We start from the raw sequence: 57671 nt of genomic DNA, 5'->3' as shown, positions 1-57671 counted from the left end.
GCGAAACTACTTTTATCTGCAAATGCAAATTCTCCGCGCGTACACCTGACCGAAATAAATAAGGAAAACCCGATGTCTCCGCCGATGTTCTGCATGCTTTTGAGGAAGCACTTATCTGGTGCAAAATTCTCGGGCGTGAGGCAGCCAGGGTTCGAGCGTATACTCTTTATTGACTTTTTATCCCGTAACGAGTTGGGAGATGAAGTTATTCGTACAATTGCCATTGAAATAATGGGCAGGTACAGCAACATTATCCTGATTGATGAGAACGGGCGAATACTTGATGCAATAAAGCATGTAGACGAAACGATGTCGCGTGAGCGTCAAATCCTTCCGGGATTAAATTATGAATTGCCGCCTAAGCAAAACAAACTAAATATACTTGAAACTCCGTCAGATGCTATTGCGGCTATTATTCGAAATGGAAGAAATAGCGAATTGCAAAAAACGTTGCTTCAGACACTGCAGGGTGTATCACCGATTGTCTGCCGGGAACTTTCTTGGAAATTAACGGGCGACGCAACCGCCCATACAGGCGACCTTGCGCCTGAAGATTATAAAAAATTGTCTGAAATACTTGATAAGTTCCGGTTGGATATCTCAAATAAAAACGGCGTCCCATTTACGGTCATAAACCCATCAACTAAAAAACCGATGGATTTCTCATTCATGCAAGTTAGACAGTACGGAGACGCAGCGCACACTGCAACTTTTGATTCATACTCAAAGCTGCTCGACGCATTTTATACGGAGAGAGACTCCATTCAGCGAATGAACCAGCGTTCGCATGACACGGTTAACGTAATAAATTCATGTATTGGAAGGATTCAGCGAAAGCTGTTAAATCAAAGGAATGAACTTGAGCGAAGCAAGGGACGGGAACAGTTACGTATATATGGCGATATAATTTCAGCAAATCTTTACAGGCTCAAAAAAGGCCTTACGTCAGTAAGTCTCCCAAACTTTTATGAAGAGGGTGAACCCGAGATTACTATAAAGCTCGACCCTGCGCTGTCACCGTCTCAAAACGCCCAGAAATATTATCATGAGTATCGTAAGGCGTCGGCGGCTGAAAAATACCTTAAGGAGCAGATTGAAGCCGGCGAAGCGGAACTTATGTATCTTGAGTCGGTACTCGATGAGCTATCGAGGGTTCAGAACGAAAGCGGGCTTAATGAAATCCGGCAGGAACTTGTTGAACAAGGTTATCTCAAAAATCATGGCGGCAAGAACAGCGCAAAGCATACCAAAGAAAGCGCGCCATGGCACTTTAAGTCTGATGATGGTTTTGATATTTTCGTAGGGCGCAACAACCGCCAGAATGACAGGCTTGCATTGAAAACAGCGTCAAAAAATGATATTTGGTTGCATACGCGCAATATACCCGGGGCCCATGTAATCGTGATTTCCAACGGCAAAGATGTGCCGGATTCGACGCTAACGCAGGCAGCAATATTGGCCGCGGTGCACAGTAAGGCGAAAGATTCAGCACAAGTACCGGTTGATTATACACTTGCGCGGTATGTAAAAAAGCCTAACGGGGCAAAGCCCGGTATGGTTATATATGAAAATTTCAAAACGGCATTTGTAAGCCCCGACCCAACCCTTGCCGAGAGACTTAAAGCAGAATAATAAAAACAAAAACCGCCATTAGAAAATCTAATGGCGGTTTTTATAAAACATGAAGCAAAAAAGGCAATAGGAAGCCATTGCAATATGCTGTAAGTAAAAAAGACGATTAAGAAGCAATAAAAGTGTCAAAATTTCTGTTATCAGAATGTTAAATTAAATTTTTTACGAGGGCTGACGATATAAAATAAAAGTGACTAAACCTAAATCAAAAGGGCGGTGAGTCAATGTGGAAATACAGCATGTAGAAATGGACCGTATAAGCGACCAGAATAGCAGGACAACTGTATCGCCGCTTCAGGGGTATGCTCCACATGCAAGCGGCGGAAAGTCTGCAACGTCGAAAAACGGGCAAGGTGACACATTTATCATGGACAATACCCGCCAGTATATACGTCAGCTTTGTAGTAACGGCAATGTAATGCAACATATTGATGAAATATTAAATTCAGGCATAGAACCCGACTGTCTCAGAGCAGAGCTTGCTTTCAGAGCCTCGCGCGGAGAAAAGCCTGCCTGTGAAATAATAATAAGTTACTTGTCGGGGAATTTTAAACAAGCAGAAGAACAAACAAATTTATTGTTATCAAGTGAACAAGGTGAAAAGCTAAAAGAGTTCCTTATTTTTTCAGATTATTTTGCCGGGCGTTTTGAAAGAGCGTGTCAGGCCGCGCAAGACTGCCCTGCACTCAATTATTCGCCGTTTCTTTGCTACACCTATGCAGAAATGCTGCTCAGCCTCGGATACATTGAACTTGCCAGGGAATATACAAGAAAGTATGTAGTGCTGGCGAAAAAATATCTAAAGAATTTCGTATCAGAAAAAGAAAAGTACGACGAACAAAAAAAGCGCCGTGAACAGAATTCAAGGCGCAATAAACAAGATAAAAACAAAAGCGGCAGAAATGAGGGCAACCGCGGTGAAAAAAATAGCGCTCAGACACTGGATTCCAACGAGGGAGAACAAAGTCCAGCTCTTTATACATCACTCAAAGACCTGCTTTCAAGAAGGCGTATTCTTATTACAACTTTAAAAACCCGCAATTTAAATATTGATAAAAAACCTCTCCTGTTTGAACTTGAAGATATCGATGCAAAGATTGCGTCAATGAACGGCAAAAACAGGTTACGTGGCCTATAGCATAAACATATTTTAAATCACAAAACCTCCGTTGGGGCTTATCACCTGACCTGTTATAAAATCTGCGGCAGGGGAAGCGAGGAAAAGCATTGTCTGCGCAATATCTTGGGGAGTTCCAAATCTGCCGAGCGGAGTTTCATCGCACAGAGCGGCTTTTTCTTCATCAGATAACGCACTGTTCATTTGTGTATCTATAATGCCGGGCGCAACACAATTTACTTGAATGTTTGACGGCCCTACCTCTTTGGCAAGCGCTTTGGTAAGCCCTATTACAGCGGCTTTTGCAGCTGAATAATGTACTTCACATGAAGCGCCGCAAATTCCCCAAATTGATGAAACATTGATGATTTTTCCCGAATGGCGTCTTATCATTGACGGCAAAACACAGCGGCAGCAGTTAAATACTCCTTTTACATCTACTGAGAACATACGGTCCCAATCCTCAGCCGTCAAATCAGTAAATAGCTTTTGCTGTGCGATACCAGCGTTGTTAATCAATACGTCGATCGGACCCAGTTCTGATTCGCAGTCTGATACCATGTCTTGTACTTGCTTTAGATCTGAAACATCACATCTAAAGACAGATGCACAAAGTCCTTCAGAGTTAAGAGTTTTCGCAAGTTCCAAGGCTTCGTTTTCGGATTTATAATAATTAATGGCTGTTTTATAGCCGTTTCTTGCAAAAAGTTTAGCGGCTTCCTGCCCGATACCGCGGGACGCTCCTGTAATCAGTACTACTTTACTCATGCTGTTCCTCCTCATTTCACTCATTATAATACAAATCTCTTGTTCACTCAACTTGCCGTTAATTCAAATATTACTCTTTGTATCATTTTATATAAATAGTTTCCATATTACGAATAATTTGATTAAAATTAGTTGAATTATCACGTAAAATTTTGTATACTTAACATGAAATATGTCGATTTTACTTTATTTTAAAAGGCAGGCGTGTTTTAAAGTATCGCGGGACATTAAAATCAGGAGGAGAAAAGTATGGCAAATCGATTTTTATCCCATGCCTCGGCCAAAAATAATCAGGACGATGATTTGCTGCTAATGCAAAAATCAGCATTATCTGATGTCTCGAAAGTAAACAATGATGAAAAGCAAGACTCATATTATCAGCAAGATGAGGTATTCAAAGAACCTGAGGCATCGAAAGAACCTGAGGAAGAGTCAGTTATTCAAAAAGGCGTTGTGATTACAGGCTCGGTATCCTCAATAACATCAATGTTTATTTATGGAACTGTAAAAGGCGATGTGACTTGTGAAAATGATGTAACTGTGGACGGAATTGTCGAAGGTAATGTAAAAGCAGCTAATGTGCGCCTGCTCAGCGGAAGCATTAATGGCGATGTTGAAAGCCGCAATGAAATGTCAATTATAAAAGGAGCGGCTGTAACAGGTAATATTAAGGCTGGAGTTCTTGAATGTGACGGGAAAATAGAAGGCGATTCCGCTGTCGACGGCCTTGTAGAGATAAAAGAAAACGCAAATATTAATGGCGATATAACTTGCGAAAGTATAATAATTTGTAAGGGCGCTTCTATTAATGGAAACTTCCAGACAAAAGCAAATAATCAAACAAGCAAGTCTAATGTTTTGCCAAAAGAAAAAGAAAATGAGAATAATAAAACGGATACCAAGACGGATATCAAACTGGATTCAATAAACCTCGAAAAATATATCTGATTAATATATCTGATTTGTCGTTATAGATGTAATAGAAAAGTAATCCCCCTGAGATTGAATTCAATCTCAGGGGGATTTGTCTTTATAGGTTATATATTAGATTGAGTTGCCTGCAAACTGGCTGTTATATAAGTCAGCATAGAAACCGCCTTTTGCGAGAAGCTCTTTATGAGTGCCTTTTTCGATAATAGAACCGTGATTCATAACAAGAATGAGCTTTGCATCTTTGATAGTTGAAAGTCTGTGGGCAATGACAAAGTTTGTTCTGCCTTCCATCAGCTTGCCCATGGCCTTTTGTATGAGCAGCTCTGTTCTTGTATCAACGTTGCTTGTGGCCTCGTCAAGAATTAGAACTGCTGGATCGGCGAGCAGCGCTCTTGCAATTGTCAGTAGCTGTTTCTGACCTTGTGAAATATTTGAGGCTTCCTCGTTGAGAACTGTGTCGTAACCATCTGGCAAACTACGAATAAACCGGTCAGCATGTGCTGCCTTTGCCGCTGCCACGATTTCTTCCTCGGTGGCATCTTCTTTGCCATAGGCAATGTTTTCACGGATTGTGCCGTTGAACAGCCAAGTATCTTGCAGCACCATGCCGAACATTTTTCTGAGCTCTCCGCGGTTAATATCCCTTATGTCGACGCCGTCGAATGTGATTGAACCGCCATTTATCTCATAGAACCTCATGAGCAGATTAACAAGCGTTGTTTTGCCGGCGCCGGTAGGTCCGACAATCGCTATAGTTTCACCGCGTTTGATTTCAAGGTTCATATCTTCAATAAGCGGCTTATCTTTGCTATAGCTGAATTGTACATGTTTGAATTCAATGTTACCCTGCGGGTTTTCAATGATTTTTGCATCACTCTTGTCCGGTATTTCTTCTTTTTCATCAAGGAGTTCGAATACACGTTCGGCGCAAGCAACTGTAGACTGAATTATATTGGCAATGTTTGCTGTCTGGATAATCGGCATAGAGAAGGACTTTGAATAGGATATAAATGCGATGATATCGCCAAGTCCCAGCATATTTTTGGTGACAAAGACACCGCCGACAACTGCAATAAGAACATATCCAACATTTCCGATAAAGTTCATTAGGGGCATCATAACGCCCGAAATAAACTGAGCTTTCCAACCAACGCTATAGAGTTCGTTGTTAATTTCCTTGAAAGTTTTGATTGAATCAGGTTCGCGTCCAAATGCTTTGACAACAATATGGCCGGTAAACATCTCCTCTGTATGTCCGCTGAGTGCACCAAGACGGTTTTGCTGCTTTGCGTAATACTTCTGGGAACGCTTTGCTATTATTGTCGTAGCAATGATATAAAGCGGCAGCGTAGCCATGACAATGAGAGTTAGCTGCCAACTGATTGTCAGCATCATATAGACATATCCGATAAGCTGGAGAACAGCAGTAATGAGCTGAGTTAAGCTTTGCTGCAGCGTTGCGGAAATAGTATCTATATCGTTCGTCATACGGCTCAAAGTGTCGCCATTCGAATGTGAGTCAAAATACCGCAGAGGCAATCGAGACAGTTTGTGCTGCAGTTCTTTTCGCATATCGTAGACAGTCTTTTGGGCAACGTCTGACATGATGTACTGCATGAGGAACTGGAACAGCGAGCTCAAGAAATAGATAAGGACGAGAATAAGTAGTGTTTTAGCAATAGCATCAAATGGGATTGCACCGCCGTACTTGCGGACATCGGCTATGCCTTTATCCATATCTGTCTTAGATATTTTCATGCTGTTGTTCTTTGACTGGGGCAGTTTCTTGCTAAGGTCGATGAGCTTTTGAATTGTATCAGCTTTTTTGTTGTTATCCTTGATATCTTTGACGTTGGGAAGGGATATAATCTCTTGCATGGCGTCAAGCTGCTCGGAGGTCAAATTGCCTTTTTCCAGCATAGCTTTCTTTACGGAGTCTTTAACCTTTTTGACAGCTTCATCTTGAGCTTTTGCAAGCTGTTCATCCATGGTACTCTGCTGTTTTGCAAACTCCGCGTCAACGGCTTCCTTCGCCTTAGTTTCTGCCTGCTTTTTTTGAGCCATTGTTTCGTTGAATTTCTTTTCAATAGCTTCATTAGCTTTTGCTATTGCTATATTATAAGCCTGCTGTTTCTTTTCGGCAATTTTCTTATCGAACTCTTCCTTAACCTTTGCCTTAGCTTCATCTACAGCCTTCTTTTCGGCTTCATCCATCTTATCGAACTGTTTTTTGAGTTCGGGCACAACTTTTTTCTGGATGTCCGAAACCGCATTAACAGTCGATTTGGCAATAAAACCATCGGTCAGCTGGTTAGTTGCGTCGCCCATGATTTTCGGGGAGCGAATCGTAAAGATTGTGCTTACAACCGCAAAGACAAGAACGATAATAAGTTTCAGGGTGTGCGGTCGCAAATAAGATATTAACCTTTTAACTGTACCTTTAAAATCCTTGGCTTTTTCAACTGGCCTTCCGAGTGCAGCACCAGGGCCTCCATGCCTGCGGTTCGGTAGTTTATTTTTTATTGGGTAATTCTTTCTTGCACTCATGCTAATTCCTCCTCGGAAAGCTGCGAGGATACTATTTCACGATAAACTTCGCAGGTATTTAATAGTTCACGATGTGTGCCAATACCGGCAATCTCACCATCGTCGAGAACAATTATTTTGTCTGCGTCCATGACACTGCCGACGCGCTGAGCAACTATAATAACTGTTGAATCCTTAGTTTCTTTTTTAAGCGCCGCGCGAAGCTTGGCGTCAGTCTTAAAGTCCAGAGCAGAGAAGCTGTCGTCAAAGACATAGATTTCGGCTTTCCTTGTCAGTGCTCTTGCAATTGAAAGACGTTGTTTCTGTCCGCCTGAAAGGTTTAAACCACCCTCATATAGAACTGTGTCATATTTATCTTCCATCTTTTCGATAAATTCAGCTGCCTGTGCGATTTCAGCGGCGTGTTTAATACGGTCCATATCGGCTGTATCGTCGCCGTATCTGAGGTTCTCGGCAATTGTACCTGTAAACAGCAGAGCTTTTTGAGGTACAAAGCCTATTTTCTTTCTTAGTTCTTCTTGTGTCATCTGATTTACATTAACACCGTCAATCAAAATTTCACCGCTTTCTACGTCATAAAAACGCGGTATGAGGTTGACAAGCGTTGTTTTGCCGCTGCCGGTGCCACCGATTATAGCGACAGTTTCCCCAGGCTTTGCGGTAAAACTGATGTTTTTAAGCGCAGGCTGCTCGGCTCCGTGATAACGGAACGTTACGTTTCTAAATTCGACCATGCCTTTTTGCGATGTTGCTCTGACCGGAGTCTTTGTTTCAGTTATTTCTGGTTCTGTTTCAAGTACAGCATTAATTCTGTCTGCAGCTGCCTCAGAGCGTGGTATCAATATAAACATAACAGCGACTATTACAAGCGAGAACATGATCTGTATTGCATACTGGGTGAATGCAAACAGATTGCCGATATTTAGCTCATTAGTATCAACACGGATACTTCCAAACCAAAGCAAAGCCGTTAACATCAGATTCATAATGAGCATTATCACCGGCATAAGGAACGCCATTATGCGGTTAACCCTGATGTATGTTTGAGTAAGATCGGTGTTTGCCTTTTCAAACTTCTCGTTTTGATGTGCTTCGCGGTTAAAGGCACGAATTACACGGATACCGGTAAGATTCTCTCTCATAATGAGGTTCAGCTTATCAATCTTGCTTTGAATCTGCTTGAAAATGGGTATAACATACTTTGCAATAAGGAAGATCAGCAGAGCAACAAAGGGCAGGGAAACAAGCAGTATTAGTGTAAGTGTCTTATCCTTAGACATCGCTTGGATAACGCCGCCTATACACATAAGCGGTGCTCTTAAAAGCATATTAATTATAAGTATTGTGACATTTTGTATTTGAATAATATCATTTGTAGTTCTTGTAATAAGTGTTGATGCTCCGAATTTGTCAAACTCATGTAATGAGAAGCTTTCAACTTTGGTAAATATCTGATTGCGCAGACTCGTGCCGAGGCTCATGGCCATTCTGGAGCCGATAAGACTGGCGAGAATAGCACATATAACTCCAAGTCCGGAAATAAAGAGCATATATCCGCCTTCTCGCCAGATATAATTGATATCTTCTTTCATTATGCCATTGTTAACAACATTTGACATGACGGTAGGAAGATACAGATCTGACATTACCTGACCAAAGACAAGAACAATAACAGCGATAACGCTGAATATATGCTCTTTTAGGTTGCGGTAAATTTTTAGCATTGTTTCATCTCCATCTTTAAATGTGCAATAAATATCCTGTAGTTGGTTTGATTAAGTTAGCCTTTATTGGAATGACGGCTGACTAAAAAGGCGTATACTTCGTTGACAAGTTCAGCAAGCATACGGCTTTTTTCATCTCCGAGATAGCATGCGAGATCGTGAAACTTCTTTTTGAATGAGGCCTCCATTTTTTCTATAAGTTCCAATCCAGCCTGAGTGAGTTCTATCCTGATATAACGCCTATCTTTTTTGTCGGTTTGTCTGCTTATGAGACCTTTATTTTCGAGGTTTAAAAGCATAGGGTTAATTGTTGGAGGTTTAACTTTCATTAACTCGCTCAATTCTGAAGCTGTCATTCCTTTTTCACATTTACTGTATTTTTTATAATACTTTAAATAGAATAGCAGCAAATATTCCCTAAATCTCAGACAGCTTTTGCCTTGATTTAGGTCGTCGCTATCTCGAGAACAGGTGAAGCGGTTAAGATGATAGAACTGTAAGAAGGCCTGAGCAAGTTTTTCTTCAGTTTCCTCGGAAACCGCGCTTGGCACTTTTTTAACCTCCTTCTAAGGAATAATTAGTATTCCGAATAATTAGCAAACTTAATTAATTATAAAACCCTTATCTATTAGCGTCAATTATTAGATTCAGACAAAATCATTATAGTGCGGATACTTTTTTATGCATGATGCACAGAGTGTTATTTTTGCATAAAATAATATATAATATACCCAATTTGCTGTCGTAGATTTGACAAAAAAGAGAAATAGATAAAAAATTGCTTGACATATTAAGCTAATGGATTATATAATACAAACAAATAGTTAAATGTGATGATGAAGAGAGCCAGGGTGTAGATTCCACAGAGATCCGGTGTACGCTGAGAGCCGGAGAATTGAACCCGTACGGCGAGTCGCTTCTGAACAGGCATTCTGAAATGCAAAGAGTAGGAGTGCACGTGTAGCCGCGTTAAGGTGATGGGTTTGTATGAACCCTTAGAGTGCGTATTTTATATACGAATTTGGGTGGTACCGCGGGAATTAACGCCCGTCCCTTAAGGATTTAAGGGGCGGGCTTTTTTGTTTGTCTCTTAAACTCCAATAAGCACTTCATAATATTTTTTACGGAGGCATCCATATGATCGGAATCAATGAAAAATATGTTAATGAGATTTACGATGAAAATGGCGTTATCAAGGAGTTTAGCCTGAATGTACCTGAGAATTTCAATTTTGCTTTTGATATAGTTGACGAGATTGCACGAATAGAGCCGCAAAAGAGAGCAATGGTTTGGTGCAATCCCGAAGGTGAGGAACATATTTTCACCTTTGGCGATATGAAAAAGTACAGCGACAAAACAGCGAACTTTCTGCGCTCACTTGGCATCAAAAAGGGCGATAAGGTTATGCTTCTTTTAAAGAGGCATTATGAATACTGGTTTGCGGTGCTGGCGCTCCATAAACTCGGCGCTATTGCGGTTCCGGGCGTATCAATGCTCACAACAAAGGATCTGGTTTACCGCTTTAACGCCGCGGACATAAAAGCTGTGATATCGACAGCGGACGGGGAAACCGCAGAGCATGTTGATGAGGCGGAACCCGAATCCCCGACACTGAAAATAAAAATAATCGCACGCGGAAAAAGGGACGGATGGATTTCTTTCCATGAGGGTATGGAAGCCGCTGACGAAAAATTTGAGCGCCCGCAGGGAAAAGACGCCAACAAATCAACCGATATGATGTTGATGTATTTCACATCAGGAACGACAGGTTTCCCAAAGATGGTCAGTCACGATTTTGCTTATCCGCTTGGACACATTATGACTGCTAAGCACTGGCAGAATGTTCAGCCGGACGGACTCCACCTTACAGTTGCAGATACAGGATGGGCAAAAGCAGCCTGGGGCAAGATATATGGGCAGTGGATCATGGAATCAGCGCTGTTTGTCTACGATTTTGACCGATTCGACGCTGAGGAACTGCTGACCGTTATTGAAAAATATAATGTAACGTCTTTTTGCGCCCCTCCGACGGTTTACCGTTTTCTTATTAAAGAAGGAATGGGCAGCCATAAGCTGTCGTCACTCAAATATGCATGTACGGCAGGCGAGGCTCTTAACGCTGAAGTTTTCAGAAAATTTTACGAATACACTGGTATAAAAATAATGGAAGGCTTTGGGCAAACTGAATCGCCTGTGCTCATTGCTACACTAAAGGGAATGGAGCCAAAGCCGGGCTCTCTCGGCAAGCCGGTTCCGCTTTTCAAAATAGACTTAGTTGATGAAAAGGGAAGGCCTGTTCCAAAAGGTGAAGTAGGCGAGATAGTAGTTGACGTGTCTCAAGGAAAACCAGTAGGTCTCTTTAACGGCTACTACAATGACGAGGAAAATACAAAAAAGGTCTGGCATGACGGTTATTATCACACGAGGGATACGGCATGGTGCGATGAAGACGGATATTACTGGTACGTTGGCCGCACAGATGACGTCATAAAATCGTCAGGATATAGAATAGGGCCTTTTGAAATTGAGAGTGTTCTTATGGAACATCCTGCTGTTCTTGAATGTGCTGTAACCGGTGCGCCCGACCCGATTCGCGGCCAGGTTGTCAAAGCTTCTATTGTGCTGACTAAAAAATATCAGCCTTCGGATGAGTTGGCAGAAGAACTTAAAAACTACGTTAAGGAACAGACCGCTCCTTATAAGTATCCGAGAATTATTGAATTCGTTGATGAATTGCCGAAAACCGCAAGCGGTAAAATTCAGAGAGCCGAAATTCGGAGACAAAATTACAGCATGGTTCAAAAATAAATTATATATTTTGAGTTATATTTATTGAAAAAGAGCCGATATAACAAGTGTTATATCGGCTCTTTTGTGTATATATATTGTATGTATTATATTGACAAGCACAATATACAGTGGTAATATTATGTCGTCAACTCTATTAAGAAAGCAGGTGCAGCAGCTCGGTGAATTAGTCACCGACGGGAAATTATGATAACGACAATAAAAAAGAGAGACGGAAGACTTGTACCATTTAATCTCGAAAAGATAAGCAATGCGATATTAAAAGCGCTTAATGCAAGCGGCAGCGGTGATGAAAAGCTTGCTGTAAAACTTTCCATTAAGGTTGCATCAGAGCTTGAAAAAACTGTTTGCAGCAATGGAGAAATTCCATCAGTAGAGGAAATTCAGGATATTGTAGAAAGAGTCCTTATCGACGAAGATTTAGCAAAGACAGCGAAAGCCTACATATTGTATAGGGCTGAACGCACAAGAGCCCGTGAAATGAATACGCGGCTCATGAAAACCTATGAGGAAATAACGAATAAAGATTCCATAGACAGCAATCTAAAGCGTGACAACGCAAACATAAACGGTGACACTGCAATGGGCGCTATGCTGAAATACGGTTCTGAAGGCGCCAAAATATACAATGAGATGTATGTGCTAAAGCCAGAACATGCCAAGGCACACCGTGAAGGCGATATTCATATACATGACTTTGACTTTTATACGCTGACGACTACATGTTGTCAGATTGACCTAAAAAAGTTATTTGAAGGCGGTTTTTCCACAGGACACGGATTTTTGCGTGAGCCGAATTCGATATCGAGCTATTCCGCGCTCGCTTGCATTGCAATTCAGTCGAATCAAAACGACCAGCATGGCGGACAGAGTATACCGAATTTTGACTATGCGCTCGCAGACGGCGTAAGGAAGTCATATAGAAAAAATTATAAAAAGTGCATTGAAGGTGCCGTTGAACTTATCAGCGGCGACGCAGAATATGCAAAAGATTTGACTGAATCGGTACACTCAAAAATATTAAAAGAATTTGGACTTACACCCGTTATTACTAATGATAACGGTTTTGCCGAAAGGGAGGCAGAGCTACTTTCACGTGAGCTTGACCCGGAACAGGTAAAGAGGATACAGAAATATGCCTTTAACCATGCCTCTCAGGAAACGGATAAAGAGACATATCAGTCTATGGAGGCCCTCATCCATAACCTCAACACTATGCACAGCAGGGCAGGCGCTCAGGTTCCGTTCAGCTCTGTGAATTACGGTACTGATACGTCTGCCGAGGGGCGCATGGTTATGAAAAATATGCTTCTTGCGACTGAAGCGGGATTGGGCAGCGGAGAAACGCCGATTTTCCCGATTCAAATATTCAAGGTAAAGGAAGGCGTCAATTATAACCCGGGCGACCCCAATTACGATTTGTTCAAGCTTGCCTGCCGTGTCAGCGCAAAAAGGCTTTTCCCGAATTTCTCTTTTATTGACGCGCCGTTTAATTATCAATATTACAAACCAGGAAAACCAGAAACTGAAATCGCCTATATGGGATGCCGTACAAGGGTTATAGGCAACGTGGCTGATCCATCAAGAGAAATTGTATTCAGCCGCGGCAATTTAAGCTTTACATCTATCAATCTGCCGCGTCTGGCGATTTTAAGTAATAAGAATGTCGAGGAATTTTACAGGCGGCTGGACGAGATGATTGACCTGTGCATTGATCAGCTCTTGGATAGATTTGAAATCCAGTGCCGCAAAAAGGTCCGTAACTTCCCGTTCTTGATGGGCAACGGTGTATGGCTCGACTCAGATAAGCTCAAACCTGATGATGAAGTGCGTGAAGTACTGCGCCACGGAACTTTGACAGTAGGTTTTATTGGCCTGGCAGAGACACTGAAAGCGCTTACAGGAAAACATCACGGGGAATCGGAGGAGTCTCAGAAGTTAGGGCTTGAAATCGTCAGTCATATGAGAAAACGCATGGATGACGCGGCGAAAAAGTATAAGCTCAACTTTTCGCTTCTCGCCACGCCTGCTGAAGGGCTTTCCGGTAGATTTGTAGAAATAGATAAAAAACGGTTCGGCATAATTCCGGGCGTGACAGACAGGGCGTATTACACGAACTCTTTCCATATCCCTGTCTACTATCCAATCAACGCTTATGACAAGATAAAACTTGAGGCGCCGTATCACAAACTAACGAATGGCGGTCATATTACATATATTGAGCTTGACGGCGACCCAACAAAGAATCTTGAGGCCTTTGAATCGGTCATTCGGTGTATGAAGGAAAACGGAATTGGTTATGGTGCAATAAACCATCCAGTTGACCACGATCCCGTATGCGGCTTTAACGGTATCATTGGAGATAGGTGCCCAAAATGCGGCAGAAGCGAGGATAATGAAAATAAATTTGAAAGAATTCGCCGTATTACAGGATACCTCGTAGGTACACTCGACAGATTTAATAATGCAAAACGCGCCGAAGTCAACGACAGAGTAAAACATTTAAGCATGAATGAAAGTACACTTGAAGAGCTTTAATAAACGCAGAAAAATTCCCGCCTTAAACAGCCGGTAACTGTTTAAGGCGGGAATAATTCATTTGGGTTCAATTTTTTAAATATGCAAGGTAAAGCGGCTTATACCAAAGGCGACCGTTGTCTCTCCGGCTTTCAAAAAGCGTAACGGCACTGACGCGAAAGACAAAATCAGGTATCTCAATGTCAGAAATTGCGTTTTTATCACACAATGCCCTGCGTGCCAGGGTTACATGCGGCGTGAATTTGCGCTTTTCTTTTTCATATCCAACCTTTGAAAGTGACTCGTCTACAGCGGCAGCTAAACTCTCAAGACCATTGCCTTTCATACCAAGCCAGATTGTTTTGTCACTGCGGGAAGGGAAGTATCCCAACTTGTCCGGAACAATATCAAAACAACTGACAATTTGCGCTGCTTCATTGAGCGCTGACTTAATACTATTCAGCCTTGAATTGTCAGTTTCGCCTAAGAATTTTAGGGTCAAATGCAGATTCGATACCGGCGTAAAATTGCATTTTACGCCGGCTATGTCGAGCTTATTATAGAGCTCCGATATCAAATTTTTAGTATTTTCGTCGAATGAAATTGCTGCAAAAAGTCTCATATCAAACCATATAATCGGCCACTACGCGGTTTTCTATGACAGAATGGATAAATTCTCTGACTTTGATATGTTCCGGGTGCATCTGATAGGTTTCAAGGGCATCATGGTCATTGAATTCCGAGTAGAGTACTACGTCGTATCCTCCAGGATTATAGTTTATGCCGACTTCCATCTTAAAAGCTCCGGGAACAATACCCTGAAGATTTTCGAGTTTCTTTTTAATCTTTATGGCGTTTGTTTTTTTATCTGCGCCCTCTGCAAATGGTTTAAGCTTGTACATGACAATATGTTTAACCATAAAATGACCCCCGTAAAGATAATATGAAAAGTGAACTTCACTAAAAATACGCCTTGAAATATTCTTGATTTTGAGATGACATTTATAATTAAAATTTTTAACAATACTATTTCTATAATATGAAATTTATTACATTGTGCCTTAGATTAAAATAAATATTTTGATTGATAGAATTCTATACCATATATGATATATTTGCAATACTTATTTATAAAAAAATAATTTAAGTGAATGAAAAAAAGACGCTTATTTTTGGTTCCAATATTTTCTGTCAAGGCTTCTGTATTGCACTGCCTCTGCAACGTGTTCCGCATCAATCCGGTCACTGCCGTCAAGGTCTGCGATTGTGCGGGATACCTTTACTATGCGGTCGTACGCCCTTGCTGAAAGCCCCATTCCTTCAAAAGCATCCTTTAGAAGCCTTTTTGCACTATCTGTAAGATTACAGAACTTACGCAGCATTGAGGGTGTCAGTCTTGCGTTGCACGAAATACCAGTTCCTTTGTACCTTTGTTGCTGTATTTCTCTTGTTCTATTCACCCGTTTCTTTATGCTGGCAGATGACTCCCCTAAAGATGCAGAGGTCAGCTCACTGAAATTGACAGGCGGAACCTCAACATGCAGGTCAAGCCGGTCAAGCAGCGGGCCGGAAATACGCGAGAGGTATTTTGATACGGAACCCGGCGGGCAGGTGCATTTTCGTGTGGGGTGTCCGTAATAACCACAGGGGCAAGGATTCATTGCACAGACGAGCATAATTGAGCATGGATAGGTAAGCGTGCCTGATACCCTTGAAATCGTGACAGTTCCATCTTCAAGCGGTTGACGCAATATTTCAAGCGCTTCACGAGAAAATTCAGGCAGCTCGTCAAGAAACAGAACACCATTGTGAGCAAGAGATATTTCCCCTGGTTTTGGTATACGTCCACCTCCGGCAAGTCCTGCGCCGGAAATAGTTTGATGAGGTGAACGGAACGGCCTTGTGCGTATCAAAGGTATAGTTGACGGCAGAACGCCTGCAACTGAATGAATTTTCGTTGTTTCAATTGACTCTTCAAACGTCATATCGGGCAAAATCGAAGGAATGCGTTTTGCAAGCATGCTTTTTCCAGAGCCAGGTGGACCGATGAGCAAAATATTGTGACCACCCGCAGCAGCTATTTCAATAGCCCGCCGTGCTTCAAGCTGCCCGCAAACATCAGAAAAGTCAGGAGACTGAGTATTCTCTTCTTCGGGAAATTTGTATTTTGAAGCAGGAAGAAGCTCTTTTTTATTATTTAGGTGATTAATGAGATCCGGAACATTCTTTACAGGAAAAATTTCTATACCATCAACAACAGAACCTTCCGCTGCGTTGTCATATGGTATGAAAAAGCGTTTAAAACCAGCTTCTTTCGCTTTGATTGCCATTGGAAGAATACCGCTGACGCGACGTATTTCACCGGAAAGCGAAAGTTCGCCGGCAAAAACGCAGTCACTGAAATCCCCGTTGAGTTGTCTTGTAGCACAAAGAAGAGCGATTAATATAGGAAGGTCATAAACCGGTCCTTCCTTTTTTATATCAGCGGGTGATAGGTTTATAGTGATACGGCTAACTGGAAAGTCAAATCCGCAGTTGCGAAGCGAAGAACGTACTCTTTCACGAGATTCTTTTACCGCCGCGTCTGGCAGGCCAACTATATCAAATGAAGGAAGCCCTTGTGAAATATCGGCTTCAACACCGACAATGTAAGCATCAAGGCCATATAATCCGAGGCTCTTTAGCTGTGAAAACATCTGCCCACCACCTAAATTGTCGAGGGAATAAAAAGTCAAATAAAGTTGAATGTTTTAAAAAATTGTCGTAAATAGAACTTTTGCAATATTATACACGTGAATCAAAGTTTTTACAATATTAAAATGATTATTTTGCAAAAAAATATGGTGATGTTTCAACATCACCATAAAATAGGGGGAAATATGTAGGATTATTTATTTTAAAATATCTCCAATACTGTTAAATATATATTTCGGACGATAAGCAAACTGGGAAGGGGTATGGATATCACTTACGCCGCTCAGGACAAGTATAGTGTCAATCTCTGATTCAATACCGGCTATTATATCGGTATCCATTCTATCTCCAATGATTACGGTATCCTCACTTTTACATCCAAGAAGTTTAAGTCCGGTTCTCATCATAAGTGGGTTTGGTTTGCCGACATAATAACCCTTTTTTCCGGTCGTGAGTTCAATCGGCGCAACAAGCGAACGCGTCGCAGGAGCTATACCTGTTTCGAGAGGGTTGGTATAGTCGGGATTTGTGCCTATAAGTTTCGCACCTTTGAATATGAATTTTACGGCCCGCTGGATGTTCTCAAAGTTGTAGTTTCTCGTATCGCCGACGACGACATAGTCCGGGTTTACATCGTTCATAGTAATACCAGCTTCGTAAAGTGCATTGACAAGACCCGGTTCACCTATAACATAAGCGCTGCAACCTGGCGATTGAGTAGCAAGAAAAGAAGCCGTTGCGAGAGCACTTGTATAGAAATGGCTCTCTTCAACATCCATACCCATACGCTGTAATTTCTGCCGCAGCTCACGGGGTGAACGTTCACTTGAATTAGTCAAAAACAAAAATCGCTTATTTTCTTTTTGAAGCCAGTTAACAAATTCGGCGGCGCCTTCAAGCAATTGATTGCCGTGATATATGACACCGTCCATATCGCATATAAAACCTTTTTTCGAAAGTATATCATCAATAGCCATGACAAACCTCCTGACCAAAAGCAAAGGAAGCTTCCGGCGCTTTTATCTCTGAATATTATTGCTTTTATATTGTATATCTGGCAGGATGTAATGTCAATAAAAATACTTGCGTAATGCATTGCAAAATAGATGTGATTCTACAAAATTATAGCGTATTATCCGGTTTATATTAGTAACTGAGTATAAAATACAAAAGAAGAAGCTGCAGTATGATTATAAAGGGAATACCAGCCATAAATTTAGCTTTGCGCGTTTTATGGTGAATTAAAATCATCGTAACAAACATTGCGACTGAACCGCCTATGGCAGATAAGGCAAGCAGTGTACGTTCGCGTATTCTGTATCTATGCACCACAGCACTTAGCTTGTCATAAACAGTGGCTATAGACGCAACTGCGCTTATAGCGGCAAGGTAGTATACACCATATTGTAAAAGAAAAGATTTTAAAATAATAAAAGCCTCCCAGAAATTATTGAAATTAGGATATATCAATGTTTCTAATATGTCAACATGAGGTTAGAAAGGGTTGTCTGCATAAAGGAAGTAATAGAAGATTTTTGTTGGGCATATATTGTTGTGACGATGTGTCACCGGGAGGGATACATATTGTTAAGGTCGTTGAGAAAAACAGGCAGTGAAAAAATAAATATGAGCTTTATAATATGCAATATATTTGTCTGCTTAACTCTTTTATCTGGAACAGCTGTATTAGCTTCAGCAGGTGGACTTGCCAAGGTTCTGTTTTCAAGAGGAACGGTTATAGAAACATTTTTCAAACCGGATAACGGGCTGCATGGAGTGTGGGTAACGACAGTAGCCAATAAAGATTTTCCGTCAAAAAAAGGCTTGTCTGCCGAAGAACAGAAAAAAGAAGCAGATAAAATACTTGATAAGGTAAAAGATATGTCGCTGAATACGATATTTTTACAGGTGCGTCCGGGGTCGGACGCACTTTATAAATCGTCCATATATCCATGGTCTGCAGTGCTCACAGGAGAGCAAGGAAAAGATCCTGGTTATGACCCGCTTCTTTATTTTATCGATGGCGCGCATAAACGCGGATTGAAGTTGTTCGCATGGATAAACCCATACCGCGTGCAGACAAAGGCAAATCTGGATGAACTGGCTGAGACAAATCCGGCTAAGATAAATCAGGCATGGACTGTCACAACAAGTGACGGTCAGCTTTATTATGACCCGGGTATTCCTGACGTCAGAAAAATGATTGAAGATGGCATAATGGAAATAGTCAATAACTACAATGTTGACGGTATTGTTTTCGACGATTACTTTTATCCGGAAAAGAATTTCTCAGACAGCAATTCATATAAACAATACGGCGGAGGCAAATCCATTGAAGATTTTAGGCGAGATAATGTCAATAAGCTTGTAAGCGAAGTCCATTCAAAGATCAAAAGCGCAAATCCTAAAATTGAATTTGGGATAAGCCCTGTCGGAGTCTGGGCAAACAAAAGCCAAAGCGTTTTAGGGTGCAGCACAAAGGGCGCCTTTTCGTCCTATTATGACCAGTATGCAGATACCCGCTTGTGGGTAAAAAGGAACTGGGTCGACTTTATCTGTCCGCAGATATACTGGTCAATAGGGGATAAAAGGGCTGATTATTCAACTGTGCTCAACTGGTGGTCGAATACTGTAAAAGGGACAGATGTAAAACTCTATGTTGCTCATGCCGTTTATAAACAAGGAAGTAATGAGGAGGGCTGGAGGTCGCCTGACCAGATTATCCTGCAGCTCAGGGAAGCAATAAAATATCCAGAATACAAAGGAAGCGTATTTTTTGATTATGCTGACCTGTTAAAGAACGTTGATGGAGGCGCGGATGCAATCGCAAAATATTATAAAGGGAAATTATCGGCAAATTCGTTCGGACGTACGCTTGAGATATCGTCGCCAAAGGAAAATACAATGACCAACGAAAGCAAAATAAATATTGTAGGATATTCTGATGCGAACTATCCACTTCTCATCAACGGGGTTCCAGCAGACCGCAGCCCGGACGGTTATTTTTGCCATACAGTTAATTTATCTTCTGGTACCAATGAAATTAAAATCTGCCATAAAGGTGTAACTAAAACTCTATATGTCTTATGCAAAGCCGAAGTTTTAAGATCTGTTCAGCCCCAGAACGACATAACGGCAGACGGCGGTTCTCAGATAAATATTACAGCGACGGCTCATGTAAATGCCACTGTTTATGCTACAGTACATGGCACACGAGTGGATATGACAGCGGTTGATGCACCCGGTTATGGTGATGACAGCGGGGATGAGAATCCCGACAGCGATTATGTGACATATATGGGTACATATACATTGCCTGATGCAACGACGGAAGCGCAGGACCTTGGAAAGATTTCTGTTACGGCACTTTGGGGCGGATTGGAAAAAACGCTTGAAGGTGCTCATGTTAAGGTAAATGCGCTGTCGTTTAAAACTGGTCAGAGCTGTATTGCGACAATAAAACCTTCGTCGGCTGTAAACAAGCAATATGTCGAAACATTTATATATGCTGATAACCTGTACCGTCCGGTGGCTTGTCCTCAGCTTCCCGGTTCATGGGACTATGTAGAGACAAATTCCGACGGGACACCGAAGAAATATTTCTGCGGAAGCATGACGTACTATCGGCTTTCATGTGGTTTAATGCTTTATTCAGGCAATTTAACGCTTGAGGCAAAAACGCCTGCTCCAAACAGAATTAAAAAAGTTGTTCAAAGCTCGGCGGATAATGGAAGATATACAGAATTCACCTTTGATTTTACGTCTAAGGTAACATATAATGCCACCACAGATGTTGTATGGAAGAACAGCGGTTATAATACAAGCGGAAAACGCAATTATGCTATAGACAGCTTTAACGCCAACTATTACACTATTTACTTCTTCAATACGACATACGCTGCTAATATTAATGTAAAAGATAATCCAATCGTAAGCTCTGCATCAGTTGAAAAAGTTAACGACACGACCTACAAATACACCTTTAAACTCAAAAGAACGGGCAAATTCTTCGGCACAAATGTCTACTATAACGATCAAGGTAAGTTTGTGCTTGATTTTAAAAACCCGTGGGACGGAAATATAAAGAATCTCAAAGTATCGATAGACGCAGGGCATGGCGGTGTCGATTATGGTGCTGCAGCCGGCAATGTTAATGAAAAGACGCTAAATCTTGATTATGCGCTTACAGTACGCGATTTACTTATAAATAAGTACGGTTTGGATCCATCTAATATTTATATGACGAGGACAACTGATACCTTAATTGCACCGACTAAGTCGCAGGACCTGCAAAAGAGAACATTAAATATGATTAATTTTGGTTCTGATCTATCGATTTGTATCCATCAAAACGACGGTGGCGGAGAAGGTTTTGAAACATATTATTTTCAGCCCTATAGCCAAGAACTTGCCGCATGCGTTCAGTCACATTTGGCGCAGGCATATAGAAATTGTGGTTTTGCCCACAAAGATAGAGGGTATAAGTCATGTACCCAAACAGCTTACTATTCCTGCCGGCAAACCCAGTTTCCGTCCGTACTTGTTGAGTGCGGGTTTATCGATAACGCAAATGACAGAGGCTTTTTAACAAGTAAATCAGGGAAAGATGCAATAACGCAGGCACTTGCCAAAAGTATAGTAGAATATGCAAATACATACATGCGTTAATATCAATATAAAAATAAACGGCATGGATTTATAATTTCCTTGACTTTTATCAGCATATAGACTATATTATTAGTGGCTTTGCGCATGAAATACTACTAAATACGCCAAAATCAATAAAATATACTTTTATTATGCGTTGTCAGTATTATCATGCCATATTATAGTAGTATTTTAAAAATAATTTTAGCAAAAAAGTATTTCAATTTACATTGGGGTACTTTTACACCGGAATCGTAAAAACGTTTTCCGGGGGCCATAAATTAATATAGGGGATAAAAATATGCAGGGCGCTACTCTTGTTCTATTATTGTTGTTCATTCCTGCAGTTACATCCATTATTGTACTTTTTTTGAAAAACAGGAATGGACGATCGGTAATTGTCACTCTTTCATCATGTGCAATGATAGCAGCAGCTATCCTGTTATGTCAAAATATTCTTACTCACGGTACTTTTGCAATAGAGACAAGCAAAGCCGAATGGGCAGGCATTGCCGTTACGATCATTGATGCAGCAGCATTATTTTTCACTCTTTATTTTGGTATCAAATTTAAAGAATGGAAAATTATCCTTCCTGCGATTGCTCAGATTTGTGCGGTTTTCTATCTCGAGGTTTTAAAAGTGCCGGAAGAGCCGCATTTCATTATTAAATTAGACAACCTCTCACTCATTATGACCCTGATAGTTTCGATAATAGGGCCATTGGTTGCAATTTTTGCAATCGGATATATGGAAAAACATGAGCAGCATCAAAAGCTCAAACAAACGAGACAGCATTTATTTTTTGCTGTGATATTCCTTTTCCTCTTTGCAATGAATGGTATCAGCATGACTGATAACCTGATGCATCTTTATGCTTTCTGGGAAGTAACGACGCTTTGTTCCTTCCTGCTAATTGGGCATGACTGCAATCGTGTTTCTTTTGAAAGTGCCAAACGCGCTTTATGGATAAATTCTTTCGGCGGTCTCTTTTTCGCTGTTGGAATAATATTTATATTAAACAGTGTTGGGACAATATCAATTTCGCAAATACTTGAAACCGGCAAAAAGGCGCCACAGCTCCTTGTAATCGGGCTCATGTTTTTGTGCTGTGCTGGTTTTGTCAAATCAGCACAGCTACCGTTCCAGTCATGGCTGCTCGGCGCTATGGTTGCACCGACACCGGTTTCTGCGCTGCTCCATTCATCAACGATGGTCAAGGCTGGCGTATATGTAATCGTGAGATTTTCCCCGATTTTTGGTGGACAAACCTCAGGCATACTGGTTTCGATGGTTGGCGCGTTTACTTTTGTTGCAGCGGCTGCTCTTGCCATCAGCCAAAGCAACGGCAAACGGGTTTTGGCCTTTTCGACAATATCAAACCTTGGTTTGATTATTGCCTGCGCAGGACTTGGCGGTTCACAGGCTTTAACGACGGCGATTCTTCTTATTATATTCCATGCAGTATCAAAGGGTTTGCTTTTCCTGTGCATGGGTACTGTAGAACTTAAAATCGGCAGCCGAAATATCGAAGATATGTTCGGAATATTCTCAAAAATGCCTTATACGACTTCAATCATGATACTTGGCATGCTTTCGATGATGCTGCCTCCGTTCGGTGTACTTATTACAAAATGGCTGGCAATAGAGGCTTCTGTCAATGTACCGTCTGTAATGTTCTTATTGGTGCTCGGAAGTGCATTTACAGTTGCTTTTTGGGTTAAGTGGCTCGGTGCTGTCACAACTGTTTATAAAAAAGGACACGGGAAAATCGAAGATTTACCGTTTTCGATAAAGGTTGTGCTTGGTGTTATAGCCGCAGCAATAGTTGTTATCACTGTAATAATGCCGCAAATCAATAATTATATGGTTCTGCCATCAGTGATTCAATTGCTAAATAAGGACCCAGCAATATTCGGTACAAACGGTGGTCTGTACTCCATTTCCGAGTATGGAATCTCCGGGGGCTTCGGAGGTATAATCCTGCTTACTGGGGTTATTGTGGCCGCATTTATAGTTATTTTTGTAAACGCCAAGGCAAATAAACCGAGAATAATTCCTCCATATGCTTGTGGCGCTTTAAGTGATGAAAAAGGCCGAGATTTTATTGGGCCTAAGGATAAAGTTGAAAAGGTAATGCTTCACAACTATTATCTGAGTGGTATTTTCGGCGAAAAGAAACTTATGCCAGTCGTAAGTGTTATATCAGCGATAATTATTCTCATTATGTTTGGAGTGTCCTGATAAATTATGAATATTGAAATAAACTTATCGACGTTCAAAATAATCATTGCTCTCATAGTCGTGATTTTCGCACCTCTTGCCGGTGGTCTTATCAGCGGAATCGACAGAAAGCTGACGGCACGTATGCAGGGAAGACAGGGCCCTCCGATAATACAGCCTTTCTATGACGTGATAAAACTTTTCGGCAAAGAACGTATTGCTGTCAATAAGATGCAGGACGCTTATGTTATCATGTATGCCATTTTCAACGCTGTGGCTGCAGTCATCCTTTTTACTGGACAAGACCTGCTCATGCTGGTTTTTGTTCTTGCAATTGCCGATGTATCGCTGATTATGGGCGCAATGTGCGTAAGATCATCCTATAGCAGAATCGGCGCCCAGCGTGAAATAATTCAAATGATGGTTTCAGAGCCTGTCATAATATTTACAGCAATAGGAGCTTATCTTGTCAATCATTCATTTTTGGGATCATATGTGTTTAATAACCCAAGGCCTCTTATATTAAGCCTGCCGTTACAATTTGTCGCATTACTTATTGTTCTTACTATAAAATTGCGCAAGTCTCCATTTGACTTTTCAACTTCACACCATGGACATCAGGAGCTTATTAAAGGTTTGACAATTGAGTTTTCAGGTTTCCAGCTTGCTCTTATTAACATAGGCGAATGGATTGAACTCGTTTTATTATTAGGGCTTGTCGCGATATTCTGCGCGCAGCCTGTCTGGGTCGGAATTTTACTGGCCGCTGCAGCTTTCTTCCTTGAAATCGTTGTTGACAATATCTCTGCAAGAACAACATGGTCATGGATGCTAAAAGTCGTGGGAGCTGCTGGCATTGGGCTTTCTGCGGCCAATATAATTTGGCTCTATTTGAAGTGACGTTCGTCTAATTTTTGGAGGTGCAAAATCCTTAATGGGATTATTAAGTCGCGCACGGGTAAAATCACCGTGGATAGTGCATTTTGATTGCAATAGCTGCAACGGCTGTGACTTAGAGGTACTTGCCGCATTAACACCGATGTATGATGCCGAAAGATTCGGCGTTGTCAACATGGGTAACCCGAAACATGCAGATATACTTGTTGTTACGGGTTCAGTAAATCACAGAAACCTGCGGGTCCTTAGAAATATATATTCACAAATGCCTGCTCCAAAAGCTGTTGTAGCAGTCGGGGCATGTGCATGTTCCGGTGGTATTTTTCAAGGCTCGTATAATATTCTCGGAGGAATCGACAAGGCGATACCGGTTGATGTTTATGTTCCCGGTTGTTCAATAAAACCTGAGGCTCTTCTTGATGGCATAATCAAGGCAACGGCAGTTCTTAATGATAAGAAGGCTCAGGAAAGGCATAGGGAATTTTTAAACACAATTATGAAAAATGGCGGAGCTTTGCCGTCCGAGACCGATAATAATGAAGATCAGGAGGAAAAGCTCCATGATTGATAATTTAGAAATTCTCAACGACACCGACGTTGCTGCAAGAGTACATGAACTGAAAGACCAAGGGTATAGATTTGTAACAATGACCGGATGTACGAATGATGACGGAACAGTTGATATTTTTTATTCATTTGACAAGGATTGCAAACTTTGTACACTAAAAACAACTGTAGAAGCAGGCAAAACAATTCGCAGTATTTCTGATATTTACCTTGCCGCCGCTTTTGCGGAAAACGAGATAAGTGAACTTTTCGAGGTCAAATTTTCAGGACTTGTTGTTGATTACGGCGGTCACTTTATTCTCGCGGACGGAGCACCGTCCTCACCGTTTGGCGCCGGCGTGATTATTGAGAGGAAGGACGGCAATAATGCAAAATAATAATATAGTATTACCATTCGGTCCTCAGCATCCCGTATTGCCGGAACCGCTTCAGATAAAACTTGTCCTTGAAGACGAACGAGTAGTTGACGCCGTTCCGGGTATTGGTTATGTTCATAGAGGTCTCGAACGGCTTATCGAAAAACGCGATTATATGCAGAGTGTTTATGTTGTTGAGCGTATCTGCGGAATTTGCAGTGTAATGCATGCTCAGGCCTACTGTCAGGGTGTTGAGGCACTTCTGGGGCTTGAAATTCCTGATAGGGCAAAGTATCTTCGTGTCATCTGGGCGGAGCTGCACCGCATGCACAGTCACTTGTTGTTTTTGGGGCTGATGGCTGACGCTTTCGGCTTTGAGTCACTGTTTATGCAGTGCTGGCGTATACGTGAGCGTATTTTGGATATAATGGAACAGACTACTGGTCATAGAATCATGGTATCCATAAATACAGTCGGTGGCACAAGGCGTGACCTGACTCCGGATATGCAGAAGCATATTCTTAATGAATTGAAAAATATACGGGATGAATTTGAAAAAGTAGATAAAACATTCAAAAATGATTTGACAATAGCCCACAGACTGCGTGGTTGTGCACCTCTTGATAAAGACAAGGCTTATGAACTGGGTTGTGTTGGTCCTGTTGCAAGAGCAAGCGGGATTCCACAGGATATGCGGAAATTGGGATATGCAGCATACGGCGAATTGGATTTTGAACCGGTTGTTTTGCACGATTCCGACTGCTATGCGAGGACAATGTTAAGAGTCTTGGAGATTTACCAGTCAATGGACCTTGTACGTCAGGCTATAGAAAAGCTCCCGGATGGTGAATATTATGTGAAGCCGAAGGGCAACCCTGACGGCGACGTAATATCCCGTGTTGAACAGCCGAGAGGTGAGGTTTATTATTTCCTGCGCGGCGACGGCGGAAAGAATCTAAAGAGGATGCGTCTGCGCACCCCGACTTTTGCCCATCTCCCGTCACTTGTGGAAATGCTTAAAGGCCAGCTTCTGTCAGATGTTCCTGTCATTATACTGTCTATTGACCCGTGTATTAGCTGCACTGAGCGCTGATAGATATTCAGAAAGGTTAGAGGTTGAATAATGTTGGAATTTTTAACTGTAGCCCTCAAAAATATTTTTTCAAAACCTGCTACCCGGAACTACCCATTTGAGAAGCGTGCTCCTTATAAAAATCAAAAAGGGCATATTAGTATTAATATAAATGACTGTATTTTTTGTGGACTCTGCGGACGAAAATGCCCTGTTAATGCGATAGAAGTAAATCGTACTGAGGGAACATGGCAGATTGATCGTTTTAAGTGCATAATGTGTTTAGCATGCACAGAATCATGCCCGAAAAAATGTCTTAGTGTAGAACCAATATATACTGCTCCGGCAAATGAGAAAAAAACTGATAAATTTGTAGGGCAGCCGCCGGCAATTAAGGCTGTTCCCAATGCCGGTAAAGGCAATATTGATATGTTGAAGAAGAAAAATGCATGAACTCCCTGTTGTAATTGATATAATAAAGGTAATAAGCGAAGAAGCCAAAAAGAACGGTATCAAAAAGGTAAACCGTATAGACCTTGTTATAGGTGAGCTTTCATCAATAATTGATGAATCGGTTCAGATGTATTTTGACGTAATGAGTGAAAACAGTGTTTGTGCTGGGGCAAAGCTTTATTTTGAGCATGTTCCGGCAATGCTGAAATGTGTCAAATGTGGGAAAGAGTTTGAACACAGGAAAAGTTTTGTATGCCCTGAATGTGGCGGGGAATCCGTCCTCATAAAAGGAACGGGACGCGAATTTTACATTAAGTCTTTTGACGGCGAATGAAATTTAAAGTTGAAGGAGCAGTCCAATGGAAGTTATAGTAATGAAGGAGCTTCTTGAGGCAAATGAAAAAATAGCGGAAGAAAACCGCAAATATTTTGCGTCAAGACATATTCTCGCTGTAAACCTCATGGGAGCGCCAGGTTCAGGTAAGACGACACTTATTTCTGCGGTTGCAAAAGAACTTAAGAATATCAAAATTGGTGTAATAGAGGGGGATATTGCTTCCTCAATTGATGCGGAAAGAATGGAGACTCAGGGAATCCGTTCTTCTCAGATAAATACCTGCGGCGAATGTCATCTTGACGCCCGAGTAATAAGGCAGGGCGCTGACCAGATAGATATGGAGAACGCAATTGTATTTATTGAAAATGTCGGAAATCTTATTTGTCCCGCTGAATTTGACCTCGGTGAAAACATCCGACTGCTTGCCGCCAGCGTGCCTGAAGGTGACGATAAGCCGTATAAATACGTACCGATGTTTAGTTATGCAGATGTTGTGGCATTGACAAAATGCGACTTGAAGCAGGCCGTTGGATTTGACACTTCATTCTTTGAAAAAGGCTTAAGAGCTGTTTCGCAAGCACCTTTGTTTGAATTGAGTTTGAGAAAAGGCGAAAAGGATGAAGGCATTGCTGAACTTGCGGCTTTTTTGCGTAAAAAATATGAAGAAATAGCCGGGCCTAAGGGTTAAAAAGGTTCAAAACGGCGGGCGGGTAAGTTAATTGCCCGTCCGCCGTTTGTTTAAATATAAGGGAACATAGCCGTTATTATTGTTCTTATGTCCAAGTTTTCCATATCTCCGGCTTGTAACCGATAGTTGCCTGCCTGCCGTTTCGGACAATTGGCGTTACAAACAGTTTTGGATTATTTAAAAGCATTTCTTCAGGTGTTTCCGTTGTCACTATATATTTAAGATTAAGACGTTCATATTCTTTGCCGTTCTTATCTATTAAATTTTCAATACCAACGGCAGATTTAACACTATTGAGTTCACCGCGGCTCATACCGTATTTATCTATATCAATGCTCTGAAACTTAATTCCGCGTTCTTTAAAATACCTTTCGGCCTTTTTTGTATCAAAACATTTTTTGCGTCCAAAAATCTGAATATTCATGATATCCTCCGGTTAATCATTAATTCAATGCAGAACGTATATTTTAATTATAACATAAGCAATAGAAAATGTGGCGGCTGCTAAGTTTTAAAATCAGCATGAAGTTCATAAGTTTCACAAATCTGAAAAAAATTCGAATTCTTTTATAAGCTTTCATTTTCTAATTGAATAAACTAAACAATTGTTATATAATATATACAATCTTGGATAATCTTGATATTGCGGAAGGAGCGATTTTGAAGCTTTCGGCCGCGTTTCCGTTAAATACTAAATAAGGGGATGCTGAATATGAACGATCTGATTGAGACGAATGATGAAGTACAAGAAGAAGATTTGCAACACGGCAGATATCTTACTTTTTCACTTGATAATGAAGTTTTTGGTATAGAAATAAGTTATGTAAATGAAATAGTTGGAATGCAGAAAATCAACGACGTGCCGGAAGTTTCAAACTTTGTAAAAGGTATCATAAATTTAAGAGGCAATATTATCCCTGTTATTGATATGAGAATAAAATTCAAAAAGCAGCCTTGTGAATACGACGAAAGAACATGTATTATCATCGTCAATATCAATGGGATTTCAGCGGGCCTTATTGTTGATAAAGTTGCAGAAGTTATCAGCATTGAAGACAGTGAAATAGCTCCTCCGCCGGATTTCAGAACAGGATTCCAGAGCAGATACATAAACGGAATTGGCAAATTGAAGGATAAAGTGGTCTTATTGATTGACTGTGATAAACTCTTTAGAGACGATGAGTTAGAAGAAATTACTGCTGAAAAAGAAAAGGCAGAAATCCAAGAAAATGAGAATTCATAATACTTGTCCAACAAATCCGCCACTATTCTGACCATATAGCGGCGGATTTTAAACATCTAAATTTTATGGGTGGACATAATAATTTTAAAGACAAAGTCATGGTGATTTTTATGAATGAGGCATTAGACTATATACGCTCAAAGACTGATTTTAAACCTACTGTTGGCATAATATTAGGTTCAGGTCTGGGCAAATTTGCACAAGAAATAGTGAAACCTGTGACTATTCCTTACCGTGACATACCGCATTTCCCAGTTTCTACTGTCGAGGGCCACAAAGGCTGCCTTGTCATGGGGAAAGTCTGCGGTAAGAATGTTGTGTGTATGCAGGGGCGTTTTCATTATTATGAAGGATACAGCATGAAACAGGTTGTATTCCCGGTATATATAATGAAACAGCTCGGCGTAAGAACTCTTATTGTGACAAATGCCGCAGGTGCGATAAATAAATCATTTTCGCCCGGCGATTTGATGTTGATAAGTGACCATATCAACCTTATGGGCACAAATCCGCTGATTGGCAGAAACGACGATAAACTCGGCCCACGCTTTCCCAGCATGACTGAGGGCTACAGTTTGAAATTAAGGAACATTGCAAAGACAGCGGCAGCAAATAGTCAAATAAATCTGCAGGAGGGCGTATATGCCGCGTTGACTGGCCCGAGCTATGAAACACCTGCGGAGATAAGGTTTTTAAGGATTATTGGGGCGGATGCCGTTGGCATGTCTACAGTCCCGGAGGTTATAGCGGCAAACCATTGCGGTATGGAAGTGCTGGGCATATCCTGCATTACAAATATGGCGTCCGGTGTCACCGAGAAGCCTCTTGATCATGATGAGGTTATAGAGACATCAAGAAAAGCAAGCGAACGATTTATCACACTTGTTAAATCGGTTATCGCTTTATTAAATTGACATTTGAAAGTAGGGGACAGTATGGATTTTATTGAAAGAATGCCGAAAATTGATTTGCATAATCACCTTGACGGAAGTCTGAGACCGCGGACAGTAATTGAAATCGCCCGCGACGAAGGTATCGAGCTTCCAACCTATGACGAAAAGGAATTGATGAAATATCTTTCAGTGGGCGATAACTGCGAAAGTTTGGTAGAGTATTTGGAAAAGTTTGATTTACCGCTTAAGTGCCTGCAATCAGAAAAAGCGCAGAGGCGTGTTGCAAAAGAAGCGGTTGAGGATGCGGCAAAGCATAACGTAAAATATATCGAGGTGCGGTTCGCACCTCAGTTGATGACGGAAAAGGGCATGACGTGCGCGGACGTGATACGCAACGTGATAAGCGGACTCTTGGAAGGGGAAAAAGAAACGGGTACTATCGCAAGAGCCATTGTATGCTGTATGCGCCATCACAGCGATGAAAAAAATCTCGAAGTTATAAGAGCCGCGTCAGAGTTTATGTATAAAGGCCTCGGCGGCGTGGACCTTGCGGGAGACGAAGCGCACTATCCTCCTCAGCTTTTTAAGAGGGTTTTTGATGAGGCGAACAAATACGGCATTCCTGTCACAATTCATGCCGGTGAAGCAGGTGGGGCTGAAAATGTAAGAGTTGCGATTGAGGAACTCGGAGCTGTCAGAATCGGTCATGGAATAAGAATAAATGAAGATGAAAGTGTCGTAAATCTGGTTAAAGAAAGAAAAATTCCCCTTGAAATATGTGTAACGAGCAATGTTCAGACAAAGGCTGCGCCATCATTTGAACAGCATCCAGTAAGAAAATATTTTGATTTGGGACTTAATGTTACTGTTAATACTGATAACACAACGGTTTCAAATACTGACATGACGCGGGAGCTCAACATTTTGAAGAATAAATTTGGGTTCAGCAATTCGGAACTTATGCAACTGCAGATGAATGCGGCGCGTGCTGCTTTTTTAGATAAACCAGAAAAAGAAAAGCTCTTATCAGAGTTAAAAAACAGCTTTGAAAACATTATCTAAAGAATTAGGTATATCGGAGGATAACTTAAGTGGCTACTTTCTTTGCTTTAGAGTTATTTTTGATTGCAATATTAGCCGGATTTTTGGGTTCACTTTTGGGGCTTGGAGGCGGCATAATAATTACACCGGTTTTGACGTTGCTTTTTCATCTGGACATAAAATATGCCATCGGAGCAAGTATCATAACAGTCATTGCGACATCAAGCGGCTCTGCCATCGCATATATACGGGATAGAGTAACAAACGTCAGGGTTGGTATGTTCCTCGAAATCGGCACAACGCTCGGTGCAATTACGGGTGCCTTTTTAGCTGCTCTTATAAATCCCAAATTCCTTTATATCATATTCGGACTTTTTCTTCTGTTTTCAGCCGTTATGATGCTTAGAAAAGCTAAAAATGAATTACCGCAGAACGTAAAACCGCACCCCATGGCGAAAAAGCTTGGCCTTGATGGTGAATACTACGATAAAGTCCTTGACAAAAATGTTGAATACAATGTGACTGGTGTTTTCGGCGGCCTTGGCATGATGTACGGGGCTGGTTTGCTTTCCGGCCTGCTTGGAATCGGAAGCGGCATTTTTAAAGTTACGGCAATGGATTTGTATATGAAACTGCCTATGAAGGTTTCCAGCGCTACGAGTAATTTTATGATGGGCGTTACAGCCGCCGCCAGCGCAGGAGTTTATTTTCTTAAGGGAAATATAGACCCGAAAATAGCTGCACCTGTGGCTCTGGGCGTACTTATGGGCGCGACAATAGGGACAAGGGTAATGCAAAGGTTGAGAAGCAAAACCTTGAGGCTCATTTTCATCCCTGTTTTAGTGATAGTTTCTGTTCAGATGGTAATTAAAGGGGTGGGAATATGAGAAACAAGGAAATTGAAGATTTGGAGCTTGCCATAAGCAAAGTGATTAAATACGGAGTTCTCGCAAGTGCAGCGATAATGCTCATCGGGCTTATTATATTTTTGGTGACGGGCAGCAGCGGCTATCCCGGCAGCTATTATCCGACAAGTCTCGTAGAAATTTTTCAAGGGCTTATCGCATTTAAACCATATGCGATAATGATGTTTGGGCTGTTTCTGCTTATTTTAACGCCTGTACTTCGAGTTGGCGTTTCAATTTTGTTATTTTTAAAAGAGAAAGACTATACTTTCGTCAGAATAACCACGCTCGTTTTTATAATACTGATAATCAGTTTTTTATTAGGCAAGGCAAAATAAAAAAATTCCTCCTGTAATTTAAACAGGAGGAATTTTTCATATGTAAAGGGTCATTTTGTAATCGTCCATTACAAATCCGCCGCCGATATCAGTTACAAGCGGTCCATCGTTGATAAAACCCAGTTTATTATATACTTTGATGGAATTTACATTGTTTTTATTGACCGTGAGCCAGATTGAGTTGTATCCCAAAGGTTTATACTTGCTTATTATATGGTTGATTATAAACCTTGAAATGCCGTTGCCGCGATATGATTTATCGACATAGAGTTTGCTTAAGAAAATGCGCTTCTCATCTTCAGGTTTGATTGCCGTATATCCTGCAAGTTTGCCGTCAAAATAGGCTGTGTAATAAATATAACCATTTTTTAAATCGCTATATATCTTGTCAGGGGCTGAAAATTTTTCGAGCATATATTTTACCTGTGCCTCACCGATGATTGGCGTATAGTGCTCCGTCCAGATTTTTTGGGCAAGGGCGGAAATGATTTCGGCGTCTTTTTTTGTAACAGCTTCCTTCAGCTCAATGTCCTTCTGCACTATTATCCTTCCTTTCTGGCTTTGGCTTATCATAATCGTCAAGAAAACTATGTTTTACGCCGTCTTTGCGGTACCCAATGACGGTATCAAGATTGATATTATGGACACTCCGGAAAATATTCATATCGATATTTTCGTTCGTCTGGCGGAATTTCTTTATCAGAGCTTTCATTTCCTGCCTTTTCGAACCGCCGGTGCTTCCTCCGAGCGTGCAGCTTTCCGTAAAACGGCATGCGCACTGAATAAATTCAAGCTCGTTGTATCGTTTCCAGTTTATAATTGAAGCCTCTCTGACCAAATACATCGGCCTTATGAGTTCCATGCCTTTAAAGTTGGTGCTGTGGAGCTTCGGCATCATTGTTTTGATTTCAGCGCCGTAAAGCATGCTCATAAGTATAGTTTCAATAACGTCATCGAAATGGTGTCCAAGTGCGATTTTGTTGCAGCCAAGATCCTGTGCGTTCTTATATAGGTAACCGCGCCTCATTCTGGCGCAAAGGTAACAAGGTGAATCAGTAACTTCAGCTACTATATCGTAAATCTTCGTTTCGAATATCTTTATGTGTATACCGAGATACTCTGCGTTGTCAATAATTCGCTGCCGATTTACAGCGCTGTATCCCGGATCCATTACAAGATACTCGGCTTCAAACGGGACGTCACTGTGCCTTTGCAGTATCTGAATTAACTTTGCCATAAGCATAGAGTCCTTGCCGCCGGAAATGCACACAGCTATCCTGTCACCGGATTTTATGAGCTGATATTCCTTAATTCCTTTAATAAATCTCAGCCATATTTCCTTGCGGAATTTTTTTGTTATACTGAGTTCAACTTTTTCTATATTGTTCATTCAAATTATCCTTTCAATGGGAACCGGAAGCCGGTAGGTGACTTATTCAAATATTCAAACTTTCGTAGGACATTCTATTTAACAAGCTTATTATATATAGCATCAAAACAGGCTAAAAAGGTATTGATATCGTCGTTGGTGGTAAGGTGGGAAAGGCTTATTCGGAGTGTTGAAAGCGCCGCTTTCCTGTCCTTTGTCAATGCATAAACAGGGCGGGAAAGAGTCCCGGGCGCACAACAAGCTGACTTTGTCGAAAGACAAATTCCATTATCGGACAAAGCCGCCTGAAACTCTTCAGCTTTAGCACCAAAGATACTCAAGTTCAAGATAAAAGGTATAGATTCATCAGTGCTGTTTATTTTTACTTTTGGATACTGTGCAAGCGCGTCTCTGAGCGTCCTGTTTAATTCAGATACGTAATTATACCGCTCTTCCATTTTTTCGAACGCGATTGAGAGAGCTTTTGCAGTTGAGACTATAAGGGGCAGGACAGGGGTCCCGCTGCGAAATTCGGTTGTGCTGATACCGCCGTTAATAAGAGGCTCGAGCAATACGTTTTCTCTTTTAAAAAGCACGCCAAAACCGTTTGGGCCGTAGAATTTGTGGGGAGCAAAGGTCATCAAATCAACCCCATCAAGCGGCACTTTGATTTTTCCAACGGCTTGCGTTGCGTCAATATGAAAATAACAATGAGGTTTATCAGCAATTATTGGCGCTATCTCACTAATATGCTGTTTTATACCGACTTCACTGTCGACCATGCAGATTGAGACCAAAATTGTGTCGTCGCGAATCAATTCCTTGAGGCTGTCGAGATCTACAAGGCCGTTTTTATCGATATCGACATAGTCAATGTCAAATCCTTTACTTTGCAAGTAAGCGACAGCGCCGGAGACAGATGAATGTTCAAGCGGCGTCGTAATAATATGGTGCCCATATTTCTTATACTGGCCTGCTATGCCTTTTATTGCAAGATTGTTTGATTCAGTTGCGCCTGAAGTGTAGATTAATTCGTTTTCCTTGACCCCCAATAATTGCGCCATCAGCCTCGTTGCTTTATTGAGTTCTTCTAATGCCGCTTTTCCGAGAGCATGCGGAGAGTTCGGATTTGCTATATATTTTTTTGATATTTCAATATAAGTTTCTAAAACACTGTCGTCGACAGGTGTATTTGCTGCATAATCGAGATAAATCATTGCTATCAGTTTCCTTGTAAAATAATTTAGATACAGAATAAGCAAAGAAAAATTAATATAATAGCCAGAGCGCCGAAATTAAGCGCAGAAAATGCTTTAATGTATTTTGAGGCATCGTATTGCCTGATATAAAGCTTATATGATATAAGACTTGCAAGAGATGCTACCAGTGTACCAAGCCCGCCAGCGGATACACCGTATAACAGTTCTTTGTGATTTTCGGTGAAACCAGAGATTAGAACCGCCGATGGGACATTGCTGATTATCTGCGATAATCCGGTGGCTGCAATAAGTACAGTGTATTTTGCATTAAGGGCCGACGAAAAAAATGATTTAATCATTGAGATGCCAGTTACGCTGTCAGTAAAGAGAAAAAACAGCACGAAAGTCATAAGCAGAAAATAGTCGGCTTTTAAAATTAGCCGAGGAGCAAAAATTAAAAATATTATAAGCGTTGCTGCAAGTGCAATCCTGTAATCAAGGACGTGGAGAACAGACAGGATATTCAGAATGAATACGACTGCTGCAGAGTATAACAATCTTGGTTCGTAAACTTCAAACTTAATCTTTTCAGTTTTAAATTTGCCGCCGGAATTAAAAAGCAAATTCGCTGCAAACAAGATTGCAATGCCAATAAGGCAAAATGGCAGTATAATTAAGAAAAACTGTAAAGGTTCTAATTTAAAATAAGAAAAGAGATAAAGATTTTGCGGATTGCCAAAGGGTGTCAAAGCTGAAAAAATGTTTGCCGCTATAGTTTCGAGAATTATCAGGATATATGGGTCTTTGCCGCTTACCTTCGACATGGATAGAGTCAAGGGCACGACTGTCAGCAAAGCCACATCGTTTGTGACAAACATCGAAAGAAGCCCGGTTACTGATATCATTGCAAATCCGAGCATTCTTGGTGTGCTGAATTTGCCCAATGACAGCCCTGCAAGTGACGTCAACAGGTTACATCTTTCAAATGCAACACAGGTAAGCATAAAAGAAAATAGGGTTGAGATTACATTCCAGTTTATTGCCGTAAAATGCGGTTTTGAGAAAAATGATAAGATTATCGTTAAAAATAATGTTATAAAAAAGAAAGGTTCTTTTTGTATTAGTTCCAAAGCTTTTGCTTTTATATTTTCTTTTGTAAACGTGATTTATCAGTCCTGAAAATAATATTTGTATAGATATTTACGTAAAACCCATTTTATCATTTTATGCTTATTTCAATAAAAAAGCAAGATAAATAAACCTTTTATTGACTTTTATAAAAGTGCTCAAAACTAAAAAACTAAAAATGACAGAGTAAATTGAAGGAGATGTTTATGTGAAGGCAAAGCCAGATGATAGAAAAGATAACGTTGAAAAAATTCAGCGCAATATAAACAATACAATCAGGAATATGGAACTTGCCGACGAAATGATAGAAAAAACCGACGACCCTAAGATGAAAGACGCTCTTGAAGAGAAGAATGAAAGAAGGCGTATGTCGCTTGACGCAATGAGAAGTGAAATACGCGACGAGGCAAAGGCCCGTGAAAGAGGATATAAATAACGCGTAAAATTAAGCCGGCGAATGTGCCGGCTTTTTTAAAATAAAATTTAATTTTTAGGGGAAAATATGCCTAAAGGAAGTGGTACATTATGTTTTCAATATTACCCCCTACGGCAAAGAGGGTTGAGTATAATACAAGTGATTGTGACAATGAAAAAATAAGGCATGAAACTATTGAAAATATAAGCGATTATATTGAATCTGGCAAAGTTATTCAGAACAGACTGAATCAACTTGACAGGGAATGGGACGTTGAGCGGTTTATAGAGACAAATGCCGCAATAATTATTTTCATCAGCACTTTGTTTGGCGCAAAACGGAGCAAATACTGGCTTATAGTATCTATATTCGTCAGCGTCTTTTTGCTTCAGCATGCTCTTCAGGGGTGGTGTCCGCTGCTGCCATTGCTCAGGAAGATAGGAGTCAGGACGGAAAATGAAATCTTCAATGAAAAAACTGCATTAAAGATTCACAGAGGCGATTTTTCATTGGCATTTGCAGACCCTGAAAGTTTGTTAAGTGTGTCAGAGAGATGATTAAAAGCAAGTGTTGTGCTGCCTATAGAGTTTAAAAAGATGCTTTTCTAATGATAAAAATGGCTTAAATAAGTGAGAAAAAGTAAAAGCCAGCGCCGTTTTGGCGCTGGCTTTATTTAGCCTTATATGGCCTATTACTGTCCATTTTAGGAATGATCATATTTGGGCCGTTATGAAACTGCCCATTGTTCGATAAATAAAATTATACTGCGCGCTGAACCTTATTTGAGCGAAGGCACCGCGTACATACATGAATATGACGAGGAGAACCGTCAATTATAGCCTTAACACGCCTAACATTGGGCTTCCATGTCCTGTTTGAACGCCTGTGCGAATGGGAAACCTTTATCCCAAAGGCCAATTCCTTCCCACAGAGATCACATTTTGCCATCTATCTGCACCTCCTCATAGATTTTCACTTGAAGATTAGCCGGCCATCTGCGGGGCTTGCTAACTCAAAACTAAATAAATGCAAAAGCATAACAAATGTATTTTATCAGACATTAGAAATAAAAGCAAGTTTTTTTTGATAATAATCAATAATACAATTCTATTTTAACAACTGCAGATATTCCTTAAATTTATTAAAAGCTTGAAAGAATACTTATTTTAGAATATAATTGTATGAGAAAAGATGTCTCTGACAAAACAGCTTACCTATTTTGATAAGGGATGTTTTAGCTATGGAACACAAATTTACTGTTGCATTGTCAAAGATTATCAAAGAGTTTTCCCTTGAAAGCATATATATGCCGGATAATCCTGATAATATTTTAATATCAAGCATAGATGTAAACCGTCCTGGCCTTCAGCTTGGTGGCTTTTTCGATTACTTTGACAACGAGCGCATACAGATAATAGGGCTCACAGAAATCTCTTTCTTAAAACGATTTGTTGAGGAAAAGCGCCGCAATGCAATTGATAAGCTACTTTCAAGGCGTCCGCCGGCACTTGTGATTTGCCGTAATCTTGAATTGTTTCCGGAAATTGTAGAACTCGCCCAAAAATATAAGGTTCCTGTCCTAAGAACCAGCGAATCAACATCAGGGTTTATGTCGGGGCTTATCTCGTTCCTTAACGTTGAGCTCGCTCCACGCGTCACAAGACATGGTGTCCTTGTCGAAGTTTACGGAGAAGGCATTTTGCTGCTTGGTGAAAGCGGAGTCGGTAAAAGTGAAACCGCAATTGAACTGGTAAAGAGAGGCCACAGACTTATTGCTGACGATGCTGTGGAAATAAGGCGTGTCAGCTCAAGGACTCTCGTCGGTTCATCCCCAGAAAATATACGGCATTTCGTGGAACTTCGCGGTGTAGGCATAATAAACGCAAGGCGCATTTTTGGTATGGGTGCCGTAAAAATGACTGAAAAGGTGGATATGGTAATTCACCTTGAAGTTTGGGACAGCAATAAGATATATGACAGACTCGGGGAGGAAAACGAACAGACAAAAATACTGGGTATTACTGTGCCTTCGTTGACAATTCCCGTGAAGCCAGGACGTAACCTTGCTATTATAATTGAGGTTGCGGCCATGAATAACAGACAGAAAAAAATGGGTTACAATGCTGCACAAGAACTGCTGCAGAAACTTGGTATGACAGATGATATAAAAACTCAGACGATTAATAAAGAATTAGATTGGGATATATACTAAATAGATTGTTTTCATACAACTGTAATACGAGAATTAATAAATCACAGTGCATATGTTTTTCTGCATGCGCCTTAAGTCAGAGGGAGATATGCTGAAATTACATGACTTAGGCTGCCTGCAGAATATTTATTAAAAGAAAAATAATGTTTCTAAAATTGCAGACATTTAACGATTTTGGAGGGTAATTATGTACTATATAGGAATTGACCTTGGCGGGACAAATATTGCAGCGGGTATAGTCGACGAAGACATGAATATCGTCCTAAAAGATAGCATTCCGACAAAACTTCCGAGAAGTGCGGATTTGATTATAGACGATATGGCATACCTAACCAAGGAACTTCTAAAAAAAGCTTCTATATCAATGGACCAGGTCAAATGGATTGGTATTGGGACTCCCGGGACCGCAAACTTTGACACTGGCATTATAGAGTATTCGAATAATTTGCGTTTTAATAATGTTCCCATGGTCAAGATGATGGAAGAAAGACTTGGGAAAAAAGTTTTTGTTGAAAATGATGCAAATGCTGCTGCCTATGGTGAGTTTAAAGCGGGCGCTGCGAAAGGTGCTAATTCCGCTGTGGCAATAACATTAGGCACAGGAATCGGCGGCGGAGTAATTATTAACAAGCGCATACTGCATGGCTTTAACTTTGCCGGCGGTGAACTTGGCCATACAGTTATTGAAGTCGATGGGCGCGAATGTACATGCGGAAGGCGTGGCTGCTGGGAAGCATATGCTTCTGCAACCGGCCTTATAAATCTCACTAAAGAATCAATGAAAGAGCATAAGGACAGCATAATGTGGGAGATTGCAGGTGGCAGCCTTGACAACGTAAACGGAAAAACTGCTTTTGATGCGATGAGAAAAAACGATGAGGCCGGACGGCAGGTAGTCGATTTGTACATAAAATATCTTGGCTGTGGACTTATCAATATGATAAACATATTCCAGCCTGAGGTTTTATGTATTGGCGGAGGAATCTGCAAAGAAGGCGACAATTTGATTAAGCCGCTTGAAAAGATTATAGAAAAAGAACGCTACAACAAAAATGCAGAGAAACAGACAAAGATTTGTGTAGCTAAGCTTGGAAATGACGCCGGTATAATTGGCGCGGCGTTTGTAGGTGAACTCTATAACGCGCAATAATATCACATTTATTGGAGGATAATATGACGCCTATTGAACAGCTTAAAAATATGGCGCTTTCGTTTGGCGCCGAGGTATTGGAAAATGAGCCGATGAGCAGGCATACCACATTTAAAATAGGCGGTCCGGCAGATTTATTTATCACAGCTTCAGGGGAAAATACAATTAAGGAGATAGCACAATTCTGCAATGAGAATGATATTCCATTGTTTGTTATCGGCAATGGAAGCAATCTTCTTGTATCTGATAAAGGGATACGTGGCGTCGTTCTCAGACTCGGCAGAGGAAAAATTATATGTGACGGAGAGAAAATAATATGTTCTGCGGGTGTGCCGCTGCGCAGTCTTTGTGAGACAGCAAAAGACAACTGTCTTACAGGACTCGAATTTGCGTATGGCATTCCAGGTAGCGTCGGAGGCGCTGTTTACATGAATGCAGGTGCCTACGGCGGTGAGATGAAAGACGTTGTAACAGCATCCACGCATATTCAAAACGGAAAGATCGGAAAATTTGAAAATACAGAACTGGATTTCGGATATCGCAAGAGCGCTTATACCGGAAAAGACTATATAATCTTGAGCGCAGAATTTAAGCTCAGCCGCGGTGACAAAAAAGAAATTGAGGCAAAAATGAGCGAGCTTATGAACCGGCGCAGAACAAAGCAACCGCTTGAATATCCCAGTGCAGGCAGTGTTTTTAAAAGGCCTGTTGGATATTATGCCGGGACGCTTATTGAAAGCTGCGGGTTGAAAGGGTACCGCGTAGGCGGCGCAGTAGTAAGCGAAAAACATGCAGGATTTATAGTAAACACCGGTGGAGCGACATGCGAAGACGTATTGAAACTAATAGAAGAGATTCAGAATGAGGTGTTAAAAAAGGCCGGCGTGATGCTTGAATGTGAAATCAAAACAGTTGGCGAGAAGTAATCGCTGCTGAAGAATGGAGGAAAACGACGATGGCTTTTGTCATTGTCACAGGTGTTTCTGGTGCCGGTAAGACGAGGGCTGTAAACGCACTTGAAGATATAGGATTTTATTGTGTGGATAATATGCCGCCGGCATTAATCCCGAAATTTGCGGAACTTTGCGTAAATACACAGGGAAAGATAAAGAATATTGCAATTGTTACCGATGTTCGCGGAGGAGCACTTTTTAACAGCCTTTTTGACGGCCTTGAAGAGCTGAAAAAGCAAGGCTGTGAATATAAAATAATGTTTATCGACGCTGACAATTCAGTTATAATTCGGCGTTTTAAAGAGACCAGGCGAAAACATCCACTTTCGGAAGCGGGAATGTCAATCGAAGAGGCGCTCGAACAGGAAAGGGAACTACTGCGCCCAGCCCGTGAAAGGGCAGACTATATCATAGATACGACAAACCTGTCGCCTGCACAATTAAAGCAGCGCATAACGGTTTTGTTTATGGGTGATAAGAGGACCGGGCTTATCGTAAACTGCATGTCCTTTGGATTTAAGTATGGAATTCCGCCGGAAGGCGATCTGATTTTTGACGTACGGTGTTTTCCAAATCCGTTTTATATTGAAAGTTTAAAAAGGCTGACGGGGCTCGACGAGCCTGTGCGTGATTATGTGTTTGCATCAGAGAAGACGCGTGGGTTTGTGGCAAAGCTTTTCGATATGATTGATTACTTGCTACCGTTGTACGCGGAAGAAGGCAAGAGTCAGCTTGTGGTTGGAATAGGTTGCACAGGCGGAAAACACAGGTCGGTTGCTATAGCTGAAGCGTTATATAAACATTTACTTGAAAAGGATATAAGAGCGGCAGTAAATCATAGGGATATACAGAAGCCGTAGTAAATAGAGAGTATAAAATATAAATTATGCCATCGCAGAAAGAACTGATTATGGATACTGTCTAAAAGGGAATAGTAGTTTTTATTATTCAGTTGTTTCTATATGCGATGGCTTATTTTGGAGGAACAAATTGACTTTCGCGTACAAAGTTAAATCAGAGCTATGTGCGGTCGAGATGAACGAAAAATGCTGCAAAAAAGCTGAAGCATATGGTTTTTTACTTTTCGGCCGACATTTTTCGAAATACGGTATCACAGTTCTAACAGAACATCCTGATGTTGCTAATACAATGTCAAAACTGCTTTCGGACATGTTCGGGATAAAACTGCGTCAAAAAACCTCAAAACGCAGTGACGGCCGAATTGCTGACTGCATATCAGTTGAAAATGAAAAAGATATAGACAGACTGTTTGATGAGTTCGGCCATTCCGAGAAAAACGTAACGCTCAGAATAAACCGCTCAAATATTGAAAATGAGTGCTGCAATTCAGCTTTTTTGCGGGGTGTATTCCTTTCTTGCGGGTCTATCGTTGACCCGGGCAAGGATTATCACCTTGAGTTTGTTTCGCCTCATATACGCCTTGGAAAAGACCTTTCGGATTATTTGTCAGAACTTGATTTTGAACCAAAGACTATTGTCCGCAAAGGTAATCTTGTCGTTTACTTGAAGGACAGCGAACAGATTGAAGATATTCTGACAATGATGGGAGCAGTTCGCTGCTCTCTGGAGCTTATGAATATAAAGGTCTATAAAGATTTACGCAATAAGGTAAATCGTGTGACTAACTGTGAGACTGCAAACATCGGCAAAACGGTTGAAGCGTCCGCGCGTCAAATAGAAGCTATAAAAAAGCTTATGTCGGCAAAAGACAGCAATAGTATTCCGCCTGAACTTCGTGAAATAGCCAAAATCCGCATTGAAAATCCTGATGCGTCCCTCAGTGTGCTCGCAAAGATTTCAGGTATAAGCCGCTCTGGTGTTAATCACAGGCTTCAGCGCATCATTAAACTGGCGAATCAGATTAAGTAGTTATACTGTTTAGTGGTTAAAAAGAAAGGAATGCAGTTTTTACTATGCAGGATTTTGTGCACCTTCATTTGCACAGTGAATATAGTCTTCTTGATGGAGCCTGCCGCATTAACGGTATAATCAGTAGAGCTAAGGAACTTGGTCAAAAGTCTGTAGCGATAACAGATCATGGCGTCATGTATGCCGCTATTGATTTTTATAAGCTGGCAAAAAAAGAGGGCATAAAACCAATTATCGGCTGCGAGGTATATACTGCCGCACGTACAAGGCATGACAGGATGTATCACCCCGATTCTGAGCACGGACACCTTGTTTTGCTCTGCAAAGACATGGAGGGCTATCATAATCTTGTAAAACTTGTTTCTACGGCATGGATAGACGGTTTTTACGGCAAGCCGCGCGTAGACTGGGAGCTGTTGACGAAGTATAATAAGGGACTTATTGCACTTTCTGCGTGCCTGTCTGGAGAAATTCCACGACTTTTGCTTGCCAACGATTATGAAGGTGCAAAGCAAAAAGCACTTGCTTACAATAGTCTGTTCGGAGAGGGAAATTATTATCTTGAACTCCAAGATCATGGCATTCCTGAGCAAAAAGCCATAAATCCTCAGATTGTAAGGATTTCACGCGAGACAGGCATACCGCTTGTTGCAACAAACGATGTCCACTATCTAAAAAAAGAGGACGCATACCTTCAGCGCGTGCTTTTATGTATACAAACAAACAAAACTGTCGATGATCCTAACGGTGTTGGTTTCCCGACCGAAGAATTCTACATGAAATCCGGGGACGAGATGGCCTCGCTTTTTCCGGAATATCCTGAGGCGATAGAAAATACGGTAAAGATTGCAGAAAAATGCAATATTGAGTTCACGTTCGGAAAAACGATCTTGCCGCATTTTGAGGTACCGGGCAATCAGAGCCATTATGAATACTTCCGGAATATGTGCATAAAGGGCCTTAAAGAGAAATATGGCGAGAATCCGGATGAAAAGATTGTTAAACGATTGGAGTATGAGCTTGAGACCATAAACCGCATGGGATATGTAGATTACTATCTCATTGTGCAGGATTTTGTTCGGTATGCTAAAAGCGTGGGAATACCTGTCGGGCCTGGCAGAGGTTCTGGTGCTGGCAGCCTTTGCGCTTACTGTATTGGGATTACAGGTATCGACCCGATAAAATACAATTTGCTTTTTGAGCGCTTCCTGAATCCGGAACGCGTCAGCATGCCTGACTTTGATATAGATTTCTGTTATGTCCGCAGGCAGGAAGTAATAAATTATGTTGTAAGAAAATACGGAAGCGACCATGTTTCGCAGATAATTACGTTTGGAACTATGGCAGCAAGGGCTGCCATAAGGGACGTCGGGCGCGTCATGAATTTTTCATATGCAGAAACAGATAAGGTCGCAAAACTCATTCCGTCCGAACTTAACATTACAATAGATAAGGCACTTTCGATGTCGCCGGAATTAAAGTCATTGTATGACAGCGACGAGCGGATAAGGAAACTCATAGATGTTGCACGTGGACTTGAAGGCATGCCGAGGCATGCCTCTATGCACGCTGCGGGCGTAGTTATTACAAGAGACCCGGTTGATACATATGTTCCGCTTCAAAAGAACGATGAATCAATCGTTACGCAGTACACGATGACCAATCTTGAAGAGCTTGGCCTACTAAAAATGGATTTCTTGGGTCTGCGCAACCTGACTGTAATACGCTACGCCGAGGATATGATAAAAGAGAAGTATCAGCCGGATTTCAGCATTGACAAAATTCCTCTTGATGACAAAGAAGTATTCGAAATGCTTTCGCTTGGCAAAACCGAAGGTGTCTTTCAGTTTGAATCAGCCGGCATGAAACAGGTGCTTGTCAGCTTAAAACCTGAGAGCATTGAAGACCTTATTGCCGTTATCTCGCTTTATCGCCCGGGGCCGATGGAATCCATTCCGCGGTATATCGAAAACCGACATCACCCCGAAAAAATCACATACAAACATCCGCTGTTAAAAGATATACTCGAAGTCACATATGGCTGCATCGTCTATCAGGAACAGGTTATGGAAATCGTCAGAAAACTTGCCGGTTATTCATATGGCAGGGCTGACCTTGTTCGCCGCGCAATGGCGAAAAAGAAGACTGACGTAATGCAGAAAGAACGGGAGAATTTTATCTACGGAAAACAGCGTGAAGACGGCAGTTTTGAATGTGTAGGCGCTATCAGAAACGGCGTCAGTGAAGAGATAGCCAATGCGATTTTTGATGAAATGGCCTCCTTTGCTTCGTACGCATTCAATAAGTCCCATGCTGCAGCATATGCTATTGTGGCTTATCAAACAGCTTATCTAAAATGCCATTATCCCAAAGAATATATGGCAGCCCTCTTGACGAGCATTCTTGACAACACAGACAAGGTTTCAGAATATATCGGAGAATGTCAAAAGCTCGGCATTGGAATACTCCCACCGGATATAAATGAGAGTGGGGAAGGCTTTACAGTAAGCGGCAATAACATACGTTTTGGACTGCTTGCAGTTAAGAACTTAGGGCGCGGATTTATTAAGTCACTGCTTGACGAAAGAAAGACAAACGGAAAATTTACTTCCTTCCGAGATTTCTGTTCCAGAATGATAGGGCAGGATATGAATAAGCGCACCCTTGAAAGCCTGATTAAATGCGGAGCATTTGATAGTTTCGGGTATAAAAGAAGGCAACTGTTGCTTGCTTCCAGTAAGATAATCTCCCAGCTTGAAGAACAGGAAAAGATCAATCTTTCTGGACAAGTAAGTTTCTTTGCCGATAATAATATTAATTCCGAGGAAATACCGGACGCGGATGAATTCCCACGCCGCGAACTCTTAAATCAAGAAAAAGAAGTAATCGGATTTTACCTCACAGGACATCCTCTTGCTGAATATAAAGAGTTTATAAATCGTGCCGGAATACCGCATATCAGGGAAGTATTAAGCGACAACCAACGCTTTAAAGACGGCTCAAAAGTTCAACTGATAGGTATAATTTCAGCCAAACAATTGAAGACTACAAAAACAGATAGTACAATGGCCTTTATAACACTCGACGATGGAAGCGGACAGATAGAATGTCTGGTATTTCCTAAAACACTTGAAACATTCAGAAACTTAATAGCTGTTGATGAGATTGTAGTTATTTCCGGACGCATTAGTATCCGGGAAGAGGAAGCACCGAAAATTTTATGTGACTCTGTGACAAAGCCTGATTTACAGAATTTAGGGACTGCTCCAGAGAAGCAAAACAGTAAAAATAAAAAAGCCGGGCTTTATATAAGTGTGCCGGCTTTTGAATGTGAAGAATATACAAGAGCTATAAGGGTAATTGAAGTGTTTGACGGCGATTTCCCGCTCTATGTTTACTGCCGTGACAAAAAGAAATTATTACGTGCTCCGAGAAAACTTTGGGTTTCAATGAATGATGTCCTTTTGAATGAATTAAAAAATATTTTAGGCAGCTCCTACGTCCAAGTAGTAAATTAAACGGAGGTATCATGTTTGCATGAACCAATATAATTTTGGGCTTATTGAAATAATATTATTTGTTGGATCGTTTAGTTGCTCAAGTGACAGAATGACAACTGAATACATTTTGGACGAGGTGTAATTATGTGGACAGTTATATATATGGCCCAAACTAAAGAGCAGGTCTTGAAAGTTCAGGAGATATTAAGGGAAGCTTCACTTGCTGTCAGGGTAAAGCCGGTTGGCAACGGTGATGATGACGGTTATTTTGAAATACTTGTTCCAGAAACTGAAGCACAATTGGCACATACCATTTTAATCCGGAACGGGTATTGACACTTTATTAAATCTATGTATAATGTAAGTATGTATTAGTATCGCAAGCTTGGAGGAACAGAAATGAATAAAGTTAAGACAATCGGCGTTTTAACAAGTGGCGGCGATTCGCCTGGTATGAACGCGGCAATTAGGGCAGTCGTAAGAACAGGTATAGCAAAAGGCATGCGTGTTATCGGTATCCGCCGTGGTTATAATGGACTTATTAACGGCGATATGATAGAAATGAACCTTCGGAGTGTATCAGATATTATTCATCGCGGAGGAACTGTACTTTATACGGCCCGCAGCCCCGAATTCAAGACCGAGGAAGGATTGCAGAAAGCGGTTTCTGTCTGCAAAGAGATGGGTATTGAGGGTATAGCCGTCATCGGCGGTGACGGTTCATTCAGAGGTGCTTCGGATTTGTCGGAACGTGGCATACCTTGCGTTGGCATTCCGGGTACAATAGATAATGATATTTCCTCAAGCGAAAGCACTATTGGTTTTGATACCGCCATTAACACAGTTATGCAAATGGTAGACAAACTGCGCGATACAACTGAGTCACATGACCGTTGCAGTGTTGTTGAAGTTATGGGCAGGCAAGCTGGTTACATTGCTCTTCACGCTGGTATTGCTGTTGGTGCCACTTGTATTCTTGTACCTGAAGTAAAAGTTGACATAGAGAAAGAAGTTATACCTAAACTGCAAAGAATCCAGAGGACCGGCAAAAAGCATTTCATTATAATTGTTGCAGAGGGTATCGGAAGAGTCGATGAAATTGCAAAACTCATTGAAGAAAAGACCGGTATTGAATCAAGGCCGACAATTCTTGGCCATGTCCAGCGCGGTGGTTCACCAACGGTACAGGATCGCTTAATGGCTTCTGAAATGGGTTATTATGCGGTTGAATTGCTTTCAAAAGGTATAGGTAACAGGGTTATCGCGGTTAAAGATAATAAGATCGTCGATTATGATATACATGAAGCTCTTAAAATGAAAAAGCCCTTTGAGACCAAACTTTACGAGATTGCCCATACAATTAGCATCTAAACATAATTTAAGCCATCGGTTTGAATACCGATGGCTTTTTTGTATAATTAGACTGCAAAATCATTGAATACTGTATTTTTGATCAATTCAAGTCTTGAAGCTTCCAAATAGTCGTGTGAACGCGGCAAAGTTTATTTCTTGGGAAATAATTATCGATGCATTTATCGGTTGAGGATAAGCAGTAATTGCGGGTACACATAAGTGTTAAATACAGAGAAATAAAAAACCGGCTTATGACAGCCGGAAGGATGAGTTGGAGGCGCCACCCGGAATCGAACCGGGGAATAAAGGTTTTGCAGACCTTGGCCTTACCGCTTGGCTATGGCGCCGCAATTTGGTGCCTCCGGGCGGAATCGAACCACCGACACGGGGATTTTCAGTCCCCTGCTCTACCGACTGAGCTACAGAGGCAAGTGACGCTTATACATAATACACTAAAAAAGACATATTGTCAAGGCAAAACAACATGGCCATTCGAATTTTATGTATAAGCGTATAGATTTAAAAGTTATAAAAGTGTTATTGTATGGCAGGCGCTGTAAAACCCACCTGCTTTGAGTTCTATAATACCTTTTTTGCTGCAAAGATTAATATCGTCCGATTCGTCGGACGCCTGACCGTTCCATGGTTCGAGACAAACAAATGGGGCGTCACCTTTGGGAGACCAAATGGCGAGGTTATCGAAATCCGGAAATTCTACCGTTACACCTCTTCCAGTTTTCCGGCTCACAAGGCTTACGGACTTTGAATTGAGTTTGTCTGGGACAACAGCGTCATCGTCAAAAATAGAATGATTTAGCTGAAAACTGTCACCGTCAAGAAAATGACGTGTTTTGCCGGAATAAAGGCCGTTTTCATTTAAAAGCATGCGATTGAAATTCTCATGCTTTTCGAATTTGACATAGTAATCCTCAAATTTTTCGTCAGGCATGAGGGGGACATTATATCCGGTATGGCCGCCGATACAGAAAAACATTTCGGAATCGCCGATGTTTTGAACGAGATATTCTACGTGTAACACAGCGCTTTCCAGTGAAAAAGTAACTTGCAGGCGAAAATTAAAGGGATACTTCTTTAATGTATTTTCATCAAAAGAGAGCGCAAGAATAATACGGTCTCTTGTATGATTAATAACCTTAAATTCCATATCACGGGCAAAACCATGCCTGCTTATTGAATAAATCTTGCCGTTGTACTCGTACTGGCCGTTTTTTTGCTCACCTATAATAGGGAAGAGAATAGGGGAGTGCCGATTCCAGTACTTTTCATCACCCTGCCAGATATACTCTGTTCCGAATATATCTTTGAGTGATATTAATTCAGCACCTTTCGAGTCGATCTGTGCAACCGCGCCATCAGACATTATTTCAAAGGTCATATTCTTATTTGCGTTCCGCTGCCTTTCTCTTAATGTATTCATCAATTGAATGAGCCGCCTGTTTACCTGCACCCATGGCGAGGATAACAGTGGCTGCACCTGTAACAGCGTCACCGCCGGCAAAAACGCCTTCACGTGTTGTCATAAGGTTCTCGTCAACTTTCAGACAACCGCGGCTATTTGCCTCAAGGCCAGGAGTAGAACGGAGGAGAAGGGGGTTCGGCGTTGTGCCGATAGCAATGATAACGCTGTCGACATCAATAGTAAAGTTTGAACCTTCAATTGGCACTGGCCTGCGACGGCCAGAAGCATCAGGCTCACCAAGCTCCATTTTTATGCATTCAATAGCTGTTACTTCGCCATTATCATTGCCAATAATACGAACAGGGGAGCAAAGAAGCTTGAATTCAATGCCTTCCTCTTTTGCATGATGTACTTCCTCAGCACGAGCCGGGAGTTCATTCATTGAACGGCGGTATACAATATAGACATCCTCAGCGCCAAGACGTTTAGCGCTGCGTGCCGCGTCCATTGCGACATTTCCGCCGCCGATTACAGCCGTCTTCTTTGATATTCTAATCGGCGTATCATAATCGTCTCTATAAGCTTTCATCAGGTTTATACGCGTGAGAAATTCATTGGCTGAATATACACCGATATGATTTTCTCCCTCAATGTTCATAAATTGTGGGAGTCCTGCGCCGGAACCTATAAATACAGCCTCAAAACCCATTTCTCCAAGAAGCTCGTCTATAGTAAAGACTTTCCCAAGAACCATGTTGGTAAGGATTTTAACACCCTGAGCCTCAAGCTTCGATATCTCTCGTTCAACAATAGACTTTGGAAGCCTGAATTCAGGGATACCGTACATAAGCACTCCGCCTGCGGTATGAAACGCTTCAAAAACAGTGACTTCATATCCAAGCTTTACTAGGTCTCCGGCACATGTAAGTCCAGCAGGGCCTGCACCAATTACGGCGACCTTATGGCCGTTGCTCTTGGGCTTTTCAATCTTTTCTTCGGATTTGTCTGCAGCGTAGTCTGCCGCAAATCTCTCAAGACGGCCAATTGCCACAGGTTCGCCTTTTATACCGCGGACGCATTTTGATTCGCACTGGCTTTCCTGCGGGCATACGCGGCCGCATACTGCAGGAAGGGAATTTGTCTCAATTATTTTTGAGTAAGCGTCAATAAATTTCCCATCCGCAATAAGTTTTATAAAATCAGGTATTTGGACGTTAACAGGGCAGCCGCTAACACATGGTCTGTTCTTGCAATTTAAGCATCTCTGCGCTTCTTCGCGCGCCATTTTTTCAGTATATCCAAGAGCAACTTCTTTAAAATTATGTATTCTAACAGATGGTTCCTGCTCCGGCATTGGAGTCTTATTCATAATCATGTTTGGCATTTCTTTTCTCCCTATATTAAACATATTTCAATAAATGACTGAAATACTTTTATTAAGGTTCTCAAGAGTTATTTTATATTATCCGCTGCTTCAAGCATTTTGCAGTAATGATCAAGCGATTCACGTTCCTGCTTCTTATATGTTGCAAGCCGTTTCATCGCGCTATCAAAATCAACCTTATGTCCATCAAAATCAGGTCCATCGACACAGGCAAATTTAGTTTCGCCTCCGACAGTTACCCTGCAGCACCCGCACATTCCGGTGCCATCTATCATAATTGGGTTCATACTGACAATAGTTTTTATTCCATATGGTCTTGTAAGTTCAGAAACAAATTTCATCATAATAAGAGGACCGATTGCGATTACGCAGTCATAATTGGCCCCTTCTTTTATCAAACGTTCGAGGACATTTGTGACAAGCCCCTTTTCGCCATAGGAACCGTCATCTGTGCAGATATAAAGGTGTTGTGAAACAGCTTTTAATTCATTTTCAAGGATTACAAAATCACGTGACCTGAATCCTGCTATTATATCAACCTGTGCTTTAGAGTTGAAAAGACTTTTTGCAAGTGGGTACGCAATAGCACACCCGAGACCGCCGCCTACGACAGCAGCCTTCTTTATATTATCAAGCTGTGTAGGCATTCCAAGCGGGCCGACGAAATCCTGTATCTTGTCGCCGGCTTTCAGTTTTGCAAGCTCTTTTGTTGTTTTGCCAACTTGCTGAAATATAATAACGACTGTTCCTTTTTCAGGATTTGCCTCAGCAACAGTAAAGGGTACCCGCTCACCAGAACTATTGATTCTCAAAATGATAAATTGTCCGGGCTTTATCTTTTTTGCAACATATGGCGCTTCGATTTCCATATAACGGACAGAACTTGTCAGGTCGTATGCCTGTGTAATATTAAACATTATATCCACCCATACTATATATTAATATAAATTCGTTAATATTATAATCTTATATAAGATTGATTTCAACACTTTAAGGGGTTAAAACTTCTTTCACCATGGCTTAACAAAATTATGCAAAAAAGCGGAATAGGATACAATTTACTCTTAAAAAAGCAGTAATAAGTAAAAAAAAATTTGAGAAAATATCATTTTGCATCTTTACAGAAGTATACCATAATAGTATAATTAAATTAGCAAATTTAAGGAGTTGATTTTATGAAAAAATATGTTTGCTCTGTATGTGGTTTTGTGTATGATGAAGCGAAGGGCCTTCCTGATCAGGGAATAGCACCAGGAACAAAATTCGAAGACCTGCCCGATGACTTTATCTGCCCTATGTGCGGAGTAGGGAAAGACATGTTTGAGGAGCAATAAAAAAATTAAAGACAGGGGAGATTGATGTTGTCTGCTATTAAAATAAAAGATGGAATTTATTCGGTAGGTGTGCTCAATCCTAACATGCGTATATTTGATGTTATTATGCGAACAGACTATGGCACATCGTACAACTCGTATCTTGTAAAAGGCGAAAAAACTGCACTCATTGAAACTGTTCACAGCAAATTTTTCGAAGAGTATATCGATAATATCAAAAGCGTGGCTGAACTGTCATCTATAGACTATGTCATCATGAATCATAATGAGCCTGATCATTCTGGTTCACTTGTAAAATTGATTGAAGCTGTACCGGATATCAAAATAATCACTTCAAAGGCAGGCAGCATCTATCTCAAACATATCACCGGAAAGAAGGATATTGAAGTAATATCCGTTAAAGACGGTGATACACTCGACCTTGGCGGAGGCAAGGTACTCAAGTTCATCAGTGCTCCGTTTTTACACTGGCCAGATTCAATTTTTACCTGGCTTGAAAACGACAAAGTAGTATTCACATGCGACTTTTTGGGCTGCCATTATTGCGAACCGGGTATGTTCGACAGCTTCGTCAAATATCCAAAACGCTTTCTTGACGCTTTTAAATTGTATTACGAAGCAATCTTTTCGCCGTTTAAGCCGTATGTTTTAAGCGGCCTTGAAAAATTATCTGCTTTAGATGCTGAATATGTCTGCACCAGCCACGGCCCAATTTTACAAAAGAACGGTTTCCTTGAGAAGGCAAAAGAATACTATCTAAAATGGAGCACACCGGAAAAGAGAGACAATAAGCTAATTCCTATATTCTACTGCAGCGCATATGGAAATACTGAAAAATTGGCGCAGAGTATCAAAGAGGGTATAAAAGACGTTGAAAAAACAGCTGATGTTGAAACCTATGATCTCAACGAAGCTGATTTTGATACTTGCGCTAAATTGATTAACAATTGTGACGCGTTCCTGATTGGATCGCCGACAATAAACAGAGATGCGGTAAGACCAATATGGGTTCTCACAGCATCTATTGACGCAATAAATTCAAAGGGTAAACCATGTGCGGTGTTTGGTTCTTTTGGATGGAGCGGTGAAGCGGTTCCAATGATTACTGAGAGATTGAAATCGCTTAAGTTTAAGGTGTTTGATCAGAACTTCACTTGCCAATTTGTACCGACAAACGAAGTTCTTCAAAAGGCGAGAGAGTTCGGTCAAAGTTTTGCAGAGACTTTAAAATGATCTGTTAAACTGACATCCTATAGATTGCAGCAAGATTTGTCGTTTGTGTCAAAACTCAAAGGTTTTATTAAATCAGCATGCTCTCACCACATTTCAATGAAAAAGCCGTCCGATTTTATATCGGGCGGCTTTTTCAACACACAACTGCAATAATAACAAATCTATTGCAAAGGTAAAGATAATAGTGTAACATTCAATGATAGATATGACCTTGACGCTCTATCACTCAAGTAACGTAAAAAGGAGCCGTAATTAATATGCTGCATAAAGTTTTTAAACTCAGAGAATTATTTCCCGAATTGGCAAAAGAAAGTTTAGAATCGCTTTCAGAAGCCCGCAGAAAGCATATAGAGTCCGTAGGGAAGGCAAACGAGTGTTGGGCAGCGTACAGAGAGCCTACCCTTACGGCATATTGCCCAGATGTTTCACCGGAGATAGATAAAACCTCAAAGCGCATATCCATACTTATTTGTCCCGGAGGTTCATACGAGTTTTGCTCATTCCGAGAAGCCGAGCCGATTGCCCTTGCATTTAACGCATTAGGTTATAATGCATTTGTGTTAAATTACTCTGTTGCCCCTGTGCGATACCCGCAAGCCCTGCTTGAAGTGTCCGCATCAATGGCGTTAATCAGAAACAAAGCGGAGATTTTCCATGCCGACCCTCAAAAAATCGCAGTATGCGGATTTTCCGCAGGAGGTCATCTTGCTGCAAGTCTCGGAGTATTTTGGAATGAAGAATTTATCAGTGATACACTGGGCATAGAAAAATGCAGCAACAAACCGAATGCTATGATACTCGGTTATCCAGTAATTACTTCAGGGGAATATACACATCAGGGCTCAATGAATTGCCTACTGGGCAAAAATGCTCCAAAAGAATTAGTTGAAAAAATGTCTCTTGAATTACAAGTTAGTGAAAATACGCCGCCTGCTTTTATCTGGCATACTTTTGAAGATGACTGTGTGCCTTGCGAAAATGCTCTGCTTTTCGCTAATGCTTTGCGCAAGAAAAATATACCGTTTGAACTCCATATCTTCCAGAACGGCGGGCATGGATTATCATTATGCAATAAGGTTACTTCAAAATTCGATGAGCAAAATATACCACACGTTTCTAATTGGTTTCAGCTTTGCCATGAGTGGCTTGAAGTGCTTTTTAATAGCTGACATATGATAATAAAAACTCTTCACACAATTTACGGACTTTCCGCGAATTGTGTGAAGAGTTTGTGCATTATAATACTTTTAGTACGGCAAACATGTAATATGGAATATCATGGTTGAAATTTATGGTAAAAAGCAGTATAATATAAATAATTAGACATATTTAATTGCTCCGGTTTCGGCTTAGCGTCCCCTAAACCGCCAGCCGAAACCGGTCTTGGTGTCAGCTTATGTGAAGCTGTAATCTAAGCTTGTCGGCAATCATTGCTATAAATTCGCTGTTTGTTGGTTTGCCGCGGCTGTTATGGATTGTATATCCAAAATAAGAGTTAAGAGTATCAACATCGCCTCTGTCCCAAGCAACCTCTATTGCATGGCGGATGGCGCGTTCAACGCGCGAAGATGTAGTCTGATACTTTTTAGCCACTGTGGGATAGAGCTGCTTGGTAATCGAGTTGATTATATCTATATCCTGAATGGCAAGCATAATCGCTTCTCTTAAATAATGATATCCTTTTATATGTGCTGGAACACCAATCTGATGGAATATTTTCGTTACAATTAATTCGATATCCTGCATGTTGTTTACCTGTATTGAATTTGAGCCGACAATTGGCTTCTTTTCTTCCGAAACAATGCCGGCGAGTTGATTGATTCTTTCGGCCAAAAGGTCATGGTCAAATGGCATGGGTATGAAATACGAAGCACCTGCTTCCATAACCTGTGAGCTTATAATACCGTTGTTATAAGTAGACATAACGATCATAATGGGTTTTTTGGGTAAGTTCATTGATTTAATCGAGTTTAAAACACCGATGGCGTCAATCCGTGTCATAAAAGCATTCATAAGAACAACATCGGGTTGTTCCCTGGCGATAGCGTCGAGAACTTCCTGTCCGTCTTTCGACGCTGTTGTGACATTCATACCGTAAGAACGCAAGGTAGCCGCGCATACTTGACCGATTTCTACGCTATTGTCGGCCACAAGAATCTTCAGTTTGTTTTCCATTTTATTAACCTCCATTGAGATATTTAAATTCTAACAATAATTTACCATAACTGGAAAAATATTGCAATAGTTATTTACATATTTTCGAAAAAAAAATAAAAAAATCAACATTTCGTTAAAAAATAAATAGAGAATTTATGTAAATCTACAAAAATTATTTTTTAATAAAATTGTAATACATCTGATATTACAACAAATAATAAAATAATATATCAAAAAACGACAAATAGTTTTAAATAATTTGTTGCTACTCGCGGCGAATTCATAAGAGAACGCCGCGGATAGCAAATATTAATAAACATATAAAACTTTTATATTTATGATACATCTTTTTGTTGACTTTTTTCAAGTACTTTGGATGAATTTATCATATTTTCTGCAAATATACCATAACCGCGTTGGGGATCATTAACAAAAACATGGGTTACCGCACCGACTAAACGTCCTTTTTGTATTATAGGACATCCGCTCATTCCTTGGACAATACCTCCAGTTGCTTTCAAAAGATTTTTATCTGTAACTTTGATAATCATGTTTTTTGTCGGTGAATCATCATTAAAATGGATTTTTTCAATTTCTACAGAGTATTTTTTTGGACCGCTGTTATCTATTGTCGCTATTATTTCGGCAGGCCCTTCGGTTACTTCTTGTTTCATGGCGACTGGTACCGGCTTACCTACATTGACGCTATTCAAAAAACCATAAACACCAGTTTCGTTGTTCATACAAAGGTTACCCCAAACCGTATCGCTAAGAACACCTAAGAGTTCTCCCGGCTGACCACTGGTGCCTTTTACAATACCGGTCATATTTACTTTGACAACGTCTCCTGTAAGCAACGGCATGATTTTTCCTGTGTCAACGTCGCAAATACCATGTCCGAGGCCTGCGAATGAATAATTGGAAGGGTTATAATAAGTTATTGTGCCGATTCCAGCGGTGCTGTCACGGACCCAAAGTCCAGCTTTATATGAGTTGGTACTAACTGATAAAGCGGGTTTAAATGTAACTGAAAAGCCCACATTTCCGCGTTTTAGGCTGACAGTTATAGATTTTCCATTGCTGGCTGAAAACAAAGCGGAAACTTCACTGTTTGACGTTACTGATTTGCCGTTAATTGCGAGAATCACATCACCTTTACGAATGCCTGCTTCATAAGCAGGATTTTTTGCTCCTTCCGCAGTGTCAACGTCAGTCATTCCAACCACTACGACACCGGCTGTATAGAACTTTACGCCGAAAGTTTCTCCGCTTGGTACAACGCTTACTTGTTTAACTACCGAAACTTTAATATTTTTAATTGGAACACTGCCGAGAAACATAAGTTCATCAGAATAATGTTTTCCGGCTTTGCTGATATTATTAGCAAGGACATACTTTGAACCAGTCAGTTCAGCTTTTATCGGAAATTTATTATTAAACGATAGTTTTTCTCCTTCTACAATTGAAAAACTATCAGGTATTTCCCTTGCAATAATTAGCCCCGTTGACAAAACGGATAATGCTATAGTCCCGATAGTGGCAGCGGATATTTTGATTAATCTATTAAAAAATTTTCTTGTTTTATCACTCATAAGTACCTCCGCAACTTTGATTGACAGAATTTAATGTACCTCCAAAGCGCGGTATTATGAGTTGTAAAAAGTGCTCTAATTGTCAATATATTTTTCACATTTTAATCAATCCTGCGAATGAATAAAAAAACAGCAATGAAGTATAAATTACTTCATTGCTGTTTTTATTTGATAGTAGCACTAAAGGGCATAAGTGATAATTTTGCGAGTTTAAAACATTGAATACCGAAAGGTATGCCTACAATTGTTATCGATAAGATAATTCCAATTATAAGAGCTGTAACGGCAAGTTCAAGGCCTCCGAAGATGATCCAAAGTATATTTAAAAGAAAAGAAACAGCACCGCCGCCATATTCGACAGTGCGGCCAAAGGGGCACAAGGCAAGCTCAGCAATTTTAAAACACTGAATTCCTACTGGAATTCCTATAATGGTAATACACCAAAGCAAACCGATTATGAACCAACAAAGTGAGAGAATCAGCCCGCCGAAAATCAGCCAAAGGAAATTGCCGATAAAGTTCATAATTCCACCACAGTCTCTATTAATTTAATGCGTAAATATATTTTATCATAAAATATATTTGTAATCGAATCTTCTCAATAATGTTGTTGAAGTCAGGTTGGTTAAGAGATATAATAATATGCGTCGAAAATTAGGGAAGAATGTCAGATGTTTACGTATAAATCAGTTCAAGCGTTACACTTGTCCGTTTTTCCTGAATTTTTCTGATTGTTATTTGTGGCGGTACTGCCTGTAGCGGTTACTGACATACAATTTCCACTTGCTGATTGCTCAATCGCAGCAATAGTAGTAAGTGCAGTTCCTATAAGGGTTATAAAATTTCCTAATATGTTTATGTAGGATTACAATAGATGTGTTACACTAGCGGATAAAAAAAGATAGCGAATAGGAAAAGCCTGTGCTATAGTTGAGCTGCAACCCACCAACAAAGCAAGGAGGTTTCCTATTCGCTATGAATAAG

53 protein-coding genes, 2 tRNA genes and 1 other annotated feature (1 of these 56 running past the window's edge) are annotated in these 57671 nt (G+C 40.9%); of the genes, 32 read left to right on the top strand and 23 right to left on the bottom strand.

Annotated elements, in window-relative coordinates; all coding sequences use genetic code 11:
- Both V6C21_RS02210 and V6C21_RS02205 read left to right on the top strand, forming a co-directional pair.
- Positions 1-1632, top strand: the 3' portion of a protein-coding gene (locus tag V6C21_RS02210) for an Rqc2 family fibronectin-binding protein (protein WP_479268226.1). It extends 156 nt beyond the left edge of the window; 1632 of the gene's 1788 nt are visible here — the last part of the coding sequence; its start codon lies beyond the left edge, outside the window; it ends in the stop codon at positions 1630-1632.
- A gap of 226 nt (positions 1633-1858) precedes the next feature.
- The gene (locus tag V6C21_RS02205) at positions 1859-2770 is read left to right on the top strand and encodes a hypothetical protein (RefSeq protein WP_479268225.1); all 912 of its coding nucleotides are present in this window, start codon (positions 1859-1861) and stop codon (positions 2768-2770) included.
- Between the two features lie 12 nt (positions 2771-2782).
- Here V6C21_RS02205 and ymfI read toward each other — a convergent pair whose 3' ends face one another.
- Complete coding sequence (gene ymfI, locus V6C21_RS02200; RefSeq protein WP_034838473.1) at positions 2783-3517, bottom strand: elongation factor P 5-aminopentanone reductase; 735 nt, start codon at positions 3515-3517, stop codon at positions 2783-2785.
- 249 nt (positions 3518-3766) lie between these two features.
- On the opposite strand from ymfI, the gene V6C21_RS02195 reads away from it, so the two are divergent.
- Positions 3767-4465 (top strand): bactofilin family protein, encoded by a 699-nt coding sequence (locus tag V6C21_RS02195; protein ID WP_479268224.1) that lies wholly within the window; start codon positions 3767-3769, stop codon positions 4463-4465.
- Between the two features lie 96 nt (positions 4466-4561).
- Here the strand turns inward: V6C21_RS02195 and V6C21_RS02190 are convergent, their stop codons facing one another.
- From V6C21_RS02190 to V6C21_RS02180, 3 genes are read right to left on the bottom strand one after another with little or no spacing between them, the layout of a single operon-like run.
- A complete protein-coding gene (locus tag V6C21_RS02190; RefSeq protein ID WP_479268223.1) occupies positions 4562-6997 on the bottom strand; it encodes an ABC transporter transmembrane domain-containing protein in 2436 nt (811 codons plus the stop codon).
- Positions 6994-8721, bottom strand: coding sequence for an ABC transporter ATP-binding protein (locus V6C21_RS02185; protein WP_045085442.1), 1728 nt, complete (start codon positions 8719-8721; stop codon positions 6994-6996). The genes V6C21_RS02190 and V6C21_RS02185 overlap by 4 nt, the downstream gene beginning before the upstream one ends.
- A gap of 56 nt (positions 8722-8777) precedes the next feature.
- Entirely contained in the window at positions 8778-9272 is a 495-nt protein-coding gene (locus tag V6C21_RS02180) for a MarR family winged helix-turn-helix transcriptional regulator (RefSeq protein ID WP_052659855.1), read from the bottom strand.
- Positions 9273-9545: 273 nt separating this feature from the next.
- Positions 9546-9779: a binding site (T-box leader), on the top strand.
- A gap of 79 nt (positions 9780-9858) precedes the next feature.
- Here V6C21_RS02180 and V6C21_RS02175 point away from each other — a divergent pair.
- Together V6C21_RS02175 and V6C21_RS02170 are read left to right on the top strand one after the other, a co-directional pair.
- Positions 9859-11529, top strand: a complete 1671-nt coding sequence (locus V6C21_RS02175) for an AMP-binding protein (RefSeq protein WP_479268222.1) — start codon at positions 9859-9861, stop codon at positions 11527-11529.
- Positions 11530-11715: 186 nt separating this feature from the next.
- Positions 11716-14067: an anaerobic ribonucleoside triphosphate reductase gene (locus tag V6C21_RS02170; RefSeq protein WP_045085443.1), complete on the top strand. Its 2352-nt coding sequence runs from the start codon at positions 11716-11718 to the stop codon at positions 14065-14067.
- Positions 14068-14134: 67 nt separating this feature from the next.
- On the opposite strand, the gene thpR is transcribed toward V6C21_RS02170, so the two are convergent.
- From thpR to V6C21_RS02145, 5 genes are all read right to left on the bottom strand, one after another.
- Positions 14135-14668 (bottom strand): RNA 2',3'-cyclic phosphodiesterase, encoded by a 534-nt coding sequence (gene thpR / locus V6C21_RS02165; RefSeq protein WP_034838485.1) that lies wholly within the window; start codon positions 14666-14668, stop codon positions 14135-14137.
- 1 nt (position 14669) lies between these two features.
- The gene (locus tag V6C21_RS02160) at positions 14670-14966 is read right to left on the bottom strand and encodes a Dabb family protein (RefSeq protein ID WP_034838487.1); all 297 of its coding nucleotides are present in this window, start codon (positions 14964-14966) and stop codon (positions 14670-14672) included.
- 246 nt (positions 14967-15212) lie between these two features.
- Positions 15213-16742, bottom strand: a complete 1530-nt coding sequence (locus V6C21_RS02155) for a YifB family Mg chelatase-like AAA ATPase (RefSeq protein ID WP_034838490.1) — start codon at positions 16740-16742, stop codon at positions 15213-15215.
- Positions 16743-16937: 195 nt separating this feature from the next.
- Complete coding sequence (locus tag V6C21_RS02150; protein ID WP_034838492.1) at positions 16938-17717, bottom strand: HAD-IIA family hydrolase; 780 nt, start codon at positions 17715-17717, stop codon at positions 16938-16940.
- Between the two features lie 169 nt (positions 17718-17886).
- Positions 17887-18210, bottom strand: a complete 324-nt coding sequence (locus V6C21_RS02145; RefSeq protein WP_479268221.1) for a DUF1294 domain-containing protein — start codon at positions 18208-18210, stop codon at positions 17887-17889.
- A 114-nt stretch (positions 18211-18324) separates the two neighbouring features.
- Between V6C21_RS02145 and V6C21_RS02140 the strand changes: the two genes are divergently transcribed.
- From V6C21_RS02140 to hypB, 9 genes are all read left to right on the top strand, one after another.
- Positions 18325-21408, top strand: coding sequence for a family 10 glycosylhydrolase (locus tag V6C21_RS02140; RefSeq protein ID WP_479268220.1), 3084 nt, complete (start codon positions 18325-18327; stop codon positions 21406-21408).
- A gap of 349 nt (positions 21409-21757) precedes the next feature.
- Positions 21758-23629 carry an NADH-quinone oxidoreductase subunit 5 family protein gene (locus V6C21_RS02135; RefSeq protein WP_479268219.1) on the top strand — a complete coding sequence of 624 codons (1872 nt, stop codon included), beginning with the start codon at positions 21758-21760 and terminating at the stop codon, positions 23627-23629.
- A 6-nt stretch (positions 23630-23635) separates the two neighbouring features.
- Complete coding sequence (locus tag V6C21_RS02130) at positions 23636-24508, top strand: respiratory chain complex I subunit 1 family protein (RefSeq protein ID WP_034838498.1); 873 nt, start codon at positions 23636-23638, stop codon at positions 24506-24508.
- 34 nt (positions 24509-24542) lie between these two features.
- A complete protein-coding gene (locus tag V6C21_RS02125) occupies positions 24543-25073 on the top strand; it encodes an NADH-quinone oxidoreductase subunit B family protein (protein WP_479268218.1) in 531 nt (176 codons plus the stop codon).
- On the top strand, positions 25066-25449 hold the full coding sequence (locus V6C21_RS02120) for an NADH-quinone oxidoreductase subunit C (RefSeq protein WP_034838501.1): 384 nt from the start codon (positions 25066-25068) through the stop codon (positions 25447-25449). Before V6C21_RS02125 ends, V6C21_RS02120 begins: the two co-directional genes overlap by 8 nt.
- Positions 25439-26521 (top strand): hydrogenase large subunit, encoded by a 1083-nt coding sequence (locus V6C21_RS02115; RefSeq protein ID WP_045085444.1) that lies wholly within the window; start codon positions 25439-25441, stop codon positions 26519-26521. The genes V6C21_RS02120 and V6C21_RS02115 overlap by 11 nt, the downstream gene beginning before the upstream one ends.
- A gap of 30 nt (positions 26522-26551) precedes the next feature.
- On the top strand, positions 26552-26953 hold the full coding sequence (locus V6C21_RS02110; protein WP_051492402.1) for a 4Fe-4S dicluster domain-containing protein: 402 nt from the start codon (positions 26552-26554) through the stop codon (positions 26951-26953).
- On the top strand, positions 26946-27287 hold the full coding sequence (gene hypA / locus V6C21_RS02105; RefSeq protein ID WP_034838508.1) for a hydrogenase maturation nickel metallochaperone HypA: 342 nt from the start codon (positions 26946-26948) through the stop codon (positions 27285-27287). The genes V6C21_RS02110 and hypA overlap by 8 nt, the downstream gene beginning before the upstream one ends.
- A gap of 25 nt (positions 27288-27312) precedes the next feature.
- Positions 27313-27978 carry a hydrogenase nickel incorporation protein HypB gene (hypB, locus tag V6C21_RS02100; protein ID WP_479268217.1) on the top strand — a complete coding sequence of 222 codons (666 nt, stop codon included), beginning with the start codon at positions 27313-27315 and terminating at the stop codon, positions 27976-27978.
- A gap of 85 nt (positions 27979-28063) precedes the next feature.
- Here hypB and V6C21_RS02095 read toward each other — a convergent pair whose 3' ends face one another.
- Positions 28064-28402 carry an arsenate reductase family protein gene (locus tag V6C21_RS02095; protein ID WP_045085447.1) on the bottom strand — a complete coding sequence of 113 codons (339 nt, stop codon included), beginning with the start codon at positions 28400-28402 and terminating at the stop codon, positions 28064-28066.
- 288 nt (positions 28403-28690) lie between these two features.
- Here V6C21_RS02095 and V6C21_RS02090 point away from each other — a divergent pair, with 288 nt between their 5' ends.
- The 5 genes from V6C21_RS02090 to V6C21_RS02070 all read left to right on the top strand — a co-directional run bounded on the left by V6C21_RS02090 (position 28691) and on the right by V6C21_RS02070 (position 32398).
- The gene (locus V6C21_RS02090) at positions 28691-29221 is read left to right on the top strand and encodes a chemotaxis protein CheW (RefSeq protein WP_034838517.1); all 531 of its coding nucleotides are present in this window, start codon (positions 28691-28693) and stop codon (positions 29219-29221) included.
- A gap of 65 nt (positions 29222-29286) precedes the next feature.
- Positions 29287-30135 carry a purine-nucleoside phosphorylase gene (locus V6C21_RS02085; protein ID WP_479268216.1) on the top strand — a complete coding sequence of 283 codons (849 nt, stop codon included), beginning with the start codon at positions 29287-29289 and terminating at the stop codon, positions 30133-30135.
- Positions 30136-30156: 21 nt separating this feature from the next.
- Positions 30157-31176 carry an adenosine deaminase gene (add, locus tag V6C21_RS02080; RefSeq protein WP_479268215.1) on the top strand — a complete coding sequence of 340 codons (1020 nt, stop codon included), beginning with the start codon at positions 30157-30159 and terminating at the stop codon, positions 31174-31176.
- Between the two features lie 29 nt (positions 31177-31205).
- On the top strand, positions 31206-32042 hold the full coding sequence (locus V6C21_RS02075; protein ID WP_034838523.1) for a sulfite exporter TauE/SafE family protein: 837 nt from the start codon (positions 31206-31208) through the stop codon (positions 32040-32042).
- Complete coding sequence (locus V6C21_RS02070; RefSeq protein ID WP_034838526.1) at positions 32039-32398, top strand: DUF1634 domain-containing protein; 360 nt, start codon at positions 32039-32041, stop codon at positions 32396-32398. Before V6C21_RS02075 ends, V6C21_RS02070 begins: the two co-directional genes overlap by 4 nt.
- A gap of 36 nt (positions 32399-32434) precedes the next feature.
- Here the strand turns inward: V6C21_RS02070 and V6C21_RS02065 are convergent, their stop codons facing one another.
- The 4 genes from V6C21_RS02065 to V6C21_RS02050 form a co-directional block, all read right to left on the bottom strand.
- A complete protein-coding gene (locus V6C21_RS02065) occupies positions 32435-32938 on the bottom strand; it encodes a GNAT family N-acetyltransferase (protein WP_479268214.1) in 504 nt (167 codons plus the stop codon).
- Entirely contained in the window at positions 32922-33788 is an 867-nt protein-coding gene (locus V6C21_RS02060; protein ID WP_479268213.1) for a tRNA 2-thiocytidine biosynthesis TtcA family protein, read from the bottom strand. The genes V6C21_RS02065 and V6C21_RS02060 overlap by 17 nt, the downstream gene beginning before the upstream one ends.
- Before the next feature lie 74 nt (positions 33789-33862).
- Positions 33863-34984, bottom strand: coding sequence for a cysteine desulfurase family protein (locus V6C21_RS02055; protein WP_479268212.1), 1122 nt, complete (start codon positions 34982-34984; stop codon positions 33863-33865).
- A gap of 26 nt (positions 34985-35010) precedes the next feature.
- A complete protein-coding gene (locus tag V6C21_RS02050; protein ID WP_479268211.1) occupies positions 35011-36096 on the bottom strand; it encodes an SLC13 family permease in 1086 nt (361 codons plus the stop codon).
- Between the two features lie 206 nt (positions 36097-36302).
- Between V6C21_RS02050 and tlp the strand changes: the two genes are divergently transcribed.
- On the top strand, positions 36303-36530 hold the full coding sequence (tlp, locus tag V6C21_RS02045) for a small acid-soluble spore protein Tlp (RefSeq protein ID WP_034838536.1): 228 nt from the start codon (positions 36303-36305) through the stop codon (positions 36528-36530).
- An 89-nt stretch (positions 36531-36619) separates the two neighbouring features.
- Complete coding sequence (locus tag V6C21_RS02040) at positions 36620-37066, top strand: YgaP-like transmembrane domain (RefSeq protein ID WP_479268210.1); 447 nt, start codon at positions 36620-36622, stop codon at positions 37064-37066.
- 202 nt (positions 37067-37268) lie between these two features.
- On the opposite strand, the gene rpmB is transcribed toward V6C21_RS02040, so the two are convergent.
- The gene (gene rpmB / locus V6C21_RS02035) at positions 37269-37457 is read right to left on the bottom strand and encodes a 50S ribosomal protein L28 (protein WP_084228728.1); all 189 of its coding nucleotides are present in this window, start codon (positions 37455-37457) and stop codon (positions 37269-37271) included.
- Between the two features lie 292 nt (positions 37458-37749).
- Between rpmB and hprK the strand changes: the two genes are divergently transcribed.
- The 8 genes from hprK (at position 37750) to pfkA (ending at position 47585) form a co-directional block, all read left to right on the top strand.
- A complete protein-coding gene (gene hprK / locus V6C21_RS02030) occupies positions 37750-38721 on the top strand; it encodes an HPr(Ser) kinase/phosphatase (protein ID WP_034838541.1) in 972 nt (323 codons plus the stop codon).
- A 187-nt stretch (positions 38722-38908) separates the two neighbouring features.
- Positions 38909-39871 (top strand): ROK family protein, encoded by a 963-nt coding sequence (locus tag V6C21_RS02025; protein WP_034838544.1) that lies wholly within the window; start codon positions 38909-38911, stop codon positions 39869-39871.
- A gap of 23 nt (positions 39872-39894) precedes the next feature.
- Positions 39895-40797, top strand: coding sequence for a UDP-N-acetylmuramate dehydrogenase (murB, locus tag V6C21_RS02020; protein WP_034838547.1), 903 nt, complete (start codon positions 39895-39897; stop codon positions 40795-40797).
- Positions 40798-40826: 29 nt separating this feature from the next.
- Complete coding sequence (rapZ, locus tag V6C21_RS02015; RefSeq protein ID WP_034838550.1) at positions 40827-41684, top strand: RNase adapter RapZ; 858 nt, start codon at positions 40827-40829, stop codon at positions 41682-41684.
- Positions 41685-41814: 130 nt separating this feature from the next.
- On the top strand, positions 41815-42714 hold the full coding sequence (gene whiA, locus V6C21_RS02010; RefSeq protein ID WP_034838553.1) for a DNA-binding protein WhiA: 900 nt from the start codon (positions 41815-41817) through the stop codon (positions 42712-42714).
- Between the two features lie 44 nt (positions 42715-42758).
- Positions 42759-46232: a DNA polymerase III subunit alpha gene (locus V6C21_RS02005; protein ID WP_479268209.1), complete on the top strand. Its 3474-nt coding sequence runs from the start codon at positions 42759-42761 to the stop codon at positions 46230-46232.
- A 126-nt stretch (positions 46233-46358) separates the two neighbouring features.
- Complete coding sequence (locus tag V6C21_RS02000) at positions 46359-46550, top strand: hypothetical protein (protein ID WP_034838559.1); 192 nt, start codon at positions 46359-46361, stop codon at positions 46548-46550.
- A gap of 63 nt (positions 46551-46613) precedes the next feature.
- Entirely contained in the window at positions 46614-47585 is a 972-nt protein-coding gene (gene pfkA / locus V6C21_RS01995) for a 6-phosphofructokinase (protein ID WP_034838562.1), read from the top strand.
- A 254-nt stretch (positions 47586-47839) separates the two neighbouring features.
- Here pfkA and V6C21_RS01990 read toward each other — a convergent pair.
- The 5 genes from V6C21_RS01990 to V6C21_RS01970 all read right to left on the bottom strand — a co-directional run bounded on the left by V6C21_RS01990 (position 47840) and on the right by V6C21_RS01970 (position 51288).
- Positions 47840-47914 (bottom strand) — tRNA-Cys (locus tag V6C21_RS01990).
- Between the two features lie 6 nt (positions 47915-47920).
- Positions 47921-47996, bottom strand: a tRNA-Phe gene (locus tag V6C21_RS01985).
- Between the two features lie 97 nt (positions 47997-48093).
- A complete protein-coding gene (locus V6C21_RS01980) occupies positions 48094-49005 on the bottom strand; it encodes an aldose 1-epimerase family protein (RefSeq protein ID WP_479268208.1) in 912 nt (303 codons plus the stop codon).
- Positions 48968-50371, bottom strand: coding sequence for an NADPH-dependent glutamate synthase (gltA, locus tag V6C21_RS01975; RefSeq protein ID WP_045085455.1), 1404 nt, complete (start codon positions 50369-50371; stop codon positions 48968-48970). Before gltA ends, V6C21_RS01980 begins: the two co-directional genes overlap by 38 nt.
- Before the next feature lie 68 nt (positions 50372-50439).
- A complete protein-coding gene (locus V6C21_RS01970) occupies positions 50440-51288 on the bottom strand; it encodes a sulfide/dihydroorotate dehydrogenase-like FAD/NAD-binding protein (RefSeq protein ID WP_034835580.1) in 849 nt (282 codons plus the stop codon).
- A gap of 258 nt (positions 51289-51546) precedes the next feature.
- Here V6C21_RS01970 and rd point away from each other — a divergent pair, with 258 nt between their 5' ends.
- The 3 genes from rd to V6C21_RS01955 all read left to right on the top strand — a co-directional run bounded on the left by rd (position 51547) and on the right by V6C21_RS01955 (position 54107).
- Entirely contained in the window at positions 51547-51705 is a 159-nt protein-coding gene (gene rd, locus V6C21_RS01965) for a rubredoxin (protein WP_034835583.1), read from the top strand.
- 27 nt (positions 51706-51732) lie between these two features.
- Positions 51733-52938 carry an FprA family A-type flavoprotein gene (locus V6C21_RS01960; protein ID WP_051492236.1) on the top strand — a complete coding sequence of 402 codons (1206 nt, stop codon included), beginning with the start codon at positions 51733-51735 and terminating at the stop codon, positions 52936-52938.
- 257 nt (positions 52939-53195) lie between these two features.
- The gene (locus tag V6C21_RS01955; RefSeq protein ID WP_034835588.1) at positions 53196-54107 is read left to right on the top strand and encodes an alpha/beta hydrolase; all 912 of its coding nucleotides are present in this window, start codon (positions 53196-53198) and stop codon (positions 54105-54107) included.
- 220 nt (positions 54108-54327) lie between these two features.
- On the opposite strand, the gene spo0A is transcribed toward V6C21_RS01955, so the two are convergent.
- From spo0A to V6C21_RS01940, 3 genes are all read right to left on the bottom strand, one after another.
- Positions 54328-55113, bottom strand: coding sequence for a sporulation transcription factor Spo0A (gene spo0A / locus V6C21_RS01950; RefSeq protein ID WP_034835591.1), 786 nt, complete (start codon positions 55111-55113; stop codon positions 54328-54330).
- A 317-nt stretch (positions 55114-55430) separates the two neighbouring features.
- Positions 55431-56687 carry a SpoIVB peptidase gene (spoIVB, locus tag V6C21_RS01945; protein WP_479268207.1) on the bottom strand — a complete coding sequence of 419 codons (1257 nt, stop codon included), beginning with the start codon at positions 56685-56687 and terminating at the stop codon, positions 55431-55433.
- Positions 56688-56851: 164 nt separating this feature from the next.
- Positions 56852-57211 (bottom strand): YccF domain-containing protein, encoded by a 360-nt coding sequence (locus V6C21_RS01940; RefSeq protein WP_034835598.1) that lies wholly within the window; start codon positions 57209-57211, stop codon positions 56852-56854.
- Positions 57212-57671: the final 460 nt, after the last annotated feature.

The sequence above is a fragment of the [Clostridium] cellulosi genome, assembly GCF_036762875.1.
Lineage (GTDB): Bacteria > Bacillota > Clostridia > Oscillospirales > Ethanoligenentaceae > Ruminiclostridium_D > Ruminiclostridium_D cellulosi.
This window is presented reverse-complemented; position numbering and strand designations above follow the sequence as displayed.

Bases quoted from the DNA above. Each gene is read 5' to 3' on its own strand.
- V6C21_RS02095 (WP_045085447.1), bottom strand. From the start codon at position 28,402: ATGAATATTCAGATTTTTGGACGCAAAAAATGTTTTGATACAAAAAAG.
- V6C21_RS02085 (WP_479268216.1), top strand. From the start codon at position 29,287: ATGGGTGGACATAATAATTTTAAAGACAAAGTCATGGTGATTTTTATG.
- V6C21_RS02055 (WP_479268212.1), bottom strand. From the start codon at position 34,984: ATGATTTATCTCGATTATGCAGCAAATACACCTGTCGACGACAGTGTT.
- V6C21_RS02130 (WP_034838498.1), top strand. From the start codon at position 23,636: ATGAATATTGAAATAAACTTATCGACGTTCAAAATAATCATTGCTCTC.
- V6C21_RS02005 (WP_479268209.1), top strand. From the start codon at position 42,759: ATGCAGGATTTTGTGCACCTTCATTTGCACAGTGAATATAGTCTTCTT.
- rpmB (WP_084228728.1), bottom strand. From the start codon at position 37,457: ATGGCAAAATGTGATCTCTGTGGGAAGGAATTGGCCTTTGGGATAAAG.
- hypB (WP_479268217.1), top strand. From the start codon at position 27,313: ATGGAAGTTATAGTAATGAAGGAGCTTCTTGAGGCAAATGAAAAAATA.
- V6C21_RS02170 (WP_045085443.1), top strand. From the start codon at position 11,716: ATGATAACGACAATAAAAAAGAGAGACGGAAGACTTGTACCATTTAAT.
- V6C21_RS02115 (WP_045085444.1), top strand. From the start codon at position 25,439: ATGCAAAATAATAATATAGTATTACCATTCGGTCCTCAGCATCCCGTA.
- ymfI (WP_034838473.1), bottom strand. From the start codon at position 3,517: ATGAGTAAAGTAGTACTGATTACAGGAGCGTCCCGCGGTATCGGGCAG.
- V6C21_RS01940 (WP_034835598.1), bottom strand. From the start codon at position 57,211: ATGAACTTTATCGGCAATTTCCTTTGGCTGATTTTCGGCGGGCTGATT.
- V6C21_RS02175 (WP_479268222.1), top strand. From the start codon at position 9,859: ATGATCGGAATCAATGAAAAATATGTTAATGAGATTTACGATGAAAAT.
- V6C21_RS01980 (WP_479268208.1), bottom strand. From the start codon at position 49,005: ATGAATACATTAAGAGAAAGGCAGCGGAACGCAAATAAGAATATGACC.
- pfkA (WP_034838562.1), top strand. From the start codon at position 46,614: ATGAATAAAGTTAAGACAATCGGCGTTTTAACAAGTGGCGGCGATTCG.
- V6C21_RS02000 (WP_034838559.1), top strand. From the start codon at position 46,359: ATGTGGACAGTTATATATATGGCCCAAACTAAAGAGCAGGTCTTGAAA.
- V6C21_RS02190 (WP_479268223.1), bottom strand. From the start codon at position 6,997: ATGAGTGCAAGAAAGAATTACCCAATAAAAAATAAACTACCGAACCGC.
- spo0A (WP_034835591.1), bottom strand. From the start codon at position 55,113: ATGGAAAACAAACTGAAGATTCTTGTGGCCGACAATAGCGTAGAAATC.
- add (WP_479268215.1), top strand. From the start codon at position 30,157: ATGGATTTTATTGAAAGAATGCCGAAAATTGATTTGCATAATCACCTT.
- thpR (WP_034838485.1), bottom strand. From the start codon at position 14,668: ATGAGACTTTTTGCAGCAATTTCATTCGACGAAAATACTAAAAATTTG.
- V6C21_RS01970 (WP_034835580.1), bottom strand. From the start codon at position 51,288: ATGTTTAATATTACACAGGCATACGACCTGACAAGTTCTGTCCGTTAT.
- V6C21_RS02120 (WP_034838501.1), top strand. From the start codon at position 25,066: ATGATTGATAATTTAGAAATTCTCAACGACACCGACGTTGCTGCAAGA.
- V6C21_RS02070 (WP_034838526.1), top strand. From the start codon at position 32,039: ATGAGAAACAAGGAAATTGAAGATTTGGAGCTTGCCATAAGCAAAGTG.
- V6C21_RS02185 (WP_045085442.1), bottom strand. From the start codon at position 8,721: ATGCTAAAAATTTACCGCAACCTAAAAGAGCATATATTCAGCGTTATC.
- V6C21_RS02195 (WP_479268224.1), top strand. From the start codon at position 3,767: ATGGCAAATCGATTTTTATCCCATGCCTCGGCCAAAAATAATCAGGAC.
- V6C21_RS01955 (WP_034835588.1), top strand. From the start codon at position 53,196: ATGCTGCATAAAGTTTTTAAACTCAGAGAATTATTTCCCGAATTGGCA.
- hypA (WP_034838508.1), top strand. From the start codon at position 26,946: ATGCATGAACTCCCTGTTGTAATTGATATAATAAAGGTAATAAGCGAA.
- V6C21_RS02155 (WP_034838490.1), bottom strand. From the start codon at position 16,742: ATGTTTTCACAGCTAAAGAGCCTCGGATTATATGGCCTTGATGCTTAC.
- V6C21_RS02160 (WP_034838487.1), bottom strand. From the start codon at position 14,966: ATGGTTAAACATATTGTCATGTACAAGCTTAAACCATTTGCAGAGGGC.
- V6C21_RS02040 (WP_479268210.1), top strand. From the start codon at position 36,620: ATGTTTTCAATATTACCCCCTACGGCAAAGAGGGTTGAGTATAATACA.
- spoIVB (WP_479268207.1), bottom strand. From the start codon at position 56,687: ATGAGTGATAAAACAAGAAAATTTTTTAATAGATTAATCAAAATATCC.
- V6C21_RS02090 (WP_034838517.1), top strand. From the start codon at position 28,691: ATGAACGATCTGATTGAGACGAATGATGAAGTACAAGAAGAAGATTTG.
- rd (WP_034835583.1), top strand. From the start codon at position 51,547: ATGAAAAAATATGTTTGCTCTGTATGTGGTTTTGTGTATGATGAAGCG.
- rapZ (WP_034838550.1), top strand. From the start codon at position 40,827: ATGGCTTTTGTCATTGTCACAGGTGTTTCTGGTGCCGGTAAGACGAGG.
- V6C21_RS02125 (WP_479268218.1), top strand. From the start codon at position 24,543: ATGGGATTATTAAGTCGCGCACGGGTAAAATCACCGTGGATAGTGCAT.
- V6C21_RS02110 (WP_051492402.1), top strand. From the start codon at position 26,552: ATGTTGGAATTTTTAACTGTAGCCCTCAAAAATATTTTTTCAAAACCT.
- hprK (WP_034838541.1), top strand. From the start codon at position 37,750: ATGGAACACAAATTTACTGTTGCATTGTCAAAGATTATCAAAGAGTTT.
- V6C21_RS02060 (WP_479268213.1), bottom strand. From the start codon at position 33,788: ATGAACAATATAGAAAAAGTTGAACTCAGTATAACAAAAAAATTCCGC.
- gltA (WP_045085455.1), bottom strand. From the start codon at position 50,371: ATGCCAAACATGATTATGAATAAGACTCCAATGCCGGAGCAGGAACCA.
- murB (WP_034838547.1), top strand. From the start codon at position 39,895: ATGACGCCTATTGAACAGCTTAAAAATATGGCGCTTTCGTTTGGCGCC.
- V6C21_RS02025 (WP_034838544.1), top strand. From the start codon at position 38,909: ATGTACTATATAGGAATTGACCTTGGCGGGACAAATATTGCAGCGGGT.
- V6C21_RS02150 (WP_034838492.1), bottom strand. From the start codon at position 17,717: ATGGCTATTGATGATATACTTTCGAAAAAAGGTTTTATATGCGATATG.